The sequence below is a fragment of the Mucilaginibacter sp. UR6-1 genome, assembly GCF_020880975.1.
In the GTDB taxonomy this organism is placed as follows: domain Bacteria; phylum Bacteroidota; class Bacteroidia; order Sphingobacteriales; family Sphingobacteriaceae; genus Mucilaginibacter.
Window position 1 is genome coordinate 1,095,757 of sequence record NZ_JAJIWP010000002.1, and the last position, 57,671, is coordinate 1,153,427.

Sequence of the window (57,671 nt, forward strand, 5' to 3'; positions counted from 1 at the left end):
CGAAACTGAAACTATTGATTTTTGGTTTGAAAATATACACCCTGACGATAGGCAACGTGTGGAATCAAGTGTGTTTGAAGCCATCAACGGTCATCAGGCTAAATGGTCGGCAGAGTATCGCTTTAAAAAAGCTGATGGCGAGTATGCCGTTATTTTGGACCGGGGGAGTATACTGGAAGATGAATTGCGAACCCCTTACCGGCTGGTAGGCTCAATTATAGATATAAGCAAGCTTGTTGAAACAGAAAAACGACTAAGCAGCAGCGAAACAAAATTCAGAAAGGTATTTGAATCTAACATGATCGGGATGATATTTTCAAGCCTCGACGGTGAGATATTTGAAGCCAACGATGCCTTTTTGAATATGTTGGGTTATGAAAGGGAGCAGTTAGAGAAGGACGAGCTCAACTGGAAAAATATCACCCCGGAAGAATACATGGACATTAGCTACAGTGCAGTACAGCAGTTAAAGCAGCACAAGATATGCCCGCCTTTTGAAAAACAGTACATTAAGCGTGACGGCAGTATGGTGTCTGTTTTAATGGGGTCGGCATTACTTGAGCAGGATGACAAGGTTAGTGCCGTGAGTTATATAATTGATATTACAAAACAAAAGGAGGCAGAACAAAAACGACTTGAACTGCAAACCAGGCTTAACCAGCAGCAGCAGGAGTTTTCAAACATATTTAGCCACGCCCCGGCATTGATAGCTATTAAGCGGGGAGAGGATCTGGTTTATGATTTTGTTAACGAGGCCTATGCTGATTTCTTTGGTTCTGAACATGCCGCGGGCAAACCTTCACGATCAAAACTGAACGCGAGTGACCTGGATTTTGAATATATTGAAAAGGAAGTATTTGATAGCGGAAGAACCTTTGAAGGAAAGCAGATAAGGATAGACCGTAGCAATGTAGCCGATAAGGAGCATGACCAATGCTGGATGGATATTACCTTAACGCCCGTTTATAATTACGACGGCAGCCGTATTGATGGTATCGCTTTTTTTGGCTTTGAGGTTACAGATATTGTGCTCGGGCGTATGGCTACAGAGGAATTGATGCGCCGTAAGGATGAATTTATGAGCATTGCCAGCCACGAACTGAAAACACCTATCACGAGCATGAAAGGATCATTGCAGATAGTGCAGCGCATGATGGATAAAATGGAAAGCAATGAAACCCTTACGCGGTTTATTGATAAGGCAAGTCATCAAACCCAGAAACTGACCAACCTTGTTGACGACCTGCTGGATGTTACCAAGATACAGGAAGGCAAAATGGTGCTGAATTATCAGCAGTTTAACGCCATTGACATGGTGAAGGAATGTATTGAGGATGTTAAGGCACCGGGCATTAAACATAAACTGATACTGAATGCCAAGGAGGATATCATAGTTGATGCCGACAGGCCGAGGATTGAGCAGGTAGTACATAACTTTTTAACCAACGCCATTAAGTACTCACCCCTTGCAGATACCGTGGTGATCAATTGTACATTGGATAAAGCCATGTTTAGGGTGGAGGTTAAAGATTTTGGGATAGGCATACCGGCCGAAAAACAACCTTACCTGTTTGATAGATTTTATCGCGTGCAGGAGTCGTCGCAGCAATTCTCAGGTTTAGGATTAGGGCTTTACATATCCGCCGAAATTGTTAGGCGGCACCGCGGCAAAGTAGGTATCGAAAGCAAATCAGGCGAGGGGAGTACCTTTTGGTTTACAATACCTTTATCAAAAAAGAGTTAAGCGATATACGGCGTTCAGCTTGCAGATAATAACAAAAGGCCTTTTACCAATCAGTAAAAGGCCTTTTGAGTTATGAAAAGGTGCAGGTTATAAATGTTAAAATAACTTAGCCTCACTCAAAGTAGCCGCGGCCTCAATAAGCATCATGCCGCTTAACTGTGTAGTAAGATCGGTAGTGCCTGATGGTTTCTTATTCCAATCCGGACTGATGGTATGTGCGGGCCTTGCTATGCCGTTGGTGTACAAGGTTTCGGCATTAAATTTCAGGAATTTTACCAGCTCGTTCCTGTCAATAGCAGCTACCGCGTCCTCCTGTGCAAGCAGAGTAAAGTATCTTATCAGTATGCCTTTGAATAAGCCGCCATCACCCTGGCCTTCGCCTTTAAGTATACCACCCGGCGTAATATCGCCGCTTGCAAGAGAAGCCTTGGCGGTGCGCATGGCATCATTTAAATAGGCGGCATCATTTGTAGCGTGGTAAAGCTCAAGCGCAGCGCCCACAAATATCCCCTGGTTATAAGTATACAGGTTTTTGCTGATCTGCCCGTCGCCATTACCATTAATGCCATCCCAAACTAAACCTGACGATGGGTCAACCAGCGTGCCCTTTAACCAGGTGTATAATGTTTTAGCCAGATCAAGATCGGCCGTGTTATTGTTAATGCGCGAAAGCCTTGCCGCGAAAATGATTGCCGGGGCATTCGCGGGGGTATTTTTATAATCGAGCTGATTTTTACGCCATGCTATGCCACCGCCCTGGTTACTGTTCAGTCCGGTTTTAATGTCTGTCCACAGGGTGTTTGCAGCATTAAGGTAAGCGGCATCATCAGTAGCCTGGTAGGCCCGTAAGCTTGACAGCGCCAGCCATTCCATGTCATCATAATAATCATTAAGCAGGCTGTTGCCGTTGGTTTGTATAATGCCGTTCAACTGGGCTTTCATACGCTGTACGTAAACATCATTATCGGTGCGTAAGTAGCCATCAACCAGTACATCAAGCGCGTGAGCGTTAGGCCAGTAATGAAAGGTAGAGTTACCCGCATCATTTTGCACAAAGTAACGCCCGTTTGCCGACAGGAAGGTATTGTATAGTTTTTCCTGTAATGTATCGGCCGTGAGGGCCCAGTTATAGCTTACCGCCGGGCGCTGGTTATCGGCACCATACAGCGGGAAGGCCTTATCCTTGCAGGCAGGTAATGATACTGATACCATAGCCAGTGCCGCGAGTTTTATTATAGTCAGTTTATTCAGTTTCATAAATATAATATCTTATTTATGGATGCCGACCGGATGGGGTACGGCATCCATAGTGAACAGATCAGGTTATTTAACAGTTACTGAATGGGTATAGGCAGCGCCACTGAAATCAACCTTGATGTCTACATTATGATTATCAGCCCCGGTGATGAATTTAAAGGCATAATCAAATTGTGAGTTATCAACCGCAACTACATCATAGTATGATGCAGGGCTTGATGCATCAGGCCTGTTATTATCACGGTTTTTACTGCCAAAATATTCAATGCCTGCTTCGCCTACTGCATTTTTAACTGAGAAGCGAAATTTGTAGCGCTCATCACGGCCCCAGCTTTCCTGCCTGAACACGATAGGCTTATCAGTAGCCAGCCAGGTTCCGTTACCTACGTAAGGAAGATCAAACAGCACCTTGCCTTCCGGAGAGAACCATAAGCCTACTGATGATATCTCGGTCATTTGTGCTTCGCGGGTGTTAAAATCAAGCACAATACGCATCACTTTATTGCCGGCAAACGCGGTTGTGCCGTTTTCGGCCAGTTTACCTGCCGCGTTTATCGAGAATAAAGACGGTGTGCCTTTATTGTCTGACGCGAATTGGTAATCACCATCTTTCAATTTAGTATAAATCTCAAACTTGCCGTTGCCCAGGTTTTTAAAGTGTCTGGCATTGGCCAAATCAGTACCACCCTCGGTAGCGGCACCGGTAACATACAGATCATTAGGCGTAACAAATGAGTCAGGCCTTTCAACCTCGATCAGGCTTGATACACTTGGGATATTAGGGTTGATCCCTTTTGAGGATATAACGGTCCATTTCAGCTTACCTGTTTCAGCAGGTTTTATACCGGCCAGTGTGGCTACACGGTTAAGGTCGGCGTAGCTCATAACAATGGTGTTATCAAAACCGTTACGGCCCGATGCCACAGTATAAATAGGGTTTGTAAAATCTCCGTCTTCCTTGGTAAACGCTACCTCATAGCTTACATAGCCATTATCCTCGGCCTTAGCCTGTTGCCATTCAAAAGTTACAGTGCCGCTTCCGTCAAGCTTAACAAATTTGTTGTTTTCAGGAAAGTACAGTGCCTGCACAGGCGTTACTTTGGTGTGGCTAAGTTCTTTATCTTTTTTACAGCCGGAAAATATAGTTGCTATGATGCCTGCAAGTACTATGCAGAATATATTTTTTTTCATGATGATTTGATCCTGTTAATTGATTTTCAAACTAAATAATATTACCAGCCCGGGTTTTGGCCAAGGTTAGGGTTAAGTGCCCGTTCATCCTGCGGTATAGGCCACAGGTAATTACGGCCTGCGTCAAAACGGCGCTCGTTAGCGCGGATGTAGCCATTGTCAACATTAGCAGGGCCGAACTTGGCACCATGCGCCCAGCCGTTAAGCACATTCTCGGCAATACGCCAGCGGCGAATGTCAAATATGCGCAGGCCTTCCATAGCAAGTTCTGTTCGGCGCTCGTTACGCACAACATCGCGCTGGTTGGCTGAGGCGTTAAAGTTGATAGCTTCAGGTGCTGTAAAACCCGCGCGCTGGCGCAGCGGCTTTATAGTTCTGTCCCAAACAGAAGCATCCATCTGGTTAAGCTCGGTTTTAGCCTCGGCATACATCAGCAATACATCAGCATAACGTATCATGATCAGGTTAAGCGCGGCCTGGAAATTGGTGCGCGATTGCGGATCATAATATTTACGGGTATAATAACCTGTAGGCGACGCGATGCTACCTGAGCGGTATTCATCCGGTGCATTGCTGTCAGGATCAGTACCCGGCTTGGTATAAATAACCTTTGTACTTCCGTTTGGCAGTTTCCAATTGTACTGATGATAAACTACGGTATTGGTAAGGCGAGGATCGCGGTTATTGTACGGATCATTCTCGTCGTATCCTGAACCGGCATCATTTATTTTGCGGCCGTTAAGCGTTAAATAGCTGTCAACCAGCTCCTGCGTAGGTGCAAGCGCATTCAAGCGGCCACCAACTGATAGCGGAGCCATATCATAAAACGTTTGATACTCCCTGTCAACAGTTACATAACCAATGTCATAGATCACCTCGCTGTTGTACTCATTTTGTGGTAAAAACAAGCCTTCGTACGATGGGAATAAGCTATAAGTGCCATTGGCGTTGCTGTTCATCAGCTTTTCGCACTCGGTAACCACATCGGCCCAGCGGTTTTGATAGAGCAATACGCGCGCTTTTAACGCAATAGCGGCACCTTTAGTCAGGCGGCCTCTATCCGCTGCAGGGTATGCGGTATTCACGGGCAGGGTAGCGGCACTTTCGTCAAGCTCTTTCAGGATGAAATCAACCACCTGGTCTTTTGGTGTACGGCTTACGGTCTTGGTTTCTTCAACCGTAGGGTCTTTGCTGAATAATGGTACATCACCAAACCAGGTGGTAAGGTAAAAATAGTGCCATGCGCGTAGTACACGTGCTTCAGCCTTCATGCGGTTCTTCAGGTTCTCATCCATACCTCCCACACGATCAACATTCTCTAAAAAAATGTTGCTGGTTTTGATGCCGGTGTAATGAAAACCCCATTCGCTTTTTAACCGCCCTAATGATGGATCGTAGGTACCTGCTGCTAATGAGGCTGCGCCTTCGTTATCGCCGCGGCCGTTGTAAGCATTGTCAGACAGGCCTTCATTGTAAAAGAATAGGCTGCTGTTTAATAATTGCGAATATGCGGTATTTAATACACTGTTTGCCTTGGCTGCGCTGGTCCAGTAATTTGCGTCGGTAAAATTATTGGTAGGCACAAGGTCAAGCTTTTTACATGCTGATAATACGCTTACCAGTATGATCAAAAAAGCGGTTTTTGTTAGTTGCGATCTTTTCATATTGGTACTTATTAAAGGGTTAAATCAATACCTAAGCCATAATAAACCGGTAGCGGGTAGCTGCGGCCGCTGTTAGCGCCGCCAACACCACGGCCGTTATCAAACTCGGTTGATTCCGGATCAACAAAGTCGATACCCGACAGCGTTAGCAGGTTTTGGCCTGAGAAGTAGGCACGGGCTTTTTTCATGCCTATTTTTTTAGCTATGTTGCCCGGCAAGGTATAACCAAACTGTACATTTTTTAAGCGAACGTAAGCGGCATTGTACAGGTAAAGGTCAGACCCGCGACGGAAGTTGTTGGTGTTTGACTGGCTTCCGTTTGCCGCAAGGCGAGGGAATTCCGCGTCAGGGTTTTGCGGTGTCCAGTAATCCAACTGGTGCTGGTACATTACCTGCGAGTAGTTAAAGTGGAAAGGCTCGATCAGCTCACCACGTAAAAACATGCTGCGCTTGCCTACGCCTTGCAGAAAGATATTTAAATCAAACTGCTTATAGGTTATATCATAAGTTAAGCCGAAAGTATAACGAGGCAGCGGGTTACCCAACACAAATTTGTCGTTCTCATCAATAATGCCATCTTTATTTACGTCAACATAGCGTATATCGCCGGGTAGTACGCTCAGCCCGGTAGGTTTAGGGCCATTATTTACTTCGTCGAGATTTTGGAAATAACCATCGCGTTTGTAACCTACGTACGAGTTGATCGGTAAGCCAACTTTAAGCAATACCTGCATTTCATCATAGCTTGATATTTGCTGATTGCCTTCAAATTGTAAAACCTTGTTTTTAGAGTCGGCAATGTTAAAGCTCAATACATGTTTAAAGTTTTTGGTGCTTTTACGATAGGTTGCCGTAAACTCCCAGCCTTTATTGTTAACCTCGCCGGCGTTAAACGATGGTAAGCCTGAACCAAACGCGCCAGGTACTGCCGGTGGTACAAGTATATCACGGGTGGTTTTGTTAAAGTAATCTGCCGAGAAGCTAAGGGCATTTTTAAACAAGGTTGCTTCAAAGCCAATGTTAAATGATGCTGCTCTTTCCCAACGGATGTCAGGATTGGCAATATTAAAGCCCGTGCCCGAAGTTGCCTGGTTGTTAAACACGTAATTGTTCGGGATATTAAAGTAAGTAGTTAAGTACTGGTAGTTACCAACACTTTGGTTACCCAATACACCGTACGAACCACGGATTTTCAGATCGCCAAAGCGATCGCGGTAGTCTTCCATAAAATCTTCCTGGCTAATGCGGTAACCTGCCGAGAATGACGGGAAGAAAGCATTACGGTTTTGCCTGGCGAATTTTGATGAAGCATCGATCCTGAAATTGAACTCGCCGTAGTATTTATTCTCAAAATCATACGATACACGGCCGAACAAGGAGTTAAGGCTGGTTTCATTAGTGTTGCCAAGCGTGCCGTTTGAATTTGCCGCATCAATTACAGTACCATCAACCGGTGTACCCAATTCAGGGTCGGTTAGTTTGTAACGCAGCGCTGTACCGCGGTTAGTAACCGACTCATTAGCTACACCTACTAAAACGCCGATTGAGTGCTTTTTAGCTAATACCTTATTGTATTCGGCTATCAATTGTGTGTTCAAAAACAGGTTTTTTGAGCTGATGTCATTCGTGTTTCTATCGGCACCATAAACACCTTTCGGCAGGTAATCAACACGTTGTACACGCTCAAGGGTATGATAGCTGCCCAAATTGGCACCAAAAACACCGCGTAATTTCAGCTCTTTGGTAACGGCGAATTCCGCGCTTAGGTTAGCGGTGATCACGTCATCATCAAACTTGCGGTAGCCGCCTTTTTCCAATATACCCAGCGGGTTAAATTCTGATAGTACATCGTTGGTCAGGTAATTACCTTGGTCGTCCTTAATGTCATAATAAGTAGGGGTACGGCCGGCATCAACTATTAATGTGCCTGTGCTGTACGAGTGCTCTTTACGCTCGGTACGGGCGTAGGTTAATATGCTGGTCAGCTTTAATTTGCCTATTTCGTTAGTTAAATTAATGCGGTAGTTATAACGCCTTGCACCATAATCAGGGCCAACCAGGTTACTGCGCTGATCAAGTAATCCGGCCGAAACCAGGTAGCTTGTGGTAGCGTTACCGCCTGTAATACTCACGTTATGGTTTTGCTGTAAAGCGTTTTTCAGGATAGCATCCAGAAACCACTCATGGTCACCCTCTTGCTGAAACTGGCGCACCTGTGCGGGCGAGTAAACAGCAGGCAGGTTAGCATTTGTAGCCGCCTCATTACGCAATATGGCGTTTTCGTACGAGTGTACCGGCCGGTACGTAATGCGTGGCACCTGTGTGCCCACCAGTCCATTATAGGTTACGGTAGCTTTGCTATCCTTTTTACCCTTTTTAGTCGTGATTAAAATAACACCATTGGCAGAGCGTGAACCATAAATAGCCGCGCTGCCCGCGTCTTTCAACACGGTAGCCGTTTCAATGTCTGACGGGTTAAGGGTGTTAATAGCGCTCACATCCTCATTGATGATCCCATCAATAACCAGCAGCGGCGAGTTGTTGTTAAGCGTACCTAAACCACGAATGTTGATATTAGGCGTTTGGCCCGGTTCAAGGTTTTTTTGCTGAATGGTTAAGTTAGGCAATGTACCCTGTAATGCTTGTATAGCACTTACGGCGGGCTTGCCCTCAATAGCTTCGGACGTTACCTGGTCAATAGCGCCAACCACGCTCGAGCGTTTTTGGGTGCCGTAACCAACTACAACCACCTCGTTAAGGGCGGTTTGGGCAGGGGCAAGTTTTACATTGATAGCTGTTTGGCCGTTAACCGGTACTTCCTGCTGGTTATAACCTATGAATGAGAATACCAGCACTGCATCGGCAGGGGCATCAATTGAAAATGTACCATTGGCATCTGTAACAGTAGCTATGGTAGTACCTTTTAATTTTACGGTTACACCGGGTAGCGGAAAGTTGGTATCGTCAGTTACTTTACCCGTTACTTTAGCTTGCTTTGCGGATGTTTCCTGCGCGCTAAATGTAATGGTTTGGGCAGTGGGTTCACTGATCACTATAACATCACCTATAACCTTATAGGTTAGGTTAAATGGTGTCAATAGCTGGCCTAATACATCGCGCACGCTTTTGCCCTGCACGTTAAACGTTACCCTGTAGCTTTGTTTAAGCACATTATCGGTGTACGCAAAACGGACCTTATTATCGGCAGCGATTTTTTCGAGCGCGTCAGTAAGCTTAATATTATTTAGTTTGAGCGTTACCGGCGATTCTAAAAACTGCTGCCCATAAGTATTGTCTGCAATGGCGGTGAGGCACATAAAGCAAACAACAAAACAAACAAGCGAGGTAATTTTCATTAGAATTAGCACATGACGAATCACTCCATTATAAAACAGAGATTTATTCATAATTTTGAGAAAATTAAAGTGTTAGAAACTAAAGTGTTTTTGCTACGAATTGCAGCTCAGACGCAAAGCCACTTTTTATTAACCTGCATTTTGAATTTTACCCTGTTCAAATCCGTTTGTACAGGGTTTTTTGTTTTAATTAAGTAGATCCTTGTTCCATAATTTAGTTTTTAAGTTTACAACTGGTTTATGTACAGTTTAATTTATTGGTTATTAGTAACTAACAGCCTTTGCCCTTCAGGTGATATACAGTGCCGTTAAGGGTTGCCTTTCCTTTAACCAGACGGGCAATAACAGCCATAATATCCTTAATAGGTACATTGGTAAAATCAGCCGATATATTGCACGCCGTAAGGTTAGCATCCGCGCGAATGCTAACTTCAAACTCGCGGTTAAGCGTTTTTATCACTTCGGGCAGGGCGGCATTTTTAAATATGAGTTTGCCTGCCTTCCAGTCAGATAAAGCTGAAATATCAATACCGGCTGTTTTTGATATGGAATTATCTGTTTTATTGTAAGTTATGCCCTGTGCCGGTGTGAGATAAATGGTATTGAATGACAAGGCGCTGCCCTCAGCCGGTACAACGCCAACCTTGCCGCTTACCACATCAACGTGCAGTAATTGGTCATCATCATAAGCCTTAATGTTAAAGCTGGTACCCAGTACATGGGTGGTAATGTTGCCCGTATGTACAATAAAAGGCTGGTCGGTTTTATGCATCACATCAAAAAAGGCCTCGCCGGTAATGGTAACCTCCCGCTTTTCGCCCCTAAAGGTTTCGGGATAGCTGATGCGGCTGCCGCCGTTAAGCCATACCTTGGTGCCATCGCCCAAAACAATACTGGTAACACTACCTCGTGCTGCTGCCACCTGCATGGTATGCACGGGTGATACGTAGTTGAGTATATTGTAACGGAAGTAATAGGTAAGTGAAATAAACGCTATTAAAACAGAGGCGGCAACCATCCAGCCGGTGTATGAGCGGCGTTTGGGTGTTTCGGGTACAGCATCTATAGCATTCAGAATATTGGCGTAAACCCCTTTGCTGTCAAATTCAGCGTCATGCGGGCCGGTTTGAACATCGTCAAAATCCAGGTTTTGAAAATATTTCTCCACCAGTTTTTCCTGCAAACGGCCGTCATTTACCCTTCCGGGTTCATTAGGTTTATTAAATCTTCTCATTGGGTTTACATATAGTAGGATGCAGAAAAAGCACCTACCCCCTAAAAGAATTAAAAAAAATATTTATTTGATTACAACCTATCCTGCAACAGTACGACCAGGGCAGCCAGCGGCAGGTAATCCGTAAGGCCGGTGCGCAGGTAGCGCAGGGCAATGGTCATTTGGTTTTCAACGGTTTTTACAGAGATGTTAAGCCGTTGGGCAATTTCTTTGTTTGACAGGTATTCTTTACGGCTTAGCAAAAACACCTGGCGGCATTTTTCGGGCAAACCGGCAATGCCCTCGTCAAGCAGGCGGGCAATATCATTTTGCACGAGCTTGCTATCGGCGCTGTATTGTTCCATCATCCTGTCAATGGTATCAATATCAATAGTAGCCTTTTGGGTGCGTATATAAACCAGTACCCTGTTTTTGATGGCCACCTTTAAATAGCCCGGTAAACTGTTAATATGCAAATGGTAACGTTTAAACCATAAGTCGGTAAACAGTTCCTGTACCAGATCTTCGCATACATACTTATCACGAAACAGGTTATAAGCAACATGAAATACTTTGGCCGAATACCGGTTATACAACATTTCAAACGCGCCCCTGTCGTCAAGTTTTATCAACTCCAACAATTTACTGTCAGGCCACAATTGATGTTGCGATGCTTGATACATATTAAAGTAAATGCAAAACGGGTTTGCTAATTGGCTATATAAATTTGAGGGTATAAAGCTAATTAAAATTAAAGGTTAAATACAAGTGAATGTTTTAAGAAACATCAAGTGCATTGGTAAGTCATAAATTTCCATCGCAATCATGAGGTATTGATATCATAAACTTGCTTTTACTACATTTGTTGGGCAATTGAAAAAGCAGCGGGTTAGAGGATTATTGTTGGGTGAATGGCTTTTTTTGTTGTTACCACCTACGCAGTAATGGAATCTACGATAAATAAGGAGCGGCCCGAAGTCAGGCTCAGGGCTTTCAGAGCCATTGATGACCCCGAAACATGTGAGGCATTTATTGAGGGCCATACCCATGTGTTAACATCTATCGGGGTTACAAAGGTAACATCATCCAGGCATGAATGGACTGAAAACCCCGACGCGTTTGTTATGGTTGTTGAGTCGCTTGACGGTACACGGGTTTACGGCGGCGCGCGTGTGCATGTTGCAGGCGGGCACCAACCGTTGCCCATTGAACAGGCCACCGGCAGTATGGACCCAAAGATATTCGAAACCGTATACCATTATGCACAACAGGGTACCGGTGAACTTTGCGGATTATGGAACTCGCGCGAGATAGCGGGTTATGGTGTAGGCAGTATTTTTTTGATAAGGGTATCGGCTGCCATTGCTTACCAGTTAGGGCTGCAATCATTATTCGCTTTATGTGCCCCGTACACTGTTAAACCTGTTAAGGGTATAGGCATGGAACTGGTGGCAACAATTGGCAACAACGGTACTTTTTATTATCCAAAGCTCGATCTGGTAGCTACTACCATGCTGTTAAAGGATGTACCCGTAATGAGCCTGGCCGATGAAGAAGATAAAAAGGCAGTTTTTCAGATCCGCGGCAGTTTTGATGCTGTGCGTGAAGAGGAGCTTCGTGGTAAAAGGATCATCATACATTACGAAACGCAGATACCAACACTGGCCAACTGGAGCCTTGAGCAGGCCATAGCCAATACACATAAAAACTTTTTACAGGGTAAGGTTGATGAGAAAGATCTGAATTTTCTTTAAACCGATAATAAACCAACATTACATACTGTTTTATCGTAAAACAGCTACCAATTACATATATGAACGAGTTATCAGGATTAATTGAAGCCACCGGCTCACTCAATCAAATTTACAGGCCTGTTTTTTTTCGTTTAAAAAATACGCAGGATCAGCAGGCACTTACCGCGCTGATAGCGGACAGGCAGGTTAGTATTGTACATGATAATTATGAAGAGCAGCTTAAAGAACTGCTTAAAATGCAGCACCCAACAATCAAGCTTAAAGCTGATGATTATCAGCGATTGATAGCTGACCGCCATGCGGGCAAAAATCCTGATGAGGAGGGCGTATGGGTTTATTTTCCGTGGAATAAAAAACTGATTCATTTGTTGGATGAGGAGGAGTTTATAGAGGTACGTACCAACCGAAACCGCTATAAAATAACACTTGATGAGCAGCACAGTTTACAGCAAAAGGCAATTGGTATTGTAGGTTTGTCGGTAGGTCATTCTATCGCGCTTACTATCGCTATGGAGCGTATTTGCGGTGAGTTGCGCCTGGCTGATTTTGATACGGCCGAATTGAGTAACCTTAACCGCCTGCGTACGCCGCTGTTTAACCTCGGCATCAATAAAACGGTAATAGCCGCGCGTGAGATTGCCGAGATCGATCCGTTTTTGAGAGTTGAGATATTTAACGATGGCCTGCACAATGGCAATATGGACGCTTTTTTTATCGGCAACCAAAAGCTCGATCTGTTTATAGAGGTTTGTGATGGCCTCGACATTAAGATACAAAGCAGGTATAAGGCCCGTGAGCTGAATATACCGGTAGTTATGGATACCAATGACCGTGGTATGCTTGATGTTGAACGGTTTGACCTTGAGCCGCAAAGGCCTGTATTGCATGGTTTAGCCGATGGCCTTGACCCTGATAATATCAAGGATCTTACCAATGAGCAAAAGGTGCCTTATATTTTACGTATGATAGGTGCCGAAACCATCTCGACCCGTTTAAAGGCATCAATGCTGGAGGTTGAGCAATCCATCAATACCTGGCCGCAGTTAGCCTCGTCGGTAACGCTGGGCGGAGCGCTTACCACCGATGTTTGCCGTCGCATACTGCTTGATCAGTACCATGAATCGGGCCGTTATTATATCGACCTGGAAGAGTTGGTAAAGGATGAACATGTTGCTAAAGAAGTTCAGCCGTCGGCAAATCCATATCAGCCTTTAACCAGAGATCAACAGACCGATAGTATAAAAAAATACTTTGAAGAGCATCAGGCGGCAACGTTTAAACCGGATGAGCAGCAATTGCACCGGATAGTTGATGCCGCCCTGGCAGCGCCATCAGCGGGTAATAACCAGCCCTGGGTATGGGTTTATCATGAAGGCTTGCTATTTCTGTTCCATGATAAATACAAGTCATGGTCATGGGGAGATTATTACGAGATGGGCTCACATATGTCGTTAGGCGCGGCTTTAGAGAATGTACACTTGCAAGCCAGCGCCATAGGTTTAGCCGGTAACGCCGAGATATTTCCAACAGGCGCTGCAACGCAAATAGCCGCAGTTATCCGTTTTGAAAAGCAGGATCAGGTTGTTTTAGGTGAGGATACCAAACTGGCTAATGAGATATTTACACGCCGAACCAACCGCCGGATAGATGTTCGCAAACCCATTGATGCCTCTTTTTATGACAAGGCACAGTCGGCTTTAAATGAGTTTAAAGGCATTAGCCTGTACCACACTGAAAGCGAAGAGGATTTGGCAGAACTGGCCGATATTATTGCCGAATGCGATAAGGTAAGGTTGTTAAATAAACTGGGCCACGAAGAATTTTACCATGAACTGCGGTGGGACAGGGCAGAGGCCGACCAAAAGCGCGACGGTGTGGAGATAGAGGCGGTTGATATAAGCCAAAGCGATATAGCCGGGTTTAAAGTTGCGGGCGACTGGAAGGCTGTTGAACTAATATCTGACTGGAAAAAAGGAAGCGCTTTTAAAAAACTCTCGCTAAAGGCGGTTAAGTCGGCAGGCAGCATGGCTTTGATTACCATACCCTCACTTACTCATACCGGGTTAATAGAAGCCGGTAAAGCTGTTGAAAAGCTATGGCTGTTAAGTGCTGCCGAAAGCATTGCTGTACACCCAATGCTGTCGCCCGTGTTCTTTTTTAACCGCCTGGTACATGGTAATGCCGAGCAGCTTACACCGGATGAGATCGAAAATTTAACAAGGCTGCGTGAGCGCTTCCTGAAAATATTTCCGGCAGGCAAAGAAAACCAAACAGAGGTATTTTTAATGAAGCTGGCCCTGGCTGATGATTACGGACCAAAATCTCTGCGTAAAAACAAGGACGAGCTTTTTTACCAATTTTAAGCTGCGGTTAAGTATTAACTAACTGAAATGTATTACCGATTGATGCGATATTTTATTGTTGTATGCCAGGCACTGTTTTTAATAGCGATGGGGGGCGTGTTTGTATCCGCGAATGCGCAAAATATAGTTACATTTAAAGGCAAGGTACAGGTGATCGGCAAAAGCATTGAAGTGCTAACGGATACTAATGCCAACATGCCGCTTGCCGCGGCTATACAATCTGCCGGGTATCAAAAAACAGATAATGACTTCCCAAACCTGGATACCAAGCCTTATGGTTACTGGATCAGGTTTACCATAAAAAACCAATCAGCCGATACCACACTGGCCGTACAGTTTACCCAGCCAATGGTTGACTATGTTGACTTTTATCAGCTAACAAACGGTAAAGTAACACAGAAAAATACAAGCGGCCACCGTTTAGCTTTTGATACGCGTATCATAAAACATCAAACCTTCATTTATCCTTTAAATCTTAAAAAGGATAGTGAAAGCACCTTTTACCTGTATGTAAAAAGCGGCAAGCAGCTTATACTGCCATTTTATGTAGGCAGCATGGCGCAAATAGTTGAAAGGGCTCTTTTTAAGGACATTACATTTGGTATTTACGTAGGTATAATACTGGTAATGATATTGTATAACTTTTTTGTATACACCAGCGTACGCGATAAAAACTATCTGTATTACATCCTTTACCTCTCCATGGTATTGTTAACGCAAGCCTCCATGGAAGGCTATTTACTACGGTTTGTGCTGCAAAATCACCCGTTGATAGCCGATATGCTGATATACATAACCAGCGCGCTGATCGGTTTGTCGGCTATTGAGTTTTCAAAAAGTTTCCTTTTATCAAAAACTTATACACCGGGCCTGCATAAGTTCTCGTATGTTTTTTGGGTGCTGTATTCTTTTCAGATACTGCTTGCCTTTTTAGGGCATCGTAACCTGAGCTACACCATCATGCTGTCAACGGCAATGTTCAGTGCGTTGTATGTGCTGTTCATGGCGATCAGGATATTATTGAAAGGCTCGCGCTCGGCTAAATACTTCCTTATCGCGTGGTCAATTTTTATAGTGTGTGTGGTAATTTACGTGCTGAAGGATTTTAACGTAGTACTGCCTTATAACGATCTTACCAACTCGGCGTTGCTTATCGGTTCGGCGCTTGAGGCCGTCTTGCTTTCATTTGCGCTGGCCGACAGGATAAATGTATTTAAAAAAGAAAAAGAGCGATCGCAGGAGGAGGCGTTGCGGGCATTGCAGGAGAATGAGCGCATTATACGCGAACAGAACGAAATACTGGAAGCCAAGGTGAGCGATCGTACTTTTGAGCTGAATAAAACAAACAGGGAGCTATCTGTAACACTGGATAACCTGAAACAGGCACAATCACAATTAGTTGAGTCAGAGAAAATGGCTTCGCTGGGTCAGCTCACGGCAGGTATAGCGCACGAAATTAATAACCCTATTAATTTTGTAACGTCAAACATTAACCCGCTTAAACGTGATATCGAGATGATGATGGATGCGCTGCAAACCATTGAACAGGTAGGCCTGTCAGACAAACCGGTTGAAGCCAAGCAAAAGGAGATAGATATCCTGAAAGAGGAGCTTGACCTTGATTACCTGAACTATGAGATAAAGCATTTACTTAAAGGGATCAATGAGGGCGCAGTACGTACAGCCGAAATTGTAAAAGGGCTGAAAATATTTTCGCGCCTTGATGAGGACGACTTAAAATATGCCGACCTGCATGAGGGTATTGAATCTACGCTGATCATCAGCAACAATATGTTTAACAACAAAGTGGCGGTTGAAAAGGATTACGGTGAGCTTGACCTGGTGGAGTGTTACCCCGGCAAGCTTAACCAGGTATTTTTAAACCTGATATCAAATTCTGTTTATGCCATCAATAAAAAGTTTGGTGAAAACGCCGGGGGCATCATCAGTATAAAAACCAGGCAGCATGATGGGCATGTATTTCTGCATTTTGCTGATAACGGCATTGGCATGAACCAGGATACACAGCACAGGATATTTGAACCCTTTTTTACCACTAAGGATGTAGGTGAGGGTACGGGCTTGGGCATGTCAATAGCTTATAATACCATAAAAAGGCATAACGGTAATATTACTGTAAATAGTAAACAAGGAGAGGGCTGCGAGTTTATTATAGAGTTGCCGTTAAAGTTGCAATAACCAATATCAAAACTGGACGATAGTCCGTATAAATATTTTTTCGATCAATAATAAACCAATTTAATAATGGCTGAGAAGATAAAAATTTTGTATGTAGATGATGAACCGGATAACCTTATTGGTTTTAAAGCTACGTTAAGAATGAACTACCAGGTGTTTGTTACCGATAAGATTGACGAAGCTTTTGCCATACTTGATCAGCATCCGGATATACGTGTTGTATTTTGCGATCAGCGTATGCCCGGCATGTCGGGCGCAGAGTTTTTTGAGGTAATGCGCCAAAAACACCAGTTGCCGGTACGCATATTGTTAACAGGGTATAGCGATGCCGAAGCCACCATAGCCGCCATTAATAAAGGCAACATATTCAGGTACGTTCAAAAACCCTGGAAGGAGCCTGATATACTATCGGCTATTGATGAGGCCGGCAAATTTTACATGGCTACCTCAATGTTAGCCGTAAAAAATAACGAGCTGCAAACAGCTTATGATGAGTTAAATAAGTTTGCCTACAGCGTTAGTCATGACATACGGGGCCCGCTTACAGGTATATTGGGTGCCATAAACGTGGCGCATGATATTGATGATATTGACGAGATGAAAGAAATGCTGTTGCTGATGGAAAAATCGATCAGTAAACTGGATAGCTACATCATCAACATGCACGATTATTACAGCCTGCAGCGCGGCGAATTAAAGATAGCGGAGATCAGTTTCGAGGAGTTTTTTAATGAACTGAAACCGCTTTACGAGGTAAGCGCCAAGGTTAATGATGTGGAGTTTGATATGAGCATTACACAAACGGAAACATTTAGAAATGACAGGGATCTGCTGAAGCTTATTTTTAATAACCTGCTTTCAAACGCTTTTAAATATCAGGACAAGCGTAAGATAAATAAGCGCGTTGAGGTTACTGTTGAAGTAAAGAATAATACGGCTACGGTTTGCGTAAAGGATACCGGTGTGGGCATTTTGGGTAACCATATAGGCGAGATATTTAACCTTTTTTATCGCGCAAACTCTCAGGAAGTAGGTTCAGGTTTTGGCTTATATAATGTAAAGGGAGCCCTGCTTAAACTTAACGGACAGATTGAAGTAAACTCTGTTATGGATCAGGGTACAACATTTAAAGTGACCATACCTTCATTGTAAATAACATATGGACTTATCGTTAATAGTTATTGATGAAAGTGACCTTGATTGCTTTATAGCGCAAAAGATCATTCAGCATACTTACAAAAACAGTGTGGTTAAATTGTATCATAACCCGCAAACGGCATTTGATGCAATACGCGCTAAAAGTGTGGGTATAAGCCTGCCTGCAATAATATTTCTTGATCTGCAGATGCCTATTATGAACGGGTTTGCATTTTTAGACGCATTTGAAAAACTGGCTGATGAAATAACCCGTCAGTACAAAATATTTATACTATCGTCTACCCGCAATAATAGTGATATTTCAAAAGGGTTATCGTACAAAACAGTGAGCGGGATAATTGAAAAACCGCTTACAAAGGAGAAACTTCAGGATATTATGCCGCAGCATGAAGTTCAATAATAATATTCAGGATAATAATTTTTGCCTCAGCATAAATTCAAGCTGGTCATTAGAGAGGGTAAGCTTTTCATTCATATCCTTTATTTCTATCTTTTCAAGATATTTTTGATACGCTTTTTGAATGGTAGCGTCTAATTCTTCCTCATTCCAGGGTTTGTTGAGGTAATGAAATATTTTACCCTTGTTTACTGCATCAATTACCGCGTTCATATCAGCATAGCCTGTTAGCAGGATACGCATCGGGTCAGGATATTTTTCTAATATATTTTCCAAAAACTGCACGCCTGTCATCTCCGGCATACGCTGATCAGTAACAATAACTTGTACAGGTTTTTCGGCAAGTATCTTCAATGCATCATCACCACTAATAGCAGTTAATACGTTGTATTTGAGGCGAAACACTGCCTTGAACGAGAACAGGTTATGCTCCTCGTCATCAACATATAATACGGTAATTTTTTTTGCAGACATCTTATCTAATTAACAGGGGTATCACTGATAATTTAATACATCAATCAGTACACAAAGTTAAAGTATTGGTAGTAATCGATAATTATTTATAATGAAATATTACAATTGCAAGGGGGATTATGTAAGAAAATAATCTTCCACCAGTATTCTTATGTTATCAGATGAGCATATTTTTAACGATAAGCTAACAGGCAGGTAATAGTTAAGCTAAACCTTTGCGTGCTATGAAAAATGTGCGTGCACTCAAGCAGGATTGCTTAATTACCTACAAAATGGTATACTACCAGTACCATCAAAAGGTATATGCTTTTGTTGCGCACAAAACCTCATCAGCCTACCTGGCGGAGGAGGTAACGCAATTAACTTTTATCAAACTTTGGGAAAAACGGCACCAGCTTTCGGACGAGTATAATATTGATGTGCAGTTATTCCGCATAGCACGCAACGCCATGATAGATGAATTGAGAAAGGATGCTGTACGTAATAATTTGATTAACCAGTTAGAGCGTGAAATAAACCAGCCTTACATCGATAATTTGGGTGATAGGGAAACACTGAAAAATGTTAACGATGCCATTGAAATGCTTCCGCCGGCACGAAAGATGATCTTTAAACTCAGCAGGTTCAATAATTTAACCAATGCCGAAATTGCCAGGATGCTATCCATATCAACCAAAACGGTTGAGAACCATATTACCCTTGCCATAAAACAACTTCGCAAATCAGCCATCAGTACCGCGTTTGTTTTTTTGCTGGATGCTTTATTAAATAATTGTTAAGCGTTGGGGGTTAAGCGCCCGGCTCCCGTATTGGGAGTATATGCATCCAACGGACGATCAGATAAAAAGATACTTTAACAGGCAATGCACAGCCGAAGAAGCCGAACAGGTTTACCAATACCTCACACAACATCCAGAGGTAGTTGAGCGGTTTTTAAGCTATGACGAATGGCTTGCCTTTACTACCGGCACACATCCTGATGGTAAAAAATCAGCGGATATGCTGGCCGCCATACTCTCAAAAATTAATGTTGAGCCAAAAAGGCAACCTGTTAAATTATGGCGATACATAAGCATAGCGGCAACAATATGTGTTTTTATCGGGCTGATGGTTTTCCAGCTTACACGCCCTCAGCCGCAGGGCCAACCATATGTAGTTTCAAAAACGCATGTTATCAACTGGCAAAATGCTACTAACCATGGCAACCGTGTTCAGCATATTAAACTGGATGATGGATCGGATGTTGCCCTGTCACCCGGATCATCTGTACGATATAAACTCCCCTTTAAAAACAAAAGCCGCGATATATACCTTACCGGCGTTGCACGCTTTAAGGTGGCTAAAGATAAAGCCCGTCCGTTCACCGTATTCTCGGGCGAAGTAGCTACTACTGCCCTGGGCACTGTTTTTACCATCACCGCCTGGCCGGCCGAAAAGATTACCCGTGTAAAATTACATTCTGGTAAGGTTAGGGTTATTAATACCACCAATGGTTTTGAGCCGCAATACCTGCTGCCCGGTAAGGAGCTGGTGTATAATAAAACCACCGGCAGTATAAATGTGCAAATTTTTAATGAGCAGCAGCTACCTGTTACTAAACCAGCGGCAACCATTGCAGGTACCATAAAGCTTACTGGCGATACGCTGCGCTTTGTTAACCAACCCCTGCCTGATGTATTTAACAAGCTTCAACAACTATACGGCGACAGCATAAACATAAAGGCCGATCTGAAAAAGTATCGTTTTACAGGCGATTTTAATATCGCTGCCGACTCACTGCCGGTAGTACTTTCAACCATAAGTACGCTTAACAAGCTGCAGGTAATAAAAACTGATAGCAGTTACACCATAAGTCCAATTAAAGTAAACAAGAAAAAATAATCATTTCATCACACGAAAAACCCACTCACTATGCTCAAAAATTACAAATTATGCTTTACAGTCAGTTTAAAAACAGCCATGCTGTTTTTGGTGACCCTGTTAAGCTTTACGATTGCCCGTGCGCAAACCGCGCCCTCTGCAACAGGTATCGTTAAGGATTCGACCGGGGTAGCCCTGCCCGGCGTAACCGTTAACGCGCAAAATACCAGTACAGGTACCGCTATTAATGCCGTTACTGATAAGGATGGCCTTTTTAACATCAATAACCTGCAAACCGGGGGTAATTATACTTTTACGTTTACTTATGTAGGCTACATTACCAAAACACTATCGGGCTACACGGCCACTGCCGGTAACAAAATATCGCTGGCGGTAATACTTAAAGAAGGTGCTACAGCTTTATCACAAGTAGTAGTAACGGGTTACGGCCGTTCAAGCAAGGCCGAGGTAACCGGTGCTATTACCTCGGTACAAGCCGAGGATTTTAACCGTGGGGTGATCAGCTCACCGGCGCAATTGCTTCAGGGTAAGGTACCGGGCCTTAACGTTACCCGCAGCGGTAACCCTAACGAAACGGGTTCTATTATTTTGCGTGGCCCGTCAACATTACGTGGCGGCGCTCAGGAACCATTTTATGTGATTGACGGTGTGCCCGGTGCGTCAATAGCGTTGCTTGCACCTGAGGATATCATGACGATGGACATTTTGAAAGATGCATCATCAACCGCTATTTATGGTTCACGTGCGGCAAACGGTGTAATTATGGTTACCACCCGCAAGGCCAAACCCGGCGAACCGCGTTTAAGCTACAGCGCTTATGCCGGTTTTGAAAAGGTATCAAACCAGATTGATGTACTTACCGGCGACGAACTACGTAAGTTTTTGGCTGATAACAACCGAAGCCTTAACCCGGTTGATAACAACGAAGGCGCTAATACCGATTGGCAAAAGGAGCTTACCCGCAGTGCTTTTTCACATAACCACAACCTGTCGTTAAGTGGTAATACGGGTAAAACGGCTTACAACGTGAGCATGAACTACCTTAAAAACCAGGGTATCATCAAGGATTCGGAAATGGAGCGTTTTATACTGCGTGCTAATCTCGATCAAAAGTATTTTAATGACCGCCTGCGCCTGAATGTATCAGCCGTTAATAGCATCACCTCAACCAGCGATATACCTGACGAGGTTTACCAAAACATGCTCACCTATTTACCAACAGTTAATGTGCGGCAGCCCGATGGCAGCTTTACCGAAAACTTTACCCGTACACGCGGCTATTTAAACCCGGTATCATTAGTCGATAATTCGGTACTTGATGGAAAGGTAAAAACCTTTTTAGGGAATGCTATGGCCGAGGCTAAACTGTTTGATGGGTTGAGGTATACAATCAGCGTATCCTACCAGGATGAGCAGAATAATAATAATGCTTATTACAACCGCGCGTCGGGTTTGGCACAGGGCTATAATGGTTATGCTTTGCGCAACAGCTATACAAACAACAAAAAAGTATTAGAGTCTTTTTTTAATTACGATAAAACATTTGGCGATCATGACGTGAAGTTACTGGCCGGTTATTCATGGCAGGAGGATAGGAACAATGATGGTTTCAGTACCTCGAACCGTAACTTTATTACCGATGCTTTAACCTATAATAACTTGAGCCTGGGTAACGCGCCTGCAGGCTCAACAATAGCTTATGATCAGGTAGCGCCGATATCAACACTCCGGCTGATCTCATTTTATGGCCGTGCGCAGTACAACTATAAGTATAAATATATGTTGCAGGCGTCGCTTCGCCGCGATGGTTCATCTGCCTTTGGTATTAATAATCGCTGGGGTTACTTCCCTGCCGTATCAGCCGGTTGGAATATCAGTAAAGAAAGCTTTATGGAAAACGTAAAGTTTGTAAATGATTTGAAGCTAAGGGCCGGTTACGGTAGCTCAGGCAATAGCTTAGGCTTTGACGCGTTTACACGCCTGTTGCTTTACCAAACCTCAACAACATCCCGTTTTTATTACAACGGCAACTTTATAAACGCTGTTGGTCCTGTGCAGAACCCCAACCCTGATTTGAAATGGGAGCGTACAGACATGACTAACATAGGTGTCGATTTCGGATTGTTCAACAATATTTTAACCGGTTCTGTTGATGTTTACGAAAAACGCACTTCTGATTTGATATGGAACTACAACGTATCAACCACGCAATATTTTGTAAACACGCTTACAGCTAACGCCGGTAAAATAAGCAACAAAGGTATAGAGGTTATGCTGTCAGCAAAGCCTTTTAATGGTAAAGATTTTAAATGGACAACCACACTTAATTTCTCGCATAATCGTAATGAGGTGGTATCGCTATCAAACGATGTGTTTACGCTGCCTTATTTGCAAACCGCTTATCTTGGCGGCAAGGGGCAGTCAGCCAACCCTTCGCAAATTGTGCAGGAAGGGTACCCGATAGGTACGTTCTTACTGGCACGTTACGCGGGAAAGGATGCTAATGGCGTTTCTCAGTTTTACAAGGCCGATGGCAGTGTAAGCAACCAGCCACCAGTTGTAGCTGATTTTACTATCGCAGGTAATGCACAGCCAAAGTTGCTATATGGCTGGAACAATAATTTTTCATACAAAAGCTTTGACTTTAGTTTCTTTTTACGTGGCGTTTACGGCAACAAAGTGCTGAATGCAACATTGGCTAACCTTAACAGCCCGTCTGACGCGGCTAACGTTAACATACCACGTTTTACTTTAGGCGAATCTCCTAATGATAATAATGCCTATATTCTTTCAGACCGTTATCTGGAAAGCGGCTCATACCTGCGTTTGGATAACGCCACACTGGGTTATACTTTAAAACTGAAAACTAAGTCGATCAACAGCCTGCGGTTTTATGCCACCGGTAATAATCTGTTTATCATTACTGATTATCGTGGTATTGACCCGGAAAGCAACATGGGCGGACTTAACCCCGGAGTTGATAACAACAATTTCTATCCTAAAACCAGATCGTTCCTTTTAGGTATGACCGTGAACTTTTAATCAGCAAAAACATGAAAAAGATACATTTATTTACTTTATTGTTAGCCGCCGCAATAACAGGCTGCACCAAGCTTGATACCGACGTTGAATCGCAGCTTACCCCTGGTAACTTTCCAACAAACCCTGAAAGTTTTATAGCGGCAACAGGCCCGGTTTACACGCAATTGCGTTCAATTTATGCTGTGGAATACTGGCGGATGCAGGAGTTATCAACCGATGAGGCTATTATACCGGCTCGCGATGGTAACTATGACGATGGCGGCCAGTACCGTTTTTTGCACCTGCATACCTGGGGCCCTGATCACCCGAATGTCCGTTCAAACTGGGAGTGGGGCTTTGGCGGTATAAACACCTGTAACCGCATTATCAGCTTATTTGAAGCCACGCCCGACAGTGACGATAAAAAGCGTGCAATTGCCGAAATGCGTACCATGCGAGCTTTATTCTATTATTTTATGATGGACCTGTACGGTAATATTCCACTGGTTACCAGCTTTCCGGTAACATCGCCGCCTAAAACCGCACCTCGTGCAGATATATTTGCTTTTATTGAGAAGGAATTAAAGGAGGTATTGCCAAACCTTAACCCTAACACCGGTACGTTTACCTACGGCCGCCCAACAAAGTGGATGGCGTTTACCCTGTTAGAAAAATTGTATTTAAACGCGCAATACTACACCGGTCAGCCTAAGTTTACCGAAACAGTAGCCATGGCAGACAGTGTTTTGAACGGTGCGAAAAGTATCTACTCCTTAGATGCTGATTACATGACCTTATTTGCACCAAATAATGGCCCGCAGATCAAGGAGACTATTTTCGCTATTCCGTATGATCCTAACGTGGCCGAAGGTAATCACTTCACCCGTTTTGGATTGCACACCGCGTTACAGGCTAAATACAACATTCCTTTCCGCCCGAGTATAGCGCTGAGTACCATTAAGGATTTTTATGTGAAATTTAACCTTACCGGTGATGTGCGTAACACTACCTGGCTGGCCGGTAAGCAGTATGAGAACAATGGTTCGCCGGTAATTATCAAATCAACCAAAAAAGGCGTTGATGCCAGTTATACAGGCAGCGATGGCTCTGCAGCGGTTGATTATCACCTTGATTTTACCCCTGAAATGCCGTTGGTAAGGCCAGCTACCATGGATGTGGGTAATGATGAGTTGGGAAAAGCCCGGGGAGTGCGCTCGATAAAGTTTTACCCTGACCCGAATGCAAATTCAAGCACACGTTACCAGGGTAATGATATGCCGGTGCTGAGGCTGGCCGATGTAATGATGATGAAAGCCGAAGCTATATTGAGGGGCGCTACTGCCACCACCGTAAATGGCGAACTGCAAACAGCCGATGTATTGGTAAATAAAATTCGTGCACGTGCCAAAGCTCCTTTGGTAACCGGTATTACACTTAACCAGTTGCTTGACGAACGTGCCCGCGAGTTTGCCTGGGAGGGCTGGCGCCGTAATGATTTGATACGCTTTGGTAAGTTTGAGGATGCCTGGGGCTTTAAAACCAATACCGATGTAAACAAACGTATTTACCCGGTACCAACCAGCGAGAAAGCGTTAAACCCTAACCTGACACAAAATCCGGGTTATTAATTATTTATATTGTTTTACTTATTGCCCGGCTTGTATACCGGGCAATATTTATTTTAGCATAGTATGAAAAAAATATTGACCCTGTTATCACTGCTTCTTGTGTTGAATGACACGCACGCTCAAACAAAAGATTATAAGGCCGAGTATGCAAAAGGCTATCGTGGTGGATATATTAAAGGGCAGGAGAGTATTGATGGTGCGCTTGAGTTTGCCGCAGTTGGTGATTTTGGCAGGGGAGGCGAGTATTTTCAAAAGGATATGGCCGCCAACTTGGCTAAAGCTGTTACAGGTGTTAATGCCGAATTTATTGTAGCCACAGGCGATAATATTTATCCTGATGGCGTACAAAGCGTGCACGACCCATTGTGGAACCTGTCGTTTGAGAATGTGTTTTATCAGTACCCGCTGCACCGGCCCTGGTATGCCGTGCTGGGTAATCATGATTATCACCAGAACCCGCAGGCCGAGGTTGATTACTCGCAGGTAAGCGGGCGCTGGAACATGCCTGCGCGCTACTATTCGTTTAAGCGCAAGGTTGGTGAAAATGCCGAGGCATTATTTGTTTTTATTGATACAAACCCGCTCGAACCATCGTCATACAACAGCTCATACCGTGATGAGTTGATCAGACAGGACAGCACGAAACAAAAGCAATGGCTGGAAAAGGTATTGGCAGATACCAGCTCAACCATAAAATGGAAAATAGTGATCGGCCATCACCCGCTTTACACCGCCGGTAATCGTGCGCTTAACAAGCCCGAGATGCGCTACGCGCTTGAAGCGTTGTTTGAAAAGTATAAGGTTAACGTATACTTATCAGGCCACGAACATCATTTGCAGTATTACCATCCGCCGCAAAAATTCACGCACCATTTTATCTCGGGTGCTGGCAGCGAGGCCAATGAGCAGTTAAAGCCACGTGGCCCTGTTGATTTTTTTGCTCCAATACAAGGCTTTATGATATTTTCGCTTACCCGGGATAAATTATTAATGCAGGCAATTGATCGTAGAGGACAAGTCTTAAAAAAACTTACAATAATACATTAGTTGGTGATCAACCTTTCGGTTTATAATAAATTCTGATGACCTAACCGAGAGATTTTTATTTGACGATCAGGTAAGGTTCTTAAAAAGAAGGTCTTGATCCTCTTAAAACAAATTATTACATATTGTACCTGATACCATTGTTGCTGCAAGTATTATATCAACTGTAAGCTCTCCGCATATGAGTGATAAAAGTTGAAGGCTTAGCCAGGGCGTGCCAAGACATTATCTATCGTGAATTTACTTTTTAATAAAATAAATTTCATATAAATCTAAATAATATCAAAAATTAATTACAACTATAAGCTTAGCGATGCAAACATAACCAGCCATCAATAGTTGTTGTCTGCAAAAGCATTAATGAACATAGGCATCATCGCTCACCTGAAACACCCGATACGTAAACCCTATATGGGAGGGCTTGAAGCCTTTACACATGATATTTGCCACCGTCTTAAAGCCCGCGGCCATCAGATCACCTTGTATGCAAGTGAACTTTCTGATCCGGACCTAAACGTGAAAGTAATCCTAAGCGATACAGATTACGACCGCGAGACATTCAGTCGTTTCCGTTCTCATGAACTAAGTGAAGATTTTATCTCTACCCATCACGCTTACCTGGAAACCATGCAGGACATTGATGGCCAGGGGCATGATGTTATTTTTAATAACAGTTTGAACTATGTTCCGATCACCATGGCTTCGCTGATACAGACACCTATGGTTACCGTTTTGCACACGCCACCTATATTTGAACTGAAAAGGGCAATGGCTCATGAGAAGAAGCTCGGGCAGATCAAATTTGTAAGTGTATCTAAGACCAATGCCGAGGCCTGGAAGCCTTTTTTAAAAGATTGCCAGGTGATTAATAATGGTGTGGATACGCAGACCTGGACCTTTAACGCTGAGCCAAGCGGTGGTTATGTAATATGGTTTGGTCGTATACATCCTGACAAAGGCACTCATCTGGCCATCAGAGCGGCTAAGGAGGCTGGGCGCAATATTAAGATCGCTGGTACTATAGCGGATCGTAATTATTACGATGTATATGTAGCGCCATTACTGGACGAAAACGTGGAAGTATTGGGCGCATGTGACCACGAGCAGCTAAACGACCTGATCGGAAACGCGGATGTAAGTGTGATCACGCCGTGCTGGGATGAACCCTTTGGTTTAGTGGTCGCCGAAAGCCTGGCCTGCGGCACTCCCGTAGCAGGCATATCAAGGGGAGCACTTCCCTATATCCTTTGTGAAGAAACCGGTTGCCTGACCACCAGTAATCGTACGGATGAGTTGGCACAATGCATCAATCAGGCTGCCAAGTTAAACCGCACCCGATGCAGAGAGCGGGCAGAACAAACGCTGGATGCGGAGCACATGGTTGATGCTTATGAAGCGCTTTTTAAAGAACTCATCAGTACGGAGGAGTTGACTAATGCCGGTTAATATCGGGTACTACGTGCACCATCATGGGTCAGGGCACGTTATGCGTGCGATCTCTATCAGCCGCGCCCTGCCGGATTGTACTATCACATTTTTAGGCAGCCGACTTGAAGAATATAAGAATCTGATGCCGGAAAATGTCAACTGCATTCATTTGCCGATGGATACGCCAGAAGCAGATGACGCAAATTTTATCCCGCTAAACCCTGTAGATGCACTTCACTATGCACCGTTAAATGTAAAAGGCATTCGGGATCGGAACCGGCTGCTGACTGAATTTTTCAGCAGCAATTATCCGCTTATACTTATCGTTGATGTTTCTGTGGAGATCGCGTTGCTGGCGAGGCTCTGCAGTGTTCCGGTCATTGTTGTTAGACAACATGGTAATCGTAATGACCCTGCTCACATGGCTGCCTACCAAAGTGCCAGCGCACTGCTTGCCCCGTACCATTTTAAAATGCAGCGGTCAGAGGCGGCATGGTTGACAGACAAGACGATCTTTGCAGGAGGATTTAGCCGCTATGCGACTGACGATATAAAGAATATTCAAGAAATTGATAATACGATCGCGATACTGACCGGCAGGGGCGGTACCAGTATCGACTTGAAATTCATAAACCACCTGGCAGATACCTGCAGATCATGGCGTGTTGAGGTGATCGGCATATTAAACGAAGATTACACGCAGTTGCCTGAGAATGTAGTGCTATATGGTCATCTGCCTGATCCTATTAAAATATTAAGGCGTGCCAAGATCGTTATCGGCAATGCCGGTCATAACAGCGTGATGGAAATGGCCTCGATGAATAAACGTTTCATTGTGATACCTGAGAAGCGCCCATTTGACGAGCAGATAGACAAGGCAGAGTTGTTGGAGGAATTGGGGCTCGCTACCGTTGTTCAGCCAAATCAGCTTTACGATACTAACTGGAAACGATTGCTTTCTGATACCACAAGATCGGTGCCTGACTGGCGGGACCTTATTGATAACGATGCCGTTGGCAGGGCTGCCGATGGTATTCTGTCCGTATACCGATCTATCTATGTTTAAGCTTCAAATTTTTTTGCCGATTGGATTTCGCCTTCGTCAGGCAGCCGTTGTAATTCCAGCTTATCGTTATCCCAAATAATATAGCCGTGCTCTTTGAATTTCCTGAGCCAACCTGTCATAGGCCATGTGTCCCATTTATCCTTAAATAACTTCGCGTTGGTTATAATTTCCCTGATGTGATTTAACGGAGGATCATAACTCGGATGGTATTGGTGATAGGCTACAGCTTGTACCCACTGGATAGGCACCTTATTGCTTCGCGCCGAAAATGAAAAATCGGTATCCTCACCGCCATAGCCTGTAAAGTTTGCATCAAAGCCGCCGATACGTTCAAAAGTTGATCTGGTACATCCGAAGTTTAGCGACCAGAACAATTCGTAGCTGATCTCTTTGTTAAAATCCCTTATCTGATCTGGTCTGCTTAGTATATCTAATTTATTAAACAGGTCGTCATCTTTACTCGCTTCCTTAGATAAATATCGGATTGGCCCGGTATAAAGCATATCGTTTGATGCAAATGCTGTTTTATATCTTTCGACCAGATCAATAGCAGGTATACAATCAACATCCAAAAAAATCATTAATTCGCAATGAGCTTTTTCAACCGCCATGTTTCTGGCCTCTGCCAATGGCAAATACCCCTCACGGTCAATCCGGTAAGTATTAATGGGAATGTTGAGAGATGGTAAATCCATGATCTCTTCGTTCATGAATATGATTACAATCTCATCTGGCTTTACGGTTAACCGACTTACACCTGCAAGTAGATTATGTAATGCTTCTTTTCTTTGATGTACTATAGTTAATAGTGAGATTGATCGCATAAGATAAATGATCATTTATAAAGCTTTTAAAAGCTGAATTGTTTAAGCATCATTCTAAATTTATTGATGACTTGATATATGTGATGTCGAAATAACCGTTTTAATATTTGCTTCGGATACCCCGCTACTAATGCGAATGCCCAGCACGTGGCTGGGCAAATCGTTCATTATGGTTAACATCGTATTCTGATCAATCAAATCAAGCTTTGCCGCCGCCATTTGCGCCGTAGATCTGTCCGGTCGAAAAGCTGGCATCACTGGCCGCTAATTGTACATAAATGGAGGCGAGCTCTACAGGTTGTCCGGGACGACCCAAAGCGGTCTGTCCGCCGAATTCTTTGAGCTTTTCCATGGTCGCTCCGCCGCTCACCTGCAACGGTGTCCAGATCGGGCCAGGCGCTACACCGTTCACACGAATACCTTTTGGCCCTAATTGTTTAGCCAGCGATTTTACATAATTCGAGGTCGCGGCTTTGGTCTGTGCATAGTCATACAGATCGCCTGATGGATCGGTAGCTTGTTCGGAGGTCGTACCGATGATCACCGAACCCGGTTTCAAATGCGGTAATGCCGCTTTGGTGGTCCAGAAAGGTGCGTATATATTGGTCTTCATGGTTGCGTCAAACGCTTCACTGGTAATATCCAGAATAGACTTCTGCGTTTGCTGCCTGGCAGCGTTGTTCACCAGGATGTCCAGCCCGCCTAATTGTTTAACAGCTTCGTCAACCAGTTTTTTACAAAAGGCTTCGTCGCGCAGGTCGCCGGGGATGGCAATGGCTTTTACGCCTTCCTTTTTCATCAAGGCGATTACCTCCTGCGCATCGGCTTCTTCGGTCGGATAATAATTGATGGCCACATCCGCGCCTTCACGGGCGTAGGCGATGGCTGCAGCACGGCCCATACCGGAATCACCACCGGTGATGAGCGCCTTGCGGCCTTTCAGTCTTCCCGAACCCTTATAGCTTATCTCGCCATGATCGGGTTTCGGTGTCATTTTGCTCGCCAATCCCGGCCACTCCTGCTTTTGCTCTTGAAATGGTGGTCTGGGGTATTTAGTGGTTGGGTCTTCCAATTTTACGTTTTCCATGGTTTTGTTATTTACGGCACCAAAGGCTGGGGCAAGAGCTGCTGCCGCCAGCGTGGTACCCAGGCCGGCGGCCATCTGCCGTCGGCTCATTTTATTTTTTTCGTCCATCTCAATCTTTCTTTTTCGGTGTTTTAGCGCCTTCCTTCCGGGCTTCGGAAAGTCCGATGGCGACAGCTTGTTTTTTGCTGGTTACTTTTTTTTCCGCTACCTGTGTTCAGGGTACTTCTTTTTCTTCGTGTAGCGCCTTATGGATATTGTCCTGGGCTTTTTCAGAATATTTAGCCATACTGAATGCCTTTGGCGAACAGTTTTGCCAGCTCTTTACCGATCCCGCTGGTACCACCGGTGATCGGGGCTGTTTTTTGATTTTCCATTAGTTCTCTATCTTTATGGGTTCTGTATTCTCGTTCTCTTTACGCTGTTCCCAGGGTTTCAAAACCACTTTCACACAATCCTCTTGTTTTTTATCAAAGATCTCGTAACCATGTGTCACTTCGCTGAGCGGTAAAGTGTGGGTAATGATATCGTCCAGGACAACTTTTTCAGTCTTCACCAGTTCGATCAGGTGGTCGATATAATTCAGTACCGGGGCCTGCCCCATTTTAAGGGTGATGCCCTTATCGAACAAGCGATGTAAGGGGAAGTTATCGTAGGTGGAACCATAGACACCCATAATGGATACGGTGCCCATGCGGCGTACGGCTTTGAAGGCAAGGTCGAGTACCTTCATACTGCCGACCTCGAAATTTATCAGCGCTTTGGCCTTGTCCACGATATTGCGTTCCGGCTCGAAACCGACCGCTTCCACACAAACATCGGCACCGCGGCCACCGGTCATTTCACGGATGGCTTCCACCACGTCTACTTCATTCGGGTTAAGGGTTTCAACATTGTTAACCTTTTTAGCTTTTTCGAGGCGATAGTTCAACGGGTCAATAGCGATAACACGACTGGCACCGTTCAGCCAGGCCGCCTTCTGCGCCATCAGGCCAACAGGGCCTGAACCGAATATGGCGACCACTTCGCCGCCTTTGAGCTGCGCCCAGTCGATAGCTGACCAGCCGGTAGGAAAAATATCGGTAAGGAAGAGTACCTGCTCATCGCTCATGTTCTCCGGAACGATGCGCGGGCTGATGTCGGCGTAAGGAACGCGGACATATTCGGCCTGCCCCCCGGAATAACCGCCGTACAGATCGGTATAGCCGAACAGGGCCGCGCCTTTCTGGTCGGCCATGTCGCCATTGGGGCCATAATGCTTGTAATTCGAATTCTCGCAAGCAGGTGATGCCTCGTGCTGGCAAAAGAAACAATGGCCGCAGGAGATCGGGAAAGGTACGACCACGCGGTCGCCTTTTTTCAGGTTCTTTACGCCTTTGCCGACTTCTTCGACGATGCCCATGAATTCGTGGCCCATCACCATCGGTTTGGGCTGTGGTACGCCGCCGCTCAGGATATGCAGGTCGGAACCGCAAATGGCCGTCGAGGTGACTTTCAGGATCACGTCGGAATCCGCTAATAAACGCGGGTCTTCTACAGTGTCATAGCGAATATCGCCGGGTTTGTGAAATACTGCTGCTTTCATAATAGATGTAAATATTGATGTATATGATTAACTTAAAAGAAAAAAATTTGTTTAATAATATTTGAGATAGCAAACACCTGACGCCTGGAGTTCGTATGGTGACATCGAATGATCATCAACTGATAGCTAACTGTAATAAGATTATCGTATCAAAATTGCTCGCCTTACCTAACGCTAAAAGGAATCAATAACATTTTATCGGAATAGTTGAAAAAAGCAATTCCTGCCTCAAAACCGCTTTTATCACTGCTGCATGGGTGGGCCGTGCGAGTTAAGGACTACTATTGGTGTGCGTTATTCGAACGCCTTCGTAAACAGATGAAAGTACAGAAGGCCATTGTAGCTATTGCTGAAAAATACTTAAGTCGTTCACGAAAAGTCAGATAAACTTACTATAGTTTAAGGTTTTAGTCTTAAAAAGTTCTTCTTCATTTTTAATCCGCTGTTCATCAAGTATATTTCTTTTCAATAGACATTGCGCTTTTTGTTCTTCAAATAATTCCTTGCTCTGAGGATTTAAAGCTAAATCGAGAATATCTGCGAGTTTGTTGTAATCATTTATTTCCCGCACTTTCTCATCCTTGGTTTTTGTGAGTTCCCGGTTCCTGTTCTTTAAAGTACTAATTTGAGAACCTATAGCATCTTCTTTAATTTGGAGCTCAAGGTCCCTTTCCTCATTATTAAGACGTCCGATCTCATCTTCGTTTTCTGAAATAGTATCGGAAAGCATTGTCAGTTTTTTTCTTTGGTCTGCAATAAATTCTTCGCTAAGTGCCTTTTGCTTTAAAGAAAACCATAGCGGGGCAACTTCTTTAAATAGTTCCTGTTCGAGTACTTCTGTTTTTAATTTAGATAGGACAAATGCCTTTTCGCGGATCGGTGTTAATAGCTCAATTTGCCTGTAAGATTTTTCTATGGTTCTGTGAGCGTCATCGAGCGTTTTAAAATGGCTCTTTATTTTTTGAAATTCAGTTTCAGAATCCCTTTCTTCTAACATTTGGATACGCACAAATTCATCAAGATTACCTAAAATTTTCAGCCCTATAGTCTGGCTAAATAGCGTATGTGCTTTTTCTGACCTTAGACCAAATACTTTTTGCATTAGCCTGCCATATTCGCCGGGACTTTCCATTAAGTACACGAATTCTTTTGTACCCTGCTTGGCGTATTTTTGTTTTAGCCTTTTTTTCCAATCACCTTCACTATCAAATGGCGAAAAATCATTCTCGATGGATAATGAGTTATATGATAATACGAATGTACGTTTGAGTTCACTACCGGAAAACCACCTGGCTTGAGCAAGTGTAACGAATAATGATTCATTCTTAAATACCGCCAGAATAACGGACTGAACTTTATTCTTTTCACCCCTTAAACGTTTTATTTCTTTAATATTAGTAAGTAGGTCTTCGCTCTCGCCATATTCACCCAACACATAACTTTCCTCTGTACGTTCACCTTTGGAGCCCGCAGTCTGGTTATAATACCGCATCCTTTTTTCGGGGACAAGCAATGTAAGCAGGCCATCAACCAGCGTTGTTTTACCTGATGCATTAGCTCCAGTGAGTAACGATGTCTCACCTTGCGGGTGTATGGACCATACCTTATTGTCAAAAGTTCCCCAGTTCCAGACCTCGTAAGTATGCAGCCTAAAACCCGACTCACTTGGTTTTGTGCTAAACAGACTTAAATTCATCTTCTAATAATTTTTTAAAACGTGTTAGTTCTTCTACAGTTATTCTAGCTTTTAATATGCGTTTTACTTCGTAGCGATGTTCATCAGGGTCTGCAGATCCTTTGTCAACCAATTTCAGCAGCCCCATTTTTTCGCAAGCTTCCAAATGGCTGTTCAGTTCCCGGATAAATTTAAGCTCGTTGGTTTTCTCCTTAAAGAACAATTCAAGCCTGTCTCGAAATTCCTTAGCAGTAATGTACAGGTTGACCGTCTCCACATCATTCGCCTCAAATTCCTGAAGCCACTCCCGCAATAAAACACAAACTAATGTAAGTTCATATGATAGTGGCATTCTTCTGATCAAGCCAATTGTGGTTCCTAAATCATCCAACAAAACCTGTTTCAGATAAGCATATCCATCACGCTCATCAATGATGAGCTCAATAGCAATTTTTTCAAAATATTTTGTCAGTTCTAATCGGTATTGGATTATTTCCGTCCAAATATCTGTTTGATCTTCAAAGATTAGGCCCTGCAAGAGCTTTACAGCCGGTTTTGCATATGGTGCAATATTAGCGAGGTTATTTTCCATGTTATTATTTACAGAATATAATTTGAGGCAGTTCAAGGTATTTATCTGACTTCTTATCAAATAGAATATTTTCTTTGATTTGGTCATTTACATAAAACATTGGAGAGAAGTTTATAAGGCTCACATACGCCAGCAGTTCCGCAAGGCCTTTCTCAATAGCAAAAACACCAACTACCTCTTTGAGAGTTACAGTGCCTTTATCCTGAAGGAGCTTATTTATATTATTTATTAAAATTTGTTTGTCAATAAGGTCTGCACTGTAAATCTTTGACAGATCCTCTAAGTCAGACAATGTTAGCTGTCCTTTTTCAGCCTTACCCGAAAAGCTGGATTTCTCCATATACTCACCAAGTTTGCGTTCAAGTGGCATTTGGAGGTAAGGCTTCCTCTCATCTATTTCTAAATACATGCCTTTTTCATTGGTAGCATATAATCTTTTGATAGCTAAATTTCTTATGGATGCCATCAGCTCACGTGTCTTTCTGGATTCAAGCTGATCTTTTGCAATAATTTCCCGGCTTAGTTTATCAGCTAGTACACCATTTTTGTCCAAAACCTTTCGTGCTGCGAGATGCAAAAGGGATTTGAGCTTGCGCAGGTATCGCGTATTTGTGGCAATTCCCCTGTCCTCCATTACCCTGTACACCTCTTTAGTAAGTAGCCGGAAATCAGACTGGCTAACATCGTCCATCATAAATTGCCAGAATGCATAAAAGCTCTTTCCCTGGCTGGTTTGCCGCAGTTCGTAAATTGCATCAAATGTTTCTTCCAAAATTCTCCCTTTTGTTAGATCCCCCTCTTGCTGGCTTTCATAAATACGCCTTGTAATTTCTTTAAAATTGTCTTCCACCTCCTTAAAATCACCAATGAGTTCATTTGCCAGCCTGTTTATTTCCTCATATCTTGATTTAATTTGATAGTCTTCGTAGGTACTGACGTAACCATCAATTTTAATTTGACGGATCTCTTCGTCTATAACTTGCTTGCGACGCTCCAACTCTAATAATCTTTTTTCTTTATCTGGATTCGCATTTTCGACGATATCCCTCAGCTTATAGAAAATATCTTTAAATTTAGATTCCGTTCCTACAAATTCTCTTTCCTTTAAAAGATCAAAAACCTGAAATACCTTTTCTGTATATTTCGATATCACAACGAGGGGTACCTTGCTGCTATCATCCATGACATTCCGCAAATAATTAGCATCAATCCAGCGATTGATATAAAGTTTTGCTTTTTCGTCAAAATCCAAAATCAATCTTGATGAAATAAGGTCATCATCATCGTCACTATATTCCACTTTCTCTAAAAAATCGCCCAATTTCTGAATGAGTTGCTGGTAGGGAATCGTTACCATATCGTTGGCTTTGTATTCCTGGTACAGAAACGCGATAAGGAGCGGAAGGCTTTTTGCCCGCAATAATTTCAATGAAACATGGGAATTGACCAGGGATGTGATCTTTAATAAGGAAGAAAGCTGCTCAGACATCGATAATTTATAGCTAAAGAATATTTGTATTACTATTAAAATCTGTATACCGTAAGGTCACTTAGTTGAGGGGCGATTTGAAGGTATTTAAAGACCACTAAGGGTAAATGGTAAAGGAAATGTTCTATATCATAACAAGGATGGTTTAAGCTAATTTAATAAAAAAATAATTTCATTTACAATTCAGACTCTTAACATTATTGTACTATTTATAATGTTGAAGTCACGATTTGATATAGCCTGTTTTGCAACATTTTTAAAACTTCAATAATACTAAAAGTATTAGCTTTGTTACACCAGCCTTTTCTATAAATAATCATCTTTAATTGGGCGCTTTACAAGGCCTGACTACAACATATAATCATGAAAAATTCTTCTAAATATTATAATATACCTTCATTTATCGACCCTCCCGGATGCCTGGAGGAATATCTTCCTGACCCAAGAATACCGAATGAGACGATAGAGATTGCCGTCTTTCAGGAACACCGCTTCGCTTTTTATTACTGGCTAAAATGGACAAACGCCAATGACGGGGTTATACCCTCATTGGTTACCTATGACTGGCATCAGGACCTATGCCCACCATATGAAGACCAGCGTTGTGACCTCAAAAAGCTCGATACTGTAAATAGCGGCGAGGTCGCATTCTACACATGGGCAAAGCTATCCCACTTCAATGATGTACAGATATATGCCGCTGCATTGCTAAATAAGATAAAGGATGTATATATCATATGCAGGCAAAACACTTCCCGAAAATCAACCATGACCATTAAGGACTTCTACGGTAATACACATACAGTATTTATATTCAAGAGCCAGGAGGAATTTTTAAAACACATTTTGAATATTAAGGATGAACAACTTTATTTTGATATTGACCTCGATTACCTTACAATAAGTAATCCTTCCTCTATGGGCGGAACTCAGCAATCTAAAAATTATACTTTCTTAAAAAAGGAGCAAATCGTTGAGCAGTTCGCGTATTCAAATCCCAGTATCGGTTTTGTTATAGACTGTTTGGCTGGCTTTACTATCGCCACGGAACCAGGTTTTTGCGGTGGTCTCAAGAATGCTAACAAATACTTTCACTTGCTTGAAGGTATCTACTTTACAGAGCCGCTGTTTAGTGGAGACATTCACCGTTCAGGTCCGGAATGGAAATATAAATTGAATCCTTAGTTAACAATATTTATCGAAAAATTTCTTCAAAGATCAGTTTAAAGTGGTCAACGGATGGCCTTGCCTGGAACACTCGAATCCCGCGTGAATTACAGATAGCAATAATTTCTGATTTGCGCTCTGGTGCCATGCGATAACCGAGAAAAACTTTGGTCTGGCAATCCATTCGGCAGTTTTGTTTTGGGAATGTACCCCCAATATTAAAGATGAAACGCCATTCCTTCTCATAAGACCATTCTATGGACTTTGTTGAGCCTGAAATGATAGCATAAAGCGGATTAAAACCATTATTCCCAATAAGGTTTTGCATTAGGTGTGCTGTTGCGTCGTATCTATGCCCCTGGTAAATTACTGGATATAGCAGCCTTTTTCGGATGTCCTCATCTGGCCAAAGCGAAATATTGTATTCGACACAAAAACCTGTGTGATAATCTGCATAATGGCTCCACATCAGCAACTGTTCGTGGGATTCGCAAAACGAGCATACTTTCATTTGTTCCTGCATAAAATCAATTTTCCATTGTTGCACATCTGCATATTGATCCTCAATCACCTGTCTCATAACCGATTTAAAGACACTGATTTGTTCTTTGCTACGGCCTTCAATTCCCAAAGCGTAGTCAATCAGGAATTCTAAAGGATCTGGCGCTTTCCGTGCCCTCATCATTACATCCTGGGGAACAGGATATTTTGTAGCGAAATCTGCAACGATGTCGACTTCAGCCTTGCCATTAATCGGAGCCTGAAGTTTGGAAAAATCTATGTACTCAGCAAACTCAAAGGGATCGTTGTATTCTGAAGGGGTGTTTAGCCAGACCGTATCAGTGGCCAGGTTCTTTATGGCATAATCGGTTGCAGACCTGTATTTATAAAGTTTAGTCGGCAGGTTTTTGTTTTTTAGTTGCATTGCTTCTTCAACCCGAAGATCCTGCGGGTTGACACAATCTAAAAATTTAATGTAGTTTTTTATCCAGTCCAATTGTCGAGGTTATATTGATTACGTAATGACAGTAGGCGTTATTAGTATCGCTCGTTACTAAATATAAATTCATAAGCTATTTGCAGTAGAGGAATTGGGGGAGTATTCATCCCTTTTAACCTATCCAGCAATTCTTCGTAAGTATTATAGCTACACCATTTCTTTACCAGTACAATTGTGATGGCCAGGGCAGCAGGTTCAAAGGGCAAGATGGGGCCCTGGACATTTCTCCAACGATACTCGTCTATTTGGTAAAGGCTTATCAATTCCCTAAGCCGTCCAATCAAATTGGAAAAATGCTCCCTAGACTTACTATTACTTGTAAAATGAGTAGAGTCAACCTCATTCATTGCCTCAATAACGAGCTGATAAGGGATGTTTAAATATGGAACGCGGCCCGTAAGAGGAAAATCCATCGCTGCATTTTGATCGGGATAAAAAGCAAACCCGGACTCGCGATCATCGTCGTATTGCTGCAACAGCCTGTAAAAAAAATCCTCGTGGTCGAAATCTTCCTCCCGACTTTTAGATTTAGAAAAACGATTCCCTGCTGCTCCTTGGGCACATATTTCACACAAGCGCCATAGTGGCGATTGTATCTGAAAAAAGCAATCGGCAGCTAATGCAAATAATTCTTTCGCCCTATGCGTGTCTAAGAGGGATTGGTATAGCGCACTTATCAGCCATGAACTTGCAACAAATGCGAGGTTTTTATCGCTACCCTCTTTACTCACGGCACTGGCATATCCTTCATATGATTGAGCAACATTTAAGGCATCTTCCTTGTTAATATTCAGTGCTTCGGTGAAATCACTCATGAAATTACTTCTTGTATGTTAGACAACTTTTCAGGAGCCTGATAGGCCGGATTCGTATAAGTAAAATGGGGTGCTGGCAAGATACCCCTACGTTGTGCCAATTTAACATCGGTACAATTATATCCTTCAACCTTTTCAATTTGTACTGATGGAATTATAATTTTTGCCATAATTTCTCCCTGCCTGTAATAGGGCTGGTAATCCTGGTACACATATAGGTTTCTTATTTCTTCGGAAAATTGCTCCATCTCTACAGCAACCTTTCCAACTGTCATCAGATAGGCATAGAAAATATAGCCGCTGGATTTATTGTTGTCTGTGGCAAAATTTAGGGCTGTCATGAACGGCGGAAAAACAAGGTTTCTTTTTGTGCTGAAATCGCGTTCCACAGCTCCAGCAGTAGTAGATATAAAAGGTGAAACCTCGCCAAATTTCCCGGTATGTAAACTATGGAGGGGGTTGCTCGGTGGTACCGGCCTGTGGTACTGATTTAAATGCAATTTTAGATTATTCATTGTAAGATGGATCTTACGTTCTGCCGGTGTAATCGTTCCCGCTTTTCGCCACCAATTGCAGGTTATGCCACTGTCAACGATGGCTTGTGCCTGCGCATTGTCCAACCCGTTTATTCCCTTTAATACTTTTTGGAAAACCATGCTTTACTATTTAAGATTAATGATTTTAGCGCTTTCTCTTTTTGCGTTTAGGCTTCTTTGGTGTAGTTGCAGGCCCGGTTTTACGTTTTTTCAAAGCCCTGATACGATTTTCAATGCGTTTTTCTTCCTCCCTACCGGCGGAATCAGCTGTAAGGGCAACCGCCATCACTTCAGGCAATAGCGCTTCATATGATTTTATGATCCTGTTACAAACGGCCGCACTAATGTTATCTGTCATTTGCATCGCCTTTGCATTTTTTGCGGCTATATACATACGGTGGAGCAATCGATATTTTTTTTCCTCAAGCGCATTGTTAAAAAAGCTTTCAAATAATTTAGGCAGCCAAAGCAGATTAAGGTGAAGCGCCTGCGTTATAGGCTCTACAATCCCAATATTGGTAAGCATAACCTCGCCGACGCGGCCCAATTCAAAGGTTGGAATGCCTTCATGAAAAAAAGTACTATCGGCCTTCCTTACAATATATTTTTTATCAGCAAGCTCACCAATGAGGTGGAGCCTCAAATTATGGGGATTTTCACCTTCTCCTGAAACGCCGGTGCATAACAAGTGGGCCAATATTAAATGTGGGAAACCGTTGCCCATAAATTTGGACTCTACACCTTCCTCCATTTTGATTCTGAAAGTACCGAGTTTTTGTACATACACTTCGATTTCCTTGGCTGAATTCGATACTTCAACCGTTGGCTCATCATTCATTAGCTTACTGGCAGTTTCGGAAAACAAATACCTTTGACACCTTTGCCGAGCAGGCTACCTGTTTCCTCAATTTGGAAACAGGGTACCGCACTTCACTTAGCCCTGTGGGCATCCGCCTTGGCGACCGCCTTACCGGCAAGCCCGTGCATGTGGACATTAGCGACGAGCCCATGACCATGGGCATTTGTACCAACCGCAACAAATTCATATTGGGGCCTTCGGGCAGCGGCAAATCATTCTTTACCAACCACATGGTACGGAGCTATTACGAGCAAGGCACGCACGTGGTACTGGTGGATGTTGGACACAGCTATAAAGGGTTGTGCGATATGGTAAAGGGCTACTACTTTACTTATAGCGAAGAGAATCCCATCCGGTTCAACCCATTTTTTATTGGTGAAGGCGACAGCCTGGACACCGAAAAAAAAGAGAGCATTAAGACCTTGCTGTTAGCACTTTGGAAAAAGGACGATGAAGCCTTTAAGCGCAGTGAATATGTGGCTTTGTCTAATGCTATCAGCGGCTATTATCATTACCTGATTCGTAATCCCGAAGTATTTGCCTGCTTCGACACCTTTTACGAGTTCTTGCAGGATGCCTATAAAAAAGTACTGGAAGATGACCGGGTAAAGGAAAAGGATTTTGACGTAGATAATTTCCTGTATGTACTGCGCCCGTACTACAAGGGCGGCGAATTCGATTACCTGCTTAATGCTACCGAAAACCTGAACCTTTTGCAGGAACGCTTTATCGTTTTTGAGCTGGACAATATTAAGGACCACCCGATACTGTTCCCGGTGGTTACCATTATCATCATGGAAGTTTTCATTAACAAGATGCGTAAAATGAAGGGCATCCGCAAGATGATCTTAATCGAAGAAGCCTGGAAGGCGCTGATGAAGGAGGGGTTTGCCGAGTACATCAAATACCTTTTTAAAACCGTGCGGAAGTTCTTTGGCGAAGCGATAGTTGTGACGCAGGAAGTGGAAGACATTATTTCCTCACCGGTGGTAAAACAGGCCATCATCAACAACAGCGACTGCAAGATACTGCTTGACCAAAGCAAGTACCAAAACAAATTCGACCAGATACAGGAGCTTTTGGGGCTTACCGAAAAGGAAAAAGCACTGGTACTCTCGGTCAACAAAGCCAACGACCCGGCCCGCAAATACAAGGAGGTTTTTATTTCACTTGGCGGGATGCTCTCCAAAGTATACCGGACAGAAGTATCGCTGGAAGAATACCTGGCTTATTCTACCGAGCAGACCGAAAAAGTCAAGCTAATGGAATACGCGTCAAAGTTTGGCGGCGACATCCGAAAGGGTATCATGGCCATGGCGGATGATATAAGAAGCAAACTTAAAAACTAGAGATTATGAAAAAGTATATAAGGATTTTAGGATTGGCGTTGGTACTGTGGGTTGCAGTGCCCACGCAAGAGACAAACGCGCAGATACCGGGTCTGGATTTTATCACCGGCGCGGTAAAGCGGGTGGTTAAGGCGATTGACCTGCGCATCCAGCGCTTGCAGAATAAAACCATCTGGCTGCAAAACGCGCAGAAGACATTGGAAAATGCGCTTTCAAAATTAAAGCTCGATGAGATAGCCGACTGGACGGAAAAGCAGAAAGAGCAATATGCCAAGTACTACGAAGAGCTCGCTAAAGTGAAAGCCATCATCAGCTACTACCAGCGCATCCGGGATATTACCCAAAAGCAGGTGCGGCTGGTTCAGGAATATCAACGCGCCTGGAATCTTTTGCAGCAGGATGAGCATTTTACCGCTGATGAGATAGAATACATGGGTAAAGTCTATGCAGGTATACTGGAAGAAAGCCTGAAGAATATTGATCAGATAACCCTTGTAGTGGAATCCTTTGCAACCACCATGAGCGATGCCAAGCGATTGGAACTCATCAACGAAGCCGCCGACCGGGTGGATGAGAATTACAGCGACCTTACCCGCTTTAACCGGCAGAATGCGGTGCTTAGCCTTCAACGCTCAAAAGATGCACATGAGGCTGATGTGGTAAGAAAGCTTTACGGTATACAATAAAGGAAATGGTATGGCAGCATTTACAGCAAATGACCTTTTCACGCTTTTTCAAGCTAAAGGATACACAGGGCTTACGCAGTTCTATTCCCCCTCGTTGAGTTTACCGATACCATCGAGGCAGGTTTAAAGCGAGTGCAGCAGGAATTTGCCGGGCAGCAAGGCCTGAACACGTTCAGCATGTCTTCCTATCCGCTATGGGAAAAGCAAGGCAGCCCATATGTATCCAGTTACATGTCATGCAGCTACAATGATGAAAAGTTTAGCATCAGGCTTATAGACCTGAGCTACAACAACGGCACCTACAAGGGTGAACTGTCAAGGCAGTTGCTAAAGGAACCAGGGCCAGAAGATGTCCCCGATAAACAGCATTTAAGCGATACACTGAAAGGACTGATTATACATTCTATCGAATTGATTAAGAGAAACAGTAAACGGATTAAGTTATGAAAGCATTTATAATAACATGTATTGCCCTGGTAACATTTTCTGTTGCTCACGGGCAAACCTGGAGCGAGTGGTTCAAGCAGAACAAGACGCAGAAGAAATACCTCACCCAGCAGATCGCCGCCCTAAAAGTGTATATCAAGTATGCCCAAAAGGGCTACAAGATAGCCAAAGAGGGATTGACAACCATAGGCAACATAACCAATGGCGAGTTCAACCTGCACGAAGTGTTCTTCAACTCACTACGCATGGTTAACCCTGAAATTAAAAACTACGTAAGGGTCGCTGACATTATCGCCCTCCAGGTCAAGATCGTGAAGGAGTACAATAGTACCTATAGCTGGCTTTCCCGTAGCGATACATTTGAAGGCAGTGAGCTGGATTATATCGAAAGGTCTTACCGTAGGCTGCTGGAGAATTGCGAGGCGCTGATTGATGAACTAATTGCCGTCACAACCGATAGCCAGCTGGAAATGAAGGACGATGAGCGGATGGAACGCATCAATCGCCTTTATACGCAGATGCAGGAAAATTGGGAGTTCTGCCGTGGCTTTGGCAATGAGTCCAAAGGCCTTGCCATTGCAAGGCTGCGCGATAAGAATGATGCTGCAACCGGCCGCTCTTTAAACGACATTAACCCAACTGAACCATGAAAAAGATGTGTCTGATTATAGTTTTTGCACTATTTGGAATGGTGCAAAACAGGGCTTCGGCCCAATCGCAGGAAGTACAGCAACTCCTGCTTAATATCGAAAAGCTCACGCAGTTCAAGCAGATCCTTTCCGATATGAAAAAAGGCTACCAGGTGCTGGAAGGCGGCTATAATACCATCAAGGATATTTCACAAGGCAACTTCAGCTTGCATAAAGCCTTTCTTGACGGGCTGATGGCGGTAAGCCCTACAGTAAGAAACAACTATAAGGCCGCAGAGATTGTGGAGTACCAGGTAAAGCTTGTACGTGAATACCGCAGCGCCTACAACCGTTTCCGTGCCGATGATAATTTTAATGCTCGCGAGATTGGCTATGTGGCCAAAGTGTATGATAACCTATTAAAAGAAAGCCTGCGCAACCTGGACGAGTTGCTGCTGGTTATCACAGCCGGTCAGGCACGCATGAGTGATGATGAGCGCTTGCAGGCCATTGACCGTATCCACGCCGAGATGATAGATAAACTTATGTTCCTGCGGAACTTCAATAACGACACATCTGTGCTGGCCTTACAGCGGGCAATGGAGCGTAAAGATGCCCGCACCTCCAAAAGTATCTATGGTATAAACGACTAAATCAACTATGATGAAACGACTATTGAAAACCGCAGTACTGGCGGTAACAGGATTGCTTTTGCCTTTTTTTAGCCATGCGCAAGGCGTCGGCACCGAGCTGCAAAGCATGCACGGTGTACTTGATGAGCTTTACGATGAGATGATCCCATTGTGCAGCCAGCTGATTTCCGTGGGACAAGGCATTGCCGGTTTTGCAGCCTTGTGGTATATCTCTTCAAGAGTGTGGCGGCATCTGGCAAATGCAGAACCCATTGATTTTTACCCGCTGTTTCGGCCTTTTGCCTTAGGCATGTGTGTGCTGATGTTCCCGTCAGTGTTAGGTATCATAAACGGCGTGATGAAACCCACGGTTACCGCAACGGCGGCTATGGTGGAGGGCTCTAATGATGCAATAGAGAAGCTATTAGCCGAAAAAGAGGAAGCCATAAAAACTACAGATCCCTGGAAAATGTATGTAGGCACTGATGGTGATGGCGACCGTGACCGGTGGTACAAGTATACGCACGAAGGTGCCGACCCGGATGAGGAAGGGATATTAGAGGGCATCGGCAACGACATACGATTTGCCATGTCCAAAGCGATGTACAACTTCCGCAACTCGGTTAAGGAATGGATGAGCGAAGTACTTGAAGTTTTGTTCCAGGCCGCCGCGTTGTGTATTGATACCTTGCGAACCTTCCAACTGGTGGTGCTGGCCATACTTGGCCCGCTTGTATTCGGACTTGCTGTCTTTGACGGCTTGCAGCATACCCTTACCGCATGGCTGTCCCGTTACCTCAACATCTTTCTTTGGCTTCCGGTGGCAAACATCTTCGGTGCCATCATTGGCAAAATACAGGAAAAGATGATCCAGCATGACCTTGCCCAGATTGCCAACCAGGGCGACACCTTCTTCAGCAAGCAGGATGTCGCTTACCTCATCTTTATGATTATCGGCATCGTTGGATACTTTACGGTGCCATCTGTGGCAAACTATATCGTTCATGCCGGTGGCGGCGGAGCATTACAGCAAAAGACAACAGCCATTTTCTATTCTTCATCTCAAAGTACGGTGAACACTGCAACAAGCAGTTCCCAAATGGCTGCGGGTGCTGCGATGGATGGTGCCAGGACCATTTACCAAAAGCTTTCAGGAACTACTAATACAACCGGCGATGGCGGGTACATGAATGATAAGCTAAAGGGTAATTCATAAAGAAAGGAGGAAATCATGTTTACAAAAATGAAAAATATCGATACGGCGGTACGCCATTTAAAAATGTTCACCATTGCTGTCGTCATCGGATGCGTAGCCATCTGCACCTTTGCCATCTGGAAAAGCTTTGCACTGGTATCCGAGGTGAAGTCACGGGTGTACATACTCTCAGGCGGCAAGGCGCTCGAAGCATTTTCTGCTGGCCGCAAAGACAATGTGCCGGTTGAGGCACGGGATCATGTGAAGGCCTTCCATGAGCTTTTCTTCACGCTCGACCCCGATGATAAGGCCATTGCCGCCAACACCACAAAAGCACTCTACCTGGCAGACGGCAGCGCTAAGCGCGCCTATGATGACCTGAAAGAAAACGGCTATTACGCCGGGCTTATCTCCGGCAATGTGAGCCAGACCATAAGCGTGGACAGCGTCATGGTCGATGTAGCGGAGTATCCATACCATTTCCGTTGCTATGCTACCCAAAGCATCATGCGTCCAACCAGCCTCACCACCCGTAGCCTTGTGACAGAAGGGGCCTTGCGTAACGTGTCGCGCAGCGACAACAACCCGCACGGGTTCCTGATCGAGAGATGGAACACCATTGAGAACCGCGATTTGAAAACTGCCGCAAGGCATTAATGCGTACTGCTATGGGATTTTTCAGAAAAGCTAAAAACAAACCGGCATCGCCGCTAAATCAGATGGTAAGCAGCAAGGTAACCACCGGGTATAATACAATCAAAACGAAGTGGGCCGAATGGATGGCATCCAGCACGGCAGGCTTTACGAAGAAAGGTTGGATAACGGCACTTGCATGCCTGATACTCCTTATGGGGAGTAATAGCGGCTACCTGATAATTAGCGCCTTTACCGGCGCGCCGAGGGTCGCAATAAAAGTGGCTGCGATACAAAAGCCGGCTCACGCAGGTGATATGGGTGAACCGGAATTGCAGGCCAATATCTCACCTCAAGAATACCTGCGCATTGAGAAATTTCACCGGTACATGGACAGCCTTGCCCGCGACCCGACAGGCAGGAGGATTTACGACGGCATCACCAACAAACGGCCGGGGCTCATGGATATCGTGAAACAGGTCGAAGAATATTACCAGCAATTTAAAAACAAGGAAAAATGAAAAAAGAAGAGATCACACCTAAAATGAAGCGCCAGCGCAAGTTCATGCTGGTGCTGCCGCTGCTTGTATTACCTTTTTTAACGCTTGCCTTCTGGGCACTCGGTGGCGGCAAGATGGAAGCAGCTTCAGCTGCTTCCCAGCAAACAAAAGGGTTTAACCTGAACCTGCCAGGGGCTAACCTGAAAGAGGATAAGCCGATGGACAAAATGAGCTATTACGAGCAGGCGCAAAAGGATTCAATCCGCCTTGGCGAGCAAAGGCGTAACGACCAGGCCAATATGGGTAAAGAAGGCCACGAAGCTTTTGGCAATCCGTTCAACGGCAATACAGCTACAGGCGGGCTGAACACATCGATTGGCGGCTGGTACGGCAACGACCCCAACACCGAAAACATCTATCGCAAGCTAGAACTGCTCAATAAGGAACTGAATAAACCGGCGACTTCGCCAGCTGCGAGTAACACTTACACGCCAACGCCGCGTGAGGCGACAACTGTAGGCAGCGCCGATGTAGAGAAACTTGAAAAGATGATGCAGGCCATGAATCAGCCCGGCGAACCTGACCCGGAACTGGCGCAACTCAACGCCATGCTGGAGAAGATCATGGACATTCAAAACCCGGAGCGGGTAAAGGAACAATTCGATAAGGCCAAAGCCGAAAAGCAACAGCAGGCCTACAAGGTCGCAGCGGCAAGTGACGCTTCGGTAACGCTACTTGATAATAACCTGTACTCTCAAAACACGGGTAACGGTTTTTATGGGCTTGATGATAATACGACCGATACAACTACGCAAAATGCCATACCCGCCGTCATCCATGAAACGCAGACGCTGGTAAACGGTGCGATTATAAAGCTACGCCTTCAGGAGGCTATTGCGGTAAACGGCGTACAGATACCCAAAGACAGTTTCATTTTCGGGGTCGCTTCATTAAGTGGAGAGCGCCTGAACATCGAAATCACCAACATCCGCTACGGCAATTCCATATTCCCGGTGGCCTTACAGGTAGTCGATATGGATGGCCTTGACGGCATCCATATCCCCGGTGCCATTACACGCGATGTTGCAGCCAACTCGGCTGATCGTAGCGTCCAGGGTATCGGCCTCACATCCCTTGACCCGACCTGGCAGGGACAGGCAGCCACTGCGGGCATTGAAACCGCCAAAACCTTCTTCAGCAAAAAAGTAAAGCTTGTCAAAGTCACCGTTAAGGCAGGCTACCAGGTACTGCTTAGGGATAGCAGGCAGCAGCAGGCAAGTGTGCAAATCAATCCACAACATTAAATAACAACCATATGAAAACGATCAAAGCAGTATTCATCCTCGGCATAGCCTTTTTGCTAAACGGTATAAGCGCGTATGCACAACCTGAAATAAATTCGGTCACTGTTTACATTACGGCAACCAAAACAACCAACATCATTTTCCCGCAGGCGATTGTCAGCGTAGACCGTGGCAGCCGGTATGTGCTCGCACAAAAAGCCAAGGGCGTGGAAAATATCTTGCAAGTCAAAGCAGCAAGGGACAGCTTCCCGGAAACCAACCTTTCAGTGATTACCGCCGATGGCAGGCTAAGCTCTTTTGTGGTCAACTATAGCAGACAGCCAGAGACACTTACTATTTCAATTTCTGACAATACTGCGAAGAACGGCATTACTTTTTCAGAGGCCAACTATAACAAAGCTGAAGTCACGCGCTATGCAAAAGCAGCACTAAATGCTAAGGTTAATGGCAGCGTTGCCCGTGATAAAACAGCTGGTATTCGTTTTTTGGTCCGCAGTTTCTTCATCCATAACGATGTGATCTATTGCAGGCTGGAAATAGGGAACCGTTCCAATATCGGCTACGATATCGGCCAGTTGCGCTTCTTTATCCGCGACCAGCAAAAAGCCAACCGGACCGCCACGCAGGAAATTGAAGTGGCACCGGTACTGGCTGAAAACGCTTCAGATGCAATCAAGGCAAACACTACGCAATCCATTGTTTTTGCCTTGCCGAAATTCACTATCCCGGATAAAAAGTATTTGGCCATCCAGCTCATGGAAAAGAATGGTGGCAGGCACCTGGAGGTGCACATCAAGAACCGGAAGCTCGTCAGGGCAAGGCTTTTACCATAAAATTAAATCGATGAAAATAGCATTTGAAGATTACAATGCAGTCCTGGAAGGTTTAGCCGACCTGCATGCGGAAGGTTACGCCTACATCGCCTTTGACCCGGTTTTTCCGGTGTCGGATGTACGGGAGCTCAACGCATTTGATGACAGTTATGATGCCGTTGAATACTGCCACGAGATGCGCACTGATGTGGATTTGTTTGATTACCAGCCAATTTACCCACTATACAGGGCAATGGAAAAAGGTCTTGAGGATAGCAGCCTTCTTGCTGTAGAGGATGGCTACATTGACCTATCCGCGCTGCTCAAAACCTACTATCACATAGAATCTGAAACTATTAAACATAAAAATAGCATGGACATGAACCAGAAAAATTTAGAATACCTGCAAGACCAGGTAAAGTATACCGGCTTTGGCGAGGAGTTACCAAAGCAAATACAGGCAAAAATTGACAAAGGTGGCGAGGAGTTTAAGCTTCAGCACAGCACCAAGATTGGGAACGACAGCGTAGAAGCGACACTGAACTTCTCTAAGTCAAAGCAGAGCGATATGTATTTTTTCAATTCTTACGATGTCAGCCTGAAAAAGGATGGCAGCGAAGAAGCGATGAAGCAAACCTTTTACATTAATAAAGGCCAGAACATCACGTTGAAAGAAGCCTACAACCTCATGGAAGGCCGCGCGGTAAACAAAGACCTGACCAACAAAGAAGGTGAAAAGTACAACAGCTGGGTTCAGCTCGACATGAGGCAAAGCGACGACAAGGGCAACTTCGCCCTGAGAAAATATAGTGAAAACTACGGTTACGACCTTGAAGCTGCGCTTTCTAAGCATCCGCTTAAAGAACTGAAATACGACAACTCTAAGCTGGACCTGATGGACAGCCTTAAAAAAGGGAACATCCAGTCGGTAACCGCTGTAATTGACGGCAAGGAACAGAAGCAGTTTGTAGAGGCCAACCCGAAATTTAAAAGTGTCAATGTGTATGATGAGAACATGCAGAAGCTCGGTGCCCGTGAATCGAAATCTGAAAAACAGGCTGAAGGTGCAAGCCAATCGGCCAAGAAAGCCGAGAAGGTGGAAGTGGCGGATGCCGAGGTGGTTGGTGATTCACCAAAGGCTAAAAAGAACCGTGGCCAGAAAGTGTAAAATGTGATGGATAAGTCAAAGCCCTTGTCGGATTTTTTATCCCTGGTGCAGCAGGACGGGCGTATTGGGTCTACCCATATTGCCATTTACGTTGCACTATGGAAATACCGGCTTAATGAGGGCTTTGCTAATCCAATCCAGGTATTCAGCCGGGACATTATGAGGATCGCTAAAATATCGTGGCGGAATACCTTTTACAATTGCGTTAATGACCTTGACCGTTACGGCTACATTACGTATGAGCCATCAATAATAAAAAAATGAGAAGCTTGATTTATTTTCTTGATGGGGAGCGAGATCTAATTAAGCATCAAAAAAAGTGAAGAGATGGAAAATGTGGTGACAAAAGATGATTTAAGACAGTTCGGAATGATATTATTAAATGACATCCGCCAGGTCGTGCAAAACGGTAGCTCGCACCAGGAAAGTTTGCATCCCGAATGGTTAAAAAGCAAAGTGGTACGCAAGCTATTGGATATGTCAGCCGGTACATTACAGAACCTGCGAATAACCGGTAAGGTCAGGTATAAGAAGATACTCGGCTCATACTATTATAATAAAGCAGATTTGCTGAACCTTTTTAACGATTGAGCATATGAAAATGGACGAGCTGTTTGCGTACCTCGCGCTTATTGAAAGGGACAACCGGTTAACCGTGTGGCATTTTGCTCTGCTTACCGCTATACTGTATTTGGGATATAGGCAAGGACAAAACCATATAATTAAGGTAAGCCGTAGCAAATTAATGGCGCTTTCACATGTAAGTACTATACCTACGTATCATAAGTATTTTAAGGAGTTACAAGATATGGGTTATATTGTTTACCGCCCCTCATACCATCCTGGATACCGAAGCGAAATAGAATTAAAAAAAGCCGTAAAGAATACATTCTTTACGGCTTTTTTAATTAATAAATCTATTATGGTGTTAACTAGTGATAACATTGGTCGAAGAATAGGGGGGAAGTATCGGTGGCAATTCAGTGGCACTTTTTGCTACAAACCCTTTTAACGCATCTATAGGCATGATTTTAAAGCCAGTTCGTTTCCCTTCTGGGCCATTACTTGATAGGACAGTTCTCTCGGCAATTCCAATGAATTGCATACATTCCCTTATAAATTTACTCCACGCTTGAAAAGTTTACCTAACGAGCGACCAATAGTTAACCTATCAAGACCCGACATTCTTCCTATTAACAGGGTTTAATATCATCATGTCTTTCTGCAAGACATACCTTTAATGCTCAAGGTGCCATAAAAATTATTACAAAGAAATGTTGGAACATTCAAATTTTAATTACATTTTTATAAAAACAACCTGACTTACACATGAATAGCCCTCCATCTTGAACCCATTCTTATTCGACAACCGGTTCCTTTATCTCAATTTCTCCTAATCTTATATGCACAAACGATTATTGATTTTTATTGCTGCTGTACTGTGCAGTATTAATTCTTATAGCCAGTCCACAGCTGAATTAACAGCACCCAGAATTACCCCACCACCGCCTGAAGCAGCGCAATTAGGCAAATACGGGCAAATGCCGATAGATAAAAACTCAGGGTTGCCTCAGATCAACATCCCATTATACGACATCAAAACGTCCCGATTTTCCATACCTGTTTCCTTGTCGTATCACGCTTCAGGGATTAAGGTAGATGAAATGGCTACCTGGGTAGGTACAGGATGGTCATTGAACGCCGGTGGCGTGATAACTCGCTCCATTGTCAACATGGCCGATGAAACGCATTACCTCGGTGATACATTGCTGACGCGAGCTGAAATTATCAGCAGCAACAACATGTACTATCTGAAATCGGCAATTCTAAACGTGCCTATGCACGACACCCAACCGGATAACTTTTTCTACAACTTTGTAAACCAGTCCGGAGCTTTCGTTTTTGGTAAAGACCGTAAGCCGCTTTTAACACCTTATAGACCCGTTAAAATCTCTTATAATTTGATTCCTAATACGCCGGGCACTTTCACTGCTCTTGATGAAAACGGCAATATTTATAATTTCAAAGACACAGAACGCACGGTAAGCAGCATCAGCGAAACTTTGTCCGGTACGTCAAGCTGGTACCTCACCGAGATGATCTCCGCAGACAAATCAGATACCGTCAAGTTCGTTTATGACAATACCAGTGCCTCTTTTCCAATGTATTCCTTTGGTTTTAGCCAGGTGTACGGACCGAACTTTGCTGGCGCCAGTGGTGGGTGTAACACAAGTGGTGCAGGAAGTATACTGCAACCGTTACAAGGTTCTACCACTCAACGTGCCACAACAAACCCACTTTATATCAAAACCATTATTTACAAAGGTGGGAAAGTTGACTTCGTAGCGAAAGGCGGTCGCCTGGACGGCCCAAGTCGCCGGCTTGATTCTGTAATCATCTCCGGCTATGACTTTGTGCAGAAAAAATATAACCGTCTCAAAAGTTATAAAATTCATACGGATTTTTGGTATAATGGCCTAAGTATGCCAAGTGGCTATGAAAACGGAAATTCGGCAAAGTACCGGATGAAATTGGATAGCGTAACTGAAAGTGATAGAAATAACATTCGCCTTAAATCTCATCAATTCCAATATAATTCCGTAGCGCTTCCACCGGTTAATTATTTTGCCCAAGACTATTGGGGTTACTACAATGGTAAAAACGGAAATCAGACCTTGCTTGAATCTAAACAATATATTGGTGAGCCGTCCGGCACCTATAATAATCCAAGTAATATTTTATATACCGCGTATACAGTGGGTGGTACCCAAGGTGCGGATCGGACACCGAATGAATATTATATGAAAGCCGGTATGCTGGAAAAGATTACTTATCCAACAAAGGGTTATACTGTGTTCAATTATGAACCGCATGAATATCTTGATTATAGCCAAACACAAAAGCACGAAGTTTACGCATCGGCAGCTGCGGTGGGGAAATATGATGAAACCAAGACCACCAATTTTACATCAGGAGTGGCAAATATTAGTGGTAAGAATGTCGGATTTGTACATATAATAATGACACCTAAAAGCGTGTACCCCGGACAATTGCCGGAAACGCCCTATGTTCGTATTGTAAGAGTATCGGACAACGCGGTAGTTTATGAACAATTAGCCCATCAAACTAATTACATAGACGTTACAATTGGGTTTGGGTTTGATCCTAACACGGCATATAAGCTCGTCGCCTTGGCCAAAATTGGTACACTTCAAGTAAGTGACCAGCAACTACCGGCCGCAAACATATCTATCAGATATGAAGTAGCACAGACGCTTCCGCCAACGGCAGCAATAGGTGGCGGGTTGCGTCTTAAAAGTCAGGAAAATTACGATAGCAATGCCAACCTGATCACTAAAGAAACCTATAAATATGGTAATAATGGTGCCGGTATTTATATGAACAGCAGTCTTGCTTTTTTTAACCGTCAGAATCGTCAAATCATATATGCCTATAATGATGGCATCTCACAGGCATTTTGCTCTATTGCGAACAACTGGATATATTCCAGCAGTCCCACATATTCGTTATCAAATTTAAGTGGCGGTCCTGTTGCTTACGATAATATTACTGTCTACCAAGGTGATAGCCTGAATAATGCTGGTATGAGTGTGTACACCTACGAAAATTTTGCTGATAGCCTTCTGATCGTTGACGCTGCCTATCAAAATGGCGTAAAAGTTATTCCTACCACTTGGAAGAACGGCCAGTTGTCCAGTGAAACTCATTATAAAAGTCTTGGCTCAAACCAATATGCAAAAGTTCAGGAAAAGTTTACAGAGTATAATAACTATGCAAAAGCCTCAGGTTACGGCTTATACATTGGCTATCGGTTTGATATGCGCGGTTTTCAATACTCTTTGGATGTACCTGAGTTCATGAATAATTTTGTCTTTTTCGATTATCCTACTTCATCGGGCAGCCGTGTGCCGAAACGTTCAATAACGAATAACTACGATACAAATGGAACAACGGTATTACAGCGTGACACGGTAAAATATTACTATAATAACCTGAATCACGTTTATCCAACCCGAATTGTTTCGTCTACCAGCCGGGGAGATTCAATTGTCAAATTGGTTAATTTTCCTGAAGATATGGTCAACGCGGGAAAAGACCCCACCGGCGTATATGCTGCTATGAAAACGAAGAACATCGTCAGCCCGCAGATCGAGTTTACGCAGCAAAAGAATTCGGTACCGGTTGCACGGACCATTACCAACTATATTGATACTAACAGCATGTATCTGCCTAAAACGGTCGAGTTCAAGCAAGGAAATAACGCTTCAGAGGTACGCTTGCGGTATCAGAGATATGACAGCAAAGGCAATCCCCTGGCTGTTTCGCAGGACAAAGGGGCGATTGCCAAATACATCTGGGGTTATAAAAACTCCTACCCGGTAGCAGAGATCAAGAATGCAGGCCCTGACAGCATTGCTTATACATCCTTCGAAGATGAAGGTACGGGCAGGTGGACAATAGCATCAGCCCAGAGGGATTTAACGCAGGGGCTGACGGGAAAGGTGTCCTATAACCTAAGTAACGGTAACATCAATAAAGGTGGGCTTGCCACTACAAAAACGTACCGGGTGAGTTACTGGCGCAAAAGCACAAGTGCCCTGGCGATCAGCGGTACGATCTCCGGCGCGGTCAAAGGTGCGACAATAAACGGCTGGACTTATTTCGAGCACAGGATATCCGGTCAAAGCACAGTAACACTTACAGGAACAGGCAACATTGATGAGGTACGTTTGTATCCAAACGATGCGCAGATGACCACGTACACCTACGACCCGGGAGTTGGTGTTACCAGCATTACAGATGCTAAGAATCAGGTTTCGTATTTTGAGTATGACAGCGCGCAGCGTTTGCTGAATGTAAAAGATGCAGAGGGTAATATTTTAAAGAATTACTGCTACAATTATAAGGGACAGCAAACGGGTTGCCCGGTCATCACTACGTTGTCAGCCAATGTTCCCATAAACTACCAAAACTGGACCGGTACAACAGCAAAGATAAATCAACTAAAAATTAAAGACGCTGTGGGAAATACACTTTATACATTTAACACAGCTAATTTGCAAGCGGGGCCAACTATACCACGCGGCACTTACACCTTTGAATTTACCATGCCGACAACAGATTGGATCATGATTGGCTTTACACTTACCGATCCATTGTATTTGGAAACCTACAACAACGGCTCAACTACCTACAGCTTTAGCAATGTAGATATGTCAAATACGACATCGGTTCAAATTAACCTTTGGAACGCTTACGCAAGAGGTGCCGGTTCAACAGGAACTGACGAAACGCCGAAGGAAACAGGGGAATCACCAACAGAAGGAGGAAATTAAAATGTTATCAAATATAAAATCCTGTTATAAAGTTGGTTTAAGCGTCTTCATTTATTATTTATTGTTTCTACCCGCTATTGGCGTAAGAGCCCAATCACCAAATCAGAACTTTATCCGGGTGTTAACACCGCGTACGAAGGTTAAGACCATGTCGGCATTACAGAGCAAACAAGTAAACAAAGACTCGGTTCAAGCAGAAGTCCAATACTTCGACGACCTGGGTCGACCGCTGCAAACTATTCAGGTTAAAGGTAATGCCGACGGGACAAAAGACATTGTGCAGCCGGTCGAATTCGATCCTTTCGGCAGGGAGGTAAAAAAGTATATGCCTTTTGCTTACACCGGAACAGCCGACGGCACTTATAAGACAGACGCCATTACGCAGCAAGGTTTGTTTTACAATCCAGCAGGATCATCCGGCACTCAACAAACGAATGGTGTTGTAAGGACGACCGCACCTTACGCCCAAACCGTTTTTGAGCCTTCGGCTTTGAATAGAACGTTAGAACAAGGCGCACCGGGTACCGTATGGCAGCCAGCCGCCAGCCGGACAACTACAGCCGGACGAACGGTCATTAGCAAAGACACCACCAATACCGATTCTACAGGATTTCGGAAAGTAAGGTACTATTGGGCAATCAGTCCGAGCGGAACTCACACGCGAAGGCTTACCAGCAATAAGTGGTACGCAGCAAACCAGCTATATGTAACGATTAGCAAAGATGAAAACTGGGTTGCGGCAAATGGCAGGGCGGGTACGGTTGAAGAGTATAAAGACAAGGAAGGCAGGGTAATCCTGAAGCGTGTTTGGGAATCCAACAGTTCCGACCTGATGACGTACTATGTATATGACGATTATGGCAACCTATGTTATGTGCTACCACCGTTGGCCAATGATGCCACAGCAGCTATAAGCCAGGCAGAACTGGACGGCTACTGCTATCAATACCGCTATGATGCACGCAACAGGATAGTAGAGAAAAAACTACCCGGCAAAGGCTGGGAATATATGATATACAACAAGATCGACCAGATAGTAGCTACGCAGGATTCATTGCAACGTATGAAAACACCGCAGCAGGCCAGTTTTACCAAATATGATGGATTGGGCCGAGTAATCCTTACCGGTATATACAATATCCCCAACAGCAACACACCGGGGACCAACGTGCGTGCGGCTATGCAGAACGATTTTAATGCGCAAACCACATTGTGGGAGAGCCGCAAGAACCTTGGCCAGCAGGATTCTACAGACTATACCAACCAGTCCCTTCCCAAGACTGGTGTAACCAATTTGGTGATCAACTATTACGACAGCTATGCTGGTGTTTACGGTCTTCAAACAACAGGTGCGCCGGCAAACGAAAGCAAAATGCTGATCGGCCTACTGACTGCGATCCGCACCGCTGTACTTAATAGCCCTGCGACGTTGCTTTGGACGGTTTATCATTATGACGATGCAGGAAAAGTGATTACCACCTATAAGCAACATTACAAAGGCGGGTTGAACACGGTGAAGAATTACGATCTGGTCAATACCACCTATAACTTCAATAATCAGCCGACAACGGTGTCGAGAAGGCATGTCATCTATAATGCAACTACGACTAACTCTGAAACCCGGTTTACAGTGTTCAACCGGTACCAGTATGACCACATGGGGCGAAAGACCAAGACGACCCAGCGGATCACCAACCAGGGAAAGGTAACTACCAACGAAGTGTTGCTGTCGCAACTGGCATATAATGAGATCGGCCAGTTAAAGACGAAATACCTGCATGCTACGGATACTACTAACCTGGCCAACTTTAAACAAAAGATAGATTATACCTACAATGAAAAGGGCTGGATGCTGACCAGCAGCGCACCGCTATTTGCCATGCAGCTAAAATATACTGACGGAACAACCGAGCAGTTTAATGGAAATATTGCAAACCAGTTGTGGGGAGTACCGGGTAACCTGAACAAGACCTATACCTATTCCTATGATCGGCTGAACAGGTTAACATCGGGTAAGGCAACCGGCGGCTTCAATGAGCAGAGCATACAATATGATAAAATGGGAAACATTACCCGGCTGGCCCGTTATGATGCAGGTAGCAAGATTGACAGTCTGGTGTACTCGTATGCTGCAAGCAGCAGCCGTTTGGCTACAATTACTGATGTTTCAGCACTATCACCCACTATCGGAATGCCGCAGGGGACGTTTGGTTATACCTACGATGGTAACGGTAATATGCTTACGGATGCTTCACGAAGCATTACAGCAAACATTACTTACAATCTTTTGAATTTACCCGAAACGATTAGCAGTAAGAACACTACTTATTATTATGATGCAGCGGGACAGAAATTAAGGCGCAAAGTAGGTACAAGCACTTTCACGGAGTATATCGCTGGCGTTCAATATACCAACACGAACGTTGATTTTATTCAGACCGAGGAAGGGCGTGCTTTGCCTTTAAACGACAGCGTTTACAGCTATGAATATACTT

Annotated in this window: 45 protein-coding genes and 2 pseudogenes (2 of these 47 only partly in view); 29 read left to right on the forward strand and 18 right to left on the reverse strand. The window is 44.1% G+C overall.

Features of this window, described 5'->3' with window-relative positions; all coding sequences use genetic code 11:
- Positions 1-1,744 carry the 3' portion of a chemotaxis protein CheB gene (locus LJ707_RS10145; RefSeq protein ID WP_228950698.1) on the forward strand. The gene continues 3,092 nt to the left of window position 1, outside the view, so only the last 1,744 of its 4,836 coding nucleotides appear in the window; its start codon lies off the left edge, out of view; the stop codon is at positions 1,742-1,744.
- A gap of 96 nt (positions 1,745-1,840) precedes the next feature.
- Here the strand turns inward: LJ707_RS10145 and LJ707_RS10150 are convergent, their stop codons facing one another.
- From LJ707_RS10150 to LJ707_RS10175, 6 genes are all read right to left on the reverse strand, one after another.
- Positions 1,841-3,001, reverse strand: coding sequence for a glycoside hydrolase family 76 protein (locus tag LJ707_RS10150; RefSeq protein ID WP_228950699.1), 1,161 nt, complete (start codon positions 2,999-3,001; stop codon positions 1,841-1,843).
- 66 nt (positions 3,002-3,067) lie between these two features.
- Complete coding sequence (locus LJ707_RS10155) at positions 3,068-4,192, reverse strand: SusE domain-containing protein (protein ID WP_228950700.1); 1,125 nt, start codon at positions 4,190-4,192, stop codon at positions 3,068-3,070.
- Between the two features lie 41 nt (positions 4,193-4,233).
- Entirely contained in the window at positions 4,234-5,856 is a 1,623-nt protein-coding gene (locus tag LJ707_RS10160) for a RagB/SusD family nutrient uptake outer membrane protein (RefSeq protein ID WP_228950701.1), read from the reverse strand.
- A gap of 11 nt (positions 5,857-5,867) precedes the next feature.
- Positions 5,868-9,212, reverse strand: a complete 3,345-nt coding sequence (locus LJ707_RS10165; RefSeq protein ID WP_228950702.1) for a TonB-dependent receptor — start codon at positions 9,210-9,212, stop codon at positions 5,868-5,870.
- A gap of 271 nt (positions 9,213-9,483) precedes the next feature.
- Positions 9,484-10,446 carry a FecR family protein gene (locus tag LJ707_RS10170; protein ID WP_228950703.1) on the reverse strand — a complete coding sequence of 321 codons (963 nt, stop codon included), beginning with the start codon at positions 10,444-10,446 and terminating at the stop codon, positions 9,484-9,486.
- 71 nt (positions 10,447-10,517) lie between these two features.
- Complete coding sequence (locus tag LJ707_RS10175; RefSeq protein WP_228950704.1) at positions 10,518-11,108, reverse strand: RNA polymerase sigma-70 factor; 591 nt, start codon at positions 11,106-11,108, stop codon at positions 10,518-10,520.
- Positions 11,109-11,369: 261 nt separating this feature from the next.
- Between LJ707_RS10175 and LJ707_RS10180 the strand changes: the two genes are divergently transcribed.
- From LJ707_RS10180 to LJ707_RS10200, 5 genes are all read left to right on the forward strand, one after another.
- Positions 11,370-12,179, forward strand: a complete 810-nt coding sequence (locus LJ707_RS10180; RefSeq protein WP_228950705.1) for a hypothetical protein — start codon at positions 11,370-11,372, stop codon at positions 12,177-12,179.
- Between the two features lie 59 nt (positions 12,180-12,238).
- Positions 12,239-14,542 (forward strand): Rv1355c family protein, encoded by a 2,304-nt coding sequence (locus LJ707_RS10185; protein WP_228950706.1) that lies wholly within the window; start codon positions 12,239-12,241, stop codon positions 14,540-14,542.
- A 27-nt stretch (positions 14,543-14,569) separates the two neighbouring features.
- Positions 14,570-16,741: a 7TM diverse intracellular signaling domain-containing protein gene (locus tag LJ707_RS10190; protein WP_228950707.1), complete on the forward strand. Its 2,172-nt coding sequence runs from the start codon at positions 14,570-14,572 to the stop codon at positions 16,739-16,741.
- Positions 16,742-16,807: 66 nt separating this feature from the next.
- Positions 16,808-17,893, forward strand: coding sequence for a hybrid sensor histidine kinase/response regulator (locus tag LJ707_RS10195; protein ID WP_228950708.1), 1,086 nt, complete (start codon positions 16,808-16,810; stop codon positions 17,891-17,893).
- A 7-nt stretch (positions 17,894-17,900) separates the two neighbouring features.
- Positions 17,901-18,299: a response regulator gene (locus LJ707_RS10200; RefSeq protein WP_228950709.1), complete on the forward strand. Its 399-nt coding sequence runs from the start codon at positions 17,901-17,903 to the stop codon at positions 18,297-18,299.
- Between the two features lie 6 nt (positions 18,300-18,305).
- On the opposite strand, the gene LJ707_RS10205 is transcribed toward LJ707_RS10200, so the two are convergent.
- A complete protein-coding gene (locus tag LJ707_RS10205) occupies positions 18,306-18,770 on the reverse strand; it encodes a response regulator (protein WP_228950710.1) in 465 nt (154 codons plus the stop codon).
- Between the two features lie 224 nt (positions 18,771-18,994).
- Between LJ707_RS10205 and LJ707_RS10210 the strand changes: the two genes are divergently transcribed.
- The 7 genes from LJ707_RS10210 to LJ707_RS10240 all read left to right on the forward strand — a co-directional run bounded on the left by LJ707_RS10210 (position 18,995) and on the right by LJ707_RS10240 (position 28,838).
- Positions 18,995-19,549: an RNA polymerase sigma-70 factor gene (locus LJ707_RS10210; protein ID WP_228950711.1), complete on the forward strand. Its 555-nt coding sequence runs from the start codon at positions 18,995-18,997 to the stop codon at positions 19,547-19,549.
- Between the two features lie 40 nt (positions 19,550-19,589).
- Positions 19,590-20,651, forward strand: coding sequence for a FecR family protein (locus LJ707_RS10215; RefSeq protein WP_228950712.1), 1,062 nt, complete (start codon positions 19,590-19,592; stop codon positions 20,649-20,651).
- 30 nt (positions 20,652-20,681) lie between these two features.
- Positions 20,682-23,693 (forward strand): TonB-dependent receptor, encoded by a 3,012-nt coding sequence (locus LJ707_RS10220; protein ID WP_228950713.1) that lies wholly within the window; start codon positions 20,682-20,684, stop codon positions 23,691-23,693.
- Positions 23,694-23,704: 11 nt separating this feature from the next.
- Positions 23,705-25,300 (forward strand): RagB/SusD family nutrient uptake outer membrane protein, encoded by a 1,596-nt coding sequence (locus LJ707_RS10225; protein ID WP_228950714.1) that lies wholly within the window; start codon positions 23,705-23,707, stop codon positions 25,298-25,300.
- A gap of 63 nt (positions 25,301-25,363) precedes the next feature.
- Positions 25,364-26,347, forward strand: coding sequence for a metallophosphoesterase (locus LJ707_RS10230; RefSeq protein ID WP_228950715.1), 984 nt, complete (start codon positions 25,364-25,366; stop codon positions 26,345-26,347).
- A 357-nt stretch (positions 26,348-26,704) separates the two neighbouring features.
- The gene (locus LJ707_RS10235) at positions 26,705-27,790 is read left to right on the forward strand and encodes a glycosyltransferase family 4 protein (RefSeq protein WP_228950716.1); all 1,086 of its coding nucleotides are present in this window, start codon (positions 26,705-26,707) and stop codon (positions 27,788-27,790) included.
- 403 nt (positions 27,791-28,193) lie between these two features.
- A complete protein-coding gene (locus tag LJ707_RS10240; protein ID WP_228950717.1) occupies positions 28,194-28,838 on the forward strand; it encodes a glycosyltransferase in 645 nt (214 codons plus the stop codon).
- On the opposite strand, the gene LJ707_RS10245 is transcribed toward LJ707_RS10240, so the two are convergent.
- The 7 genes and pseudogenes from LJ707_RS10245 to LJ707_RS10270 form a co-directional block, all read right to left on the reverse strand.
- Positions 28,835-29,677: a glycosyltransferase family 2 protein gene (locus LJ707_RS10245; RefSeq protein WP_370632390.1), complete on the reverse strand. Its 843-nt coding sequence runs from the start codon at positions 29,675-29,677 to the stop codon at positions 28,835-28,837. The two genes, LJ707_RS10240 and LJ707_RS10245, sit on opposite strands and share 4 nt — an antisense overlap.
- Before the next feature lie 184 nt (positions 29,678-29,861).
- The gene (locus LJ707_RS10250) at positions 29,862-30,839 is read right to left on the reverse strand and encodes an SDR family oxidoreductase (protein WP_304610899.1); all 978 of its coding nucleotides are present in this window, start codon (positions 30,837-30,839) and stop codon (positions 29,862-29,864) included.
- A gap of 19 nt (positions 30,840-30,858) precedes the next feature.
- Positions 30,859-30,933: pseudogene (locus tag LJ707_RS20310) on the reverse strand (DUF6496 domain-containing protein); the annotation flags it as partial.
- 189 nt (positions 30,934-31,122) lie between these two features.
- Complete coding sequence (locus tag LJ707_RS10255) at positions 31,123-32,331, reverse strand: zinc-dependent alcohol dehydrogenase (protein WP_228950719.1); 1,209 nt, start codon at positions 32,329-32,331, stop codon at positions 31,123-31,125.
- Positions 32,332-32,710: 379 nt separating this feature from the next.
- Positions 32,711-34,027 carry an ATP-binding protein gene (locus LJ707_RS10260; RefSeq protein ID WP_228950720.1) on the reverse strand — a complete coding sequence of 439 codons (1,317 nt, stop codon included), beginning with the start codon at positions 34,025-34,027 and terminating at the stop codon, positions 32,711-32,713.
- Positions 34,008-34,598, reverse strand: coding sequence for a DUF4194 domain-containing protein (locus LJ707_RS10265; RefSeq protein WP_228950721.1), 591 nt, complete (start codon positions 34,596-34,598; stop codon positions 34,008-34,010). The genes LJ707_RS10260 and LJ707_RS10265 overlap by 20 nt, the downstream gene beginning before the upstream one ends.
- A 4-nt stretch (positions 34,599-34,602) precedes the next feature.
- Positions 34,603-36,087, reverse strand: coding sequence for a DUF3375 domain-containing protein (locus tag LJ707_RS10270; RefSeq protein ID WP_228950722.1), 1,485 nt, complete (start codon positions 36,085-36,087; stop codon positions 34,603-34,605).
- A gap of 363 nt (positions 36,088-36,450) precedes the next feature.
- Between LJ707_RS10270 and LJ707_RS10275 the strand changes: the two genes are divergently transcribed.
- Positions 36,451-37,272: a hypothetical protein gene (locus tag LJ707_RS10275; protein WP_228950723.1), complete on the forward strand. Its 822-nt coding sequence runs from the start codon at positions 36,451-36,453 to the stop codon at positions 37,270-37,272.
- A gap of 10 nt (positions 37,273-37,282) precedes the next feature.
- Here the strand turns inward: LJ707_RS10275 and LJ707_RS10280 are convergent, their stop codons facing one another.
- Genes LJ707_RS10280 through LJ707_RS10295 form a run of 4 tightly spaced genes read right to left on the reverse strand, consistent with a single transcriptional unit; the run spans position 37,283 to position 40,443 of the window.
- Positions 37,283-38,251, reverse strand: a complete 969-nt coding sequence (locus LJ707_RS10280; RefSeq protein WP_228950724.1) for a DUF2971 domain-containing protein — start codon at positions 38,249-38,251, stop codon at positions 37,283-37,285.
- Between the two features lie 41 nt (positions 38,252-38,292).
- A complete protein-coding gene (locus LJ707_RS10285) occupies positions 38,293-39,069 on the reverse strand; it encodes a hypothetical protein (protein WP_228950725.1) in 777 nt (258 codons plus the stop codon).
- Positions 39,066-39,725 carry a hypothetical protein gene (locus LJ707_RS10290; RefSeq protein WP_228950726.1) on the reverse strand — a complete coding sequence of 220 codons (660 nt, stop codon included), beginning with the start codon at positions 39,723-39,725 and terminating at the stop codon, positions 39,066-39,068. The genes LJ707_RS10285 and LJ707_RS10290 overlap by 4 nt, the downstream gene beginning before the upstream one ends.
- A gap of 25 nt (positions 39,726-39,750) precedes the next feature.
- Positions 39,751-40,443: a hypothetical protein gene (locus LJ707_RS10295; protein ID WP_228950727.1), complete on the reverse strand. Its 693-nt coding sequence runs from the start codon at positions 40,441-40,443 to the stop codon at positions 39,751-39,753.
- Between the two features lie 14 nt (positions 40,444-40,457).
- Between LJ707_RS10295 and LJ707_RS10300 the strand changes: the two are divergent.
- The 15 genes and pseudogenes from LJ707_RS10300 to LJ707_RS10370 form a co-directional block, all read left to right on the forward strand.
- Positions 40,458-41,813, forward strand: a pseudogene (locus LJ707_RS10300) (TraG family conjugative transposon ATPase); the annotation flags it as partial.
- Positions 41,814-41,818: 5 nt separating this feature from the next.
- Positions 41,819-42,499 carry a conjugal transfer protein TraI gene (locus LJ707_RS10305; RefSeq protein ID WP_228950728.1) on the forward strand — a complete coding sequence of 227 codons (681 nt, stop codon included), beginning with the start codon at positions 41,819-41,821 and terminating at the stop codon, positions 42,497-42,499.
- Positions 42,500-42,631: 132 nt separating this feature from the next.
- On the forward strand, positions 42,632-42,946 hold the full coding sequence (locus LJ707_RS10310; protein WP_228950729.1) for a hypothetical protein: 315 nt from the start codon (positions 42,632-42,634) through the stop codon (positions 42,944-42,946).
- A complete protein-coding gene (locus tag LJ707_RS10315; protein ID WP_228950730.1) occupies positions 42,943-43,596 on the forward strand; it encodes a hypothetical protein in 654 nt (217 codons plus the stop codon). The genes LJ707_RS10310 and LJ707_RS10315 overlap by 4 nt, the downstream gene beginning before the upstream one ends.
- Complete coding sequence (locus tag LJ707_RS10320; RefSeq protein ID WP_228950731.1) at positions 43,593-44,228, forward strand: TerB family tellurite resistance protein; 636 nt, start codon at positions 43,593-43,595, stop codon at positions 44,226-44,228. The genes LJ707_RS10315 and LJ707_RS10320 overlap by 4 nt, the downstream gene beginning before the upstream one ends.
- 7 nt (positions 44,229-44,235) lie before the next feature.
- Positions 44,236-45,423: a conjugative transposon protein TraJ gene (gene traJ / locus LJ707_RS10325; protein ID WP_228950732.1), complete on the forward strand. Its 1,188-nt coding sequence runs from the start codon at positions 44,236-44,238 to the stop codon at positions 45,421-45,423.
- A 15-nt stretch (positions 45,424-45,438) separates the two neighbouring features.
- A complete protein-coding gene (gene traK, locus LJ707_RS10330; protein WP_228950733.1) occupies positions 45,439-46,059 on the forward strand; it encodes a conjugative transposon protein TraK in 621 nt (206 codons plus the stop codon).
- A gap of 11 nt (positions 46,060-46,070) precedes the next feature.
- Positions 46,071-46,556 (forward strand): hypothetical protein, encoded by a 486-nt coding sequence (locus LJ707_RS10335; protein ID WP_228950734.1) that lies wholly within the window; start codon positions 46,071-46,073, stop codon positions 46,554-46,556.
- A complete protein-coding gene (gene traM, locus LJ707_RS10340) occupies positions 46,553-47,839 on the forward strand; it encodes a conjugative transposon protein TraM (RefSeq protein WP_228950735.1) in 1,287 nt (428 codons plus the stop codon). The genes LJ707_RS10335 and traM overlap by 4 nt, the downstream gene beginning before the upstream one ends.
- Before the next feature lie 11 nt (positions 47,840-47,850).
- Complete coding sequence (gene traN / locus LJ707_RS10345; RefSeq protein ID WP_228950736.1) at positions 47,851-48,672, forward strand: conjugative transposon protein TraN; 822 nt, start codon at positions 47,851-47,853, stop codon at positions 48,670-48,672.
- 10 nt (positions 48,673-48,682) lie between these two features.
- Complete coding sequence (locus LJ707_RS10350; protein ID WP_228950737.1) at positions 48,683-49,819, forward strand: hypothetical protein; 1,137 nt, start codon at positions 48,683-48,685, stop codon at positions 49,817-49,819.
- Between the two features lie 6 nt (positions 49,820-49,825).
- Positions 49,826-50,083, forward strand: a complete 258-nt coding sequence (locus tag LJ707_RS10355) for a hypothetical protein (RefSeq protein WP_228950738.1) — start codon at positions 49,826-49,828, stop codon at positions 50,081-50,083.
- A 63-nt stretch (positions 50,084-50,146) separates the two neighbouring features.
- Positions 50,147-50,410, forward strand: a complete 264-nt coding sequence (locus LJ707_RS10360; protein WP_228950739.1) for a DNA-binding protein — start codon at positions 50,147-50,149, stop codon at positions 50,408-50,410.
- Positions 50,411-51,222: 812 nt separating this feature from the next.
- The gene (locus tag LJ707_RS10365) at positions 51,223-55,176 is read left to right on the forward strand and encodes a hypothetical protein (protein WP_228950740.1); all 3,954 of its coding nucleotides are present in this window, start codon (positions 51,223-51,225) and stop codon (positions 55,174-55,176) included.
- Between the two features lies 1 nt (position 55,177).
- Positions 55,178-57,671 carry the 5' portion of a DUF6443 domain-containing protein gene (locus tag LJ707_RS10370; RefSeq protein ID WP_228950741.1) on the forward strand. The gene runs 986 nt beyond the window's last position, so 2,494 of the gene's 3,480 nt are visible here — the first part of the coding sequence; the start codon lies at positions 55,178-55,180; its stop codon lies off the right edge, out of view.

Excerpts from the sequence above, each read along its gene's own strand:
- LJ707_RS10150 (WP_228950699.1), bottom strand. The coding sequence starts at position 3,001 with ATGAAACTGAATAAACTGACTATAATAAAACTCGCGGCACTGGCTATG.
- LJ707_RS10155 (WP_228950700.1), bottom strand. The coding sequence starts at position 4,192 with ATGAAAAAAAATATATTCTGCATAGTACTTGCAGGCATCATAGCAACT.
- LJ707_RS10160 (WP_228950701.1), bottom strand. The coding sequence starts at position 5,856 with ATGAAAAGATCGCAACTAACAAAAACCGCTTTTTTGATCATACTGGTA.
- LJ707_RS10165 (WP_228950702.1), bottom strand. The coding sequence starts at position 9,212 with ATGAAAATTACCTCGCTTGTTTGTTTTGTTGTTTGCTTTATGTGCCTC.
- LJ707_RS10170 (WP_228950703.1), bottom strand. The coding sequence starts at position 10,446 with ATGAGAAGATTTAATAAACCTAATGAACCCGGAAGGGTAAATGACGGC.
- LJ707_RS10175 (WP_228950704.1), bottom strand. The coding sequence starts at position 11,108 with ATGTATCAAGCATCGCAACATCAATTGTGGCCTGACAGTAAATTGTTG.
- LJ707_RS10180 (WP_228950705.1), top strand. The coding sequence starts at position 11,370 with ATGGAATCTACGATAAATAAGGAGCGGCCCGAAGTCAGGCTCAGGGCT.
- LJ707_RS10185 (WP_228950706.1), top strand. The coding sequence starts at position 12,239 with ATGAACGAGTTATCAGGATTAATTGAAGCCACCGGCTCACTCAATCAA.
- LJ707_RS10190 (WP_228950707.1), top strand. The coding sequence starts at position 14,570 with ATGTATTACCGATTGATGCGATATTTTATTGTTGTATGCCAGGCACTG.
- LJ707_RS10195 (WP_228950708.1), top strand. The coding sequence starts at position 16,808 with ATGGCTGAGAAGATAAAAATTTTGTATGTAGATGATGAACCGGATAAC.
- LJ707_RS10200 (WP_228950709.1), top strand. The coding sequence starts at position 17,901 with ATGGACTTATCGTTAATAGTTATTGATGAAAGTGACCTTGATTGCTTT.
- LJ707_RS10205 (WP_228950710.1), bottom strand. The coding sequence starts at position 18,770 with ATGTCTGCAAAAAAAATTACCGTATTATATGTTGATGACGAGGAGCAT.
- LJ707_RS10210 (WP_228950711.1), top strand. The coding sequence starts at position 18,995 with ATGAAAAATGTGCGTGCACTCAAGCAGGATTGCTTAATTACCTACAAA.
- LJ707_RS10215 (WP_228950712.1), top strand. The coding sequence starts at position 19,590 with ATGCATCCAACGGACGATCAGATAAAAAGATACTTTAACAGGCAATGC.
- LJ707_RS10220 (WP_228950713.1), top strand. The coding sequence starts at position 20,682 with ATGCTCAAAAATTACAAATTATGCTTTACAGTCAGTTTAAAAACAGCC.
- LJ707_RS10225 (WP_228950714.1), top strand. The coding sequence starts at position 23,705 with ATGAAAAAGATACATTTATTTACTTTATTGTTAGCCGCCGCAATAACA.
- LJ707_RS10230 (WP_228950715.1), top strand. The coding sequence starts at position 25,364 with ATGAAAAAAATATTGACCCTGTTATCACTGCTTCTTGTGTTGAATGAC.
- LJ707_RS10235 (WP_228950716.1), top strand. The coding sequence starts at position 26,705 with ATGAACATAGGCATCATCGCTCACCTGAAACACCCGATACGTAAACCC.
- LJ707_RS10240 (WP_228950717.1), top strand. The coding sequence starts at position 28,194 with ATGGCTGCCTACCAAAGTGCCAGCGCACTGCTTGCCCCGTACCATTTT.
- LJ707_RS10245 (WP_370632390.1), bottom strand. The coding sequence starts at position 29,677 with ATGATCATTTATCTTATGCGATCAATCTCACTATTAACTATAGTACAT.
- LJ707_RS10250 (WP_304610899.1), bottom strand. The coding sequence starts at position 30,839 with ATGAGCCGACGGCAGATGGCCGCCGGCCTGGGTACCACGCTGGCGGCA.
- LJ707_RS10255 (WP_228950719.1), bottom strand. The coding sequence starts at position 32,331 with ATGAAAGCAGCAGTATTTCACAAACCCGGCGATATTCGCTATGACACT.
- LJ707_RS10260 (WP_228950720.1), bottom strand. The coding sequence starts at position 34,027 with ATGAATTTAAGTCTGTTTAGCACAAAACCAAGTGAGTCGGGTTTTAGG.
- LJ707_RS10265 (WP_228950721.1), bottom strand. The coding sequence starts at position 34,598 with ATGGAAAATAACCTCGCTAATATTGCACCATATGCAAAACCGGCTGTA.
- LJ707_RS10270 (WP_228950722.1), bottom strand. The coding sequence starts at position 36,087 with ATGTCTGAGCAGCTTTCTTCCTTATTAAAGATCACATCCCTGGTCAAT.
- LJ707_RS10275 (WP_228950723.1), top strand. The coding sequence starts at position 36,451 with ATGAAAAATTCTTCTAAATATTATAATATACCTTCATTTATCGACCCT.
- LJ707_RS10285 (WP_228950725.1), bottom strand. The coding sequence starts at position 39,069 with ATGAGTGATTTCACCGAAGCACTGAATATTAACAAGGAAGATGCCTTA.
- LJ707_RS10290 (WP_228950726.1), bottom strand. The coding sequence starts at position 39,725 with ATGGTTTTCCAAAAAGTATTAAAGGGAATAAACGGGTTGGACAATGCG.
- LJ707_RS10295 (WP_228950727.1), bottom strand. The coding sequence starts at position 40,443 with ATGAATGATGAGCCAACGGTTGAAGTATCGAATTCAGCCAAGGAAATC.
- LJ707_RS10305 (WP_228950728.1), top strand. The coding sequence starts at position 41,819 with ATGAAAAAGTATATAAGGATTTTAGGATTGGCGTTGGTACTGTGGGTT.
- LJ707_RS10315 (WP_228950730.1), top strand. The coding sequence starts at position 42,943 with ATGAAAGCATTTATAATAACATGTATTGCCCTGGTAACATTTTCTGTT.
- LJ707_RS10320 (WP_228950731.1), top strand. The coding sequence starts at position 43,593 with ATGAAAAAGATGTGTCTGATTATAGTTTTTGCACTATTTGGAATGGTG.
- traJ (WP_228950732.1), top strand. The coding sequence starts at position 44,236 with ATGATGAAACGACTATTGAAAACCGCAGTACTGGCGGTAACAGGATTG.
- traK (WP_228950733.1), top strand. The coding sequence starts at position 45,439 with ATGTTTACAAAAATGAAAAATATCGATACGGCGGTACGCCATTTAAAA.
- LJ707_RS10335 (WP_228950734.1), top strand. The coding sequence starts at position 46,071 with ATGGGATTTTTCAGAAAAGCTAAAAACAAACCGGCATCGCCGCTAAAT.
- traM (WP_228950735.1), top strand. The coding sequence starts at position 46,553 with ATGAAAAAAGAAGAGATCACACCTAAAATGAAGCGCCAGCGCAAGTTC.
- traN (WP_228950736.1), top strand. The coding sequence starts at position 47,851 with ATGAAAACGATCAAAGCAGTATTCATCCTCGGCATAGCCTTTTTGCTA.
- LJ707_RS10350 (WP_228950737.1), top strand. The coding sequence starts at position 48,683 with ATGAAAATAGCATTTGAAGATTACAATGCAGTCCTGGAAGGTTTAGCC.
- LJ707_RS10355 (WP_228950738.1), top strand. The coding sequence starts at position 49,826 with ATGGATAAGTCAAAGCCCTTGTCGGATTTTTTATCCCTGGTGCAGCAG.
- LJ707_RS10360 (WP_228950739.1), top strand. The coding sequence starts at position 50,147 with ATGGAAAATGTGGTGACAAAAGATGATTTAAGACAGTTCGGAATGATA.
- LJ707_RS10365 (WP_228950740.1), top strand. The coding sequence starts at position 51,223 with ATGCACAAACGATTATTGATTTTTATTGCTGCTGTACTGTGCAGTATT.